This is a genomic window from Mesorhizobium humile, from assembly GCF_033977215.1.
Taxonomy (GTDB): domain Bacteria; phylum Pseudomonadota; class Alphaproteobacteria; order Rhizobiales; family Rhizobiaceae; genus Mesorhizobium; species Mesorhizobium humile.
Genome location: NZ_JAVIIV010000003.1, coordinates 1 through 57,479, shown reverse-complemented (window position 1 = coordinate 57,479; position 57,479 = coordinate 1). Strand labels below are relative to the sequence as shown.

Below are 57,479 nucleotides of genomic sequence, written 5' to 3'. Positions count from 1 at the left end.
GCCATGCGCTTGATGACGTTCTCGATCTCCTCGTCGGACAGGATCGGCGGCTCGCCGATCTGCAAGGCGCCGTGATACTGGCGCGCCAGCGTCTCGACCTCGACGGCAAGCCACATCGCCTGGGCAAGGCTCGAGCCGACCGCGATCATGCCGTGCTGGGCAAGCAGGCAGGCCTTGCGGTCGCGCAGCGCCTCCACCGCATGCGCCGAAAGCTCGGCCGTGCCGAAGGTGGCGTAAGGCGCGCAGCGTATGTCGCTGCCGCCGGCGACCGCGACCATGTAATGGATCGCCGGTATCTTCCTGCCCATGATGGCGATCGTCGTGCAGTAGATCGGATGCGCGTGGACGACGGCGTTGACCTCGGGCCTGGCCTTCATGATGTCGAGATGGAAGCGCCATTCGCTGGATGGCGGCAGGCGCCCGTCGACCTCGCCGTCCCAACCCATGAAGACGATGTCTTCCGGCTGCAGCATGTCATAGGGCGTGCTGGTCGGCGAGATCAGCATGCCCTCGCCATGGCGACAGCTGATGTTGCCTGATGTGCCCTGGTTGATGCCGAGCGCATTCATCTCGATGCAGGCGTCGATGATGGCCTGGCGCACATCTCGGTCCGAAACGGTCATGCGATATTCCAATCCTTATTCGGTCCGTTACCAGGCCGTGTAGCCGCCATCGATCGACAGGATCGCGCCGGTGACGTAGCTCGACGCCGGCGACGCCAGGAACAGGATCGCCGAGGCGATCTCCTGCGGTGTGCCCAAGCGCCCCATCGGCGTCATGTCGATCCAGGTGTTGAAGAGTTCGGGACGCTCGCGCATCTTCAGCGTCATCTCGGTGCCGACATAGCCCGGCGCCAGTGCGTTGACGCGCACGCCCGATTTCGCCCATTCGACCGCGAGCGCCTTCGTCATCATGTGCACGGCGCCCTTGCTCACCATGTAGGACGGCGCCGTCTGCGGACGGTTGATGATCAGGCCCGACATCGAGCCTAGATTGACGATCGAGCCCTTGGTGCGGGAGACCATCGAACGGCCGAAGGCGCGCGAGGCCCAGTAGACGCCGTTGACGTTGACATCCATCACCAGGCGCCATTCCTCGTCCGGTGTGTCGAGTGCGGTGTTGAGGCGCGCGATGCCGGCGCTGTTGACCAGGATGTCGACCTTGCCGAAATCGGCGACGACCGCGGTTGCCATCGCCTCGACGGCTTGCGGGTCCGTGACATCGAGCACGCGGCCATCGACGCTTGCGACGCCAGCGGCCTTGAGCGCTTCGGCAGCGGCCCTCAGCCCATCCGCATTCATGTCGAGCAGGATGATACGCGCGCCGCAAGTCCCGAGCGCGCTGGCGGCCTCGAGACCGATCCCGCTGGCGCCGCCGGTCACAACGGCAACCTCGCCTGCCAGGTCGAATTGCGACCGGTAATCCATGCACGTCCTCCATCAGGACGGACTTGAGCGCGGGCAAAACTCCGCCCTCGCCGCCGAAGCAGCGCCGCAAGCCGACTGGTCCTGATAATGCCTCTGGGTCAGGCTCCTCCCGACCCCATGACAGGGACGTTACAGAAGCTTCCTGGGTCCGTCAATCTGGTTATAACCAGAAAACAGAATCTTTTTTGGATGAGCGCAAATCAGGTGCGATCGACGCCGTTCACGGTCGCCGACGGCTGCTCGACCGCCATGTGGATGCGAGCGACCGAGGAGTTGTAGAAGGCCTCGTAATATTCGAGCGCGGCGCCATCGGCGTCATAGGCGATCGACTCGATCTCGATCAGCGGCGTGTTGGCGGCAACGCCCATCTCGTCGGCCTCTTCCTTGGTCGGAAGGGCCGCGCGCAGCCAGCGGTCGGCGCGTTTCACCGTCAGGCCGAAGACGGCGCGGATGGTGCCGAAGATCGACTGGTTTTCCGACAGGATGTTCTCCAACCCCGGCACCCTGTGCCCCGGCAGGCTGATGCGCGTCATGGTGATCGGCGCGCCGTCGGTCATGTAGACGCGGCAGATCCGGACCACGCTGCCATTGGCGGGGATGCCGAAGACCTTCGATTCCTTCTCGCTCGGCGGACAGCGGTAGATCTCCAGCGTTCGGGTCGAGACCTTGTGGCCCTTGGCGGTCAGGTCGTCGAACACGCCGAGATTGGCGGTCATGAAGTCGACATGCTCGCGGGGAGCGGCGACGAACATGCCCTTGCGCGGCATCTTGATGATGCGGCCTTCGTTCGACAGCGAGCCGATCGCGGCGCGCACCACGGGACGCGAGACGCCGAAGAAATCGCAAAGCGCCTGTTCCGAGGGAATGCGCGAATTGGCGGCAAGCAGGCCGGTGTTGATCGCTTCCTCGACCTGGTTGCGCAACTGCACCCAGAGGGGTGCGGCCTCGTCGCGGTTGAGCTGGACCTTGGAACCTATCGAGCGGAAAGCCTCGGCCGCCTCGGCATCTTCCTGGTCGTAACGAGGACGCCCGCGCATTCTGGTTGCTTGTTCCATTCGGTCCTGCCGCAAAAATCATTTGCCGCGACTCAGGAAGCGGCAGCGCCTCCTTAACGGAGACCGCCCGCCATTTTCACGCTCTCCGGCAAGTTTCGCAACCATAGCATCGCGGCGGCCCCCAGAACCGGTCCGGGAACCAAAAGCAGGAAGGCCCAGCGCCAGCCGCCGATGAAATCGGCGAAACGCGGCGTCAGCCAGATGGCTAGCACCGTCAGCGCGAAGCCCAGTCCCAGTTGCACGGACAAAGCGGTGCCGACGAAGCGGCGGTCGGCAAGCTCGGTGACGGCGGCGGAGAACTGCGCCGAATCGCCGACGACCGAAACGCCCCAGACAATGGCCACCAGCATGAACAGCCAGAGCGGGCCGGTGAAGAGAAAGCCCATCAGCAGCGCGCAGCCGCCCGAGACGAGCATCATGCCGGCGGTTGTGACGGTTCGGCCGATGCGATCCGACAGATAGCCGCCGAGCAGGCAGCCAAGGATACCGGAGGCCACGACAAGGAAGGTCGCGAGCGACGCGGTGGCGGCGGTTCCAATCGCCTGCGCCTCGAAAGCGGCGCGCGTATAGGCAAGCAGCCAGGCCCACATGGCATAGAGTTCCCACATGTGACCGAGATAGCCGAGATTGGCTAATAGCAACGGTTTTTCGCGGAACACCTGGCCGATGCGCGAGGGCTCGAACACGGCCTTGCCGAAGGGATAGGGCCCCTCCTTGGCGAACAGCAGAAAGAGCAGCGCGCCCGCCGCCGTCGCCATGCTGGCGGCGGCGACCACCGGCTGCCAGTCGAGCGCGGTCGAGACGGCGCGGAAGAGATGCGGCAGCGCCGAGCCGACAGTCAGCGCGCCGATGACCGCGCCGAGCGCCAGCCCTCTGTCGCGCGTGAACCAGGTGGCGACCAGCTTCAGCGCCGGCGGATAGACGCCGGCAAGCGCGGCGCCGGTGGCGATGCGCGCGGCGATCACGCCGCCCGGCCCGGGATGAAGCAGCAGCGTCGCGTTGGCTAAAGCAGCGACGAGTGCCGCGGCCGCCATCAGGCGACCGAGCCGCACAAGGTCCGGCAGATTGACCAGGCTCGCCGCCAGCGCGCCGATCACGAAGCCGACCTGGACGCCATTGGTCAGCCAGGCCTCGGCGCTGGCGCCCAATGCCAGTTCCTGCTTCAGCTCGGGAAGGATAGCGGTCGCCGAAAACCAGGTGGTCAGCGACAGGACGACCGCCAGGCAGAGCAGCGACAGCACGCGCCAGCGCTCGCTGTCGGCCACCATGCCGAGCCGGCCGCCCCCGACCGTGCTCATACGCCTTGCAGCGGAACGGTGAAGACCGTGGCCGTGCCGGTGAGGCAAAGCTCGCCCTGGCCGTTGCGCACGCTGGTCTCGATCTTGCAGATCGGCTTGTCGGGCCGCACTTCCTTGACCTCCACGCGTCCGGTGATCTCCTCATCAACGCCGACGGCCTTGACGAACTTCCAGGCCACTTCGAGGAACACGGTTCCAGGGCCGGGAAGATCCTCCGCCACGAGTGCATTGAGGATGCCGGAGGTGACGCCGCCCTGGACGATCAGCTTGCCGAACACCGACTTCTCGGCTAGCGCGCGGTCGTAATGCAGCGGGTTGCGGTCGCCGGTGATGTCGGTGAAGGCTTCGATGTCGCTGATGCGCGTGCGCCGCGTGCGCTCGGCAAAGGCGCCGACCTGCGGACGGCCTTTCACGACACCCACCCAACCGTCTTTTGTCTTGGTGCTCATTTCGGCTTCTCCTCTGCTCCGGGTTCGACTGGTTTGAAAGCCGGCAGGACTCGGCCGCCGATGGCTGTCGGCGCAAGCCGCAGCATGTCCCCTATGTGTAGCGGCCGTGTGCCGGCCAGGATGAAGCTCAGCATCGTCGGGCCTTCGGCCAGTTCGACCAGCCCGACCACGTAGGGTGCTGCCGGCAGCCAGCCGGGATGGCCAGGCTTGTGTATTTCCGAAAAGGACTTGAGCCATCCCCTGCCCGACGCGTCTTTCCAGACCAGGCGCCTGCTCCAGCAATTGGGGCAGATCGGGCGCGGGTAGAAGACGGCCTTGCCGCAGTCCTCGCAATGCTGGATGGCCAGCCGCCCTTCGGCGGCGGCATCCCAGAACGGCCGGGTAAGCGCGGTAATGGTCGGGCCGGCGGTCTTCAGCGTGTTCAAATCGACTAGCATCAGGCGGCTCCCAGCACGAGCGCGGTGGCTTCGCTCATCGTCGCGCCATTGCCGGTGACCAGCGCGAGCCCGGCCTTGGCGATCTGGCGTTCGCCCGCCTCGCCGCGCAGCTGGCGCACCGCCTCGACGACATGGGTCATGCCGCCGGCGAGCTCCGGCTGGCCGAAGCCGAGCTGGCCGCCATGCGTGTTGAGCGGCTTGTCCCCCTTGTGCGAAAGGTCGTGGTCGCTGAGCCACGCGCCGAACTGGCCCGGAGCGCAGAGGCCGGCATCCTCGATCGTGGTCGCGACCATGATCGTGTAGCAATCGTAGAGCGACAGGAGATCCATCTCCTCGGCTCGCGTGCCGGACTGTTGGAAGGCGCGCGCCATGGCGCTCTTCAGCGGGCCGGAGGTCAGGTGTGGGGCCTGGCTGACCGCGCGATGCGTGACCTTTTCGCCGGCGCCAAGCAGATGGACAGGCGGCTTGCGCAACGACCGCGCGCGTTCGGCCGAGGTGACAACGACGGCTTCGCCGCCGGCGACCGGCATGACGATTTCGAGAAGATGCAGCGGCGAGGCGATCATCGGCGAGGCCAGCACCGCCTCGACATCGGCCGGCTTGCCGAAGAAGATAGCGTCGGGATTGAGCTGCGCATTGGCGCGCGCCGCCGCGGCGATCATGGCGAAGTCCCGGGCGGTCGAACCGTATTTAGCCATATGCGCCTGCATCAGCAGCGCGTAGGAGATGTTGGCGCCCGAGGCGCCGAACGGCACGTCGAACTCGCGGATCGGGTTGCGGTTGGGCGAGCGGGGCGCCGTCTCCTCGCGGTTGTTGGCGAGCACGCACAGCACCGCCTCGCACATACCGGCCTCGATCGCTGCCGCCGCGCGCCAGATCATGCCGGCACCGGACGCGCCGCCGAGATCGACGACATTGGCCATGGTCGGCGCGAGGCCGAGATACTCGGCGATGGTCGCCGGAACATGCTGCGGCGTCTCGCCGACCTGCGGCCCGACCAGCAGCCCGTCGATCGCCGTCGGCTCCAGCCCGGCATCGAGTACCGCCAGGCGCGAGACCTCGGCGATCATCTCGAGCGTCGTCACACCGCTGGTCAGGCGCTGCGGCTTCAACTCGCCGATGCCGACGATTGCTCCCTTCGACTGGTTCATGCCGCCTTGCTCCGGTCGAGCGCGCGGTATTCCTCCAGGCACGCCGGATTGGCGAGCGAAGCCATGTTCTTGACCGGCTTGCCTTCGAGCGTGGTGCGGGCCGCGCCCTCGACGCGCTTGCCGTTCAGCGTATAAGGCACGGCCCGCACGGCATGGATGCGATGCGGCACGTGGCGCGGCGAGGCGCCTTCGCGGATCGCGCGGCGGATTTGCGCGGCAAGCTCGGGAGTCAGCGCATAACCGTCACTGAGCTTGACGCAGAGCACGATTTCCTCGTCGCCCTCGACCGGCGCGCCAAAGACCAGGCAATCCTCGATCTCGGCGAAACCTTCGCAGGCCGCGTAGATCTCGGCCGTGCCGATGCGCACGCCACCGGGCTTCAGCGTCGTGTCCGAACGGCCATGGATGACGGCGGAGCCGTGAGCGGTCATCTCAGCGACGTCGCCATGCGTCCAGATCTCGCGGCGCGCGGCGAAATAGGTAGCGTGATAGCGCGCGTCGCCGTCCTTGCCCCAGAAGGTCAGCGGCATCGACGGGAACGGCTCGGTGCAGACGAGGTCGCCCTGGCGGCCGACGACCGGCGCGTTGCGCTCGTCCATCACGGCGACGGCGAGGCCAAGCCCTTTGACGGTGAGCTCGCCGCGCCGCACGGGATGGATCGGCGATCCAAGCAGGAAACAGCCGATGATCTCGGTGCCGCCCGAGATCGAGGCGAAGATCATGTCGCGCTTCACATGCTCGTAGACCCAGTCGAACTGGCCGGGCGAAACCGGCGCGCCGGCCGACAGCAGCGAGCGCAGCGACGAGAGGTCGTGCAAGCGTCCCGGCGCGTAATTTTCGGCGGCGAGCGTGGCCAGATATTTCGGACTGGTGCCGAAATGGGTGACGCGGGCACGCTCGGCCATCGTCCAGAGCGGGCTGGGGTCGAGGCCGTCGGCCGATTTCAGGATCGGCGCGCCGTCATAGAGCACCACTGTCGCGTGGCAGGCGAGGCCGGAGATCAGCCAGTGATACATCATCCAGGCGGTGTTGGTGTACCAGCTCATGACGTCGCCTGGGCGAACATCGCCATGCAGCAGGTGTTCCTTGAGATGCTGGAGCAGCACGCCGCCGGCGCGGTGGACGATCGCCTTCGGCGCGCCTGTCGTGCCGGAGGTGTAGAGCACATAGGCCGGATGGTCGAAGGGCACGCGCTCGAAGACGAGCGGGGCGTCGCTGCCGAAATCGTCGAACGAAATGCAGTCCGCCGCGCAGTCCGGCTTGGCGCCCAGCTCGCCGGTCAGCACCAGCGTCGTCACCGTCGGCATTGCGGCGACGATCTCGGCCAGCCTGTCGGAGATGTCATGCTCCTTGCCCGCATAGCGGTAGCGCGGCGCGGCGAACAGCACCTTGACGCCGATCTGTCCGAGACGGTCGACAATCGCGGCGGCACCGAAATCCGGCGAGCAAGACGACCAGACGGCGCCGACCGACAGAGCCGCCAGCAACGCCACGAGGCCTTCGACACGATTGGGCAGGATGCCGCCGACGCAGTCGCCCTTGACGACGCCGGCCGCGCGCAGGCCATGCGCCGTTCGGGCGACGAGACGGCGCAGTTCGCCGAGCGTGACGGAGCGGAAATGGCCGCTCTCGTCGGCCTCGATCAGAACAACCCTCTCCTCGTCACCGCGCAGCAGGTTTTCCGCGAGACTGAGCGAGGCTTCCGGCAGGAAGCGGCTCCCGGTCATCGGCGCATTGTCGTCGCGCTGGAAGGAGATCGCGCCCGGATCACCGGTCACTTCGGCAAAATCCCACACTGCCCGCCAGAACGCGCCCGGATCGCCGATCGACCAGCGGTGCAGCGTCTCGTAGTCGCGCGGGTCGAAGCCGTTGGCTGTCGAAAAGCGCGCAAGGTTGGACGATTGGAACGCGGCCGGCGCCGGCGTCCAAAGCACGGATGACATGGATTTCCTCCCGCAACGCAGGCCGGGCTCGATGCCGCGACCTTGCCTGCCGATGCATTTCAGATTATTGGTTATAACCAGAATGTCAAGCGAGGATCGCGGCCATGAGGACCGCGCCGGCGGAGGAGCAGACCATGGATGCCGTGCATATCGTTGCCGCGAAGCGGACGCCCATCGGCAAGCTGAACGGCGCGCTTTGCGACCTCTCGGCGGCGGAGCTGGGCGGGCAGCTTATCCAGGCGATGCTGGCGCAAACGCAGCTCGCGCCCGATGCCGTCAGCGAGGTGATCATGGGCCAGGTGCTGACCGGCGGCGCCGGTCAGAATCCGGCAAGGCAGGCCGCGCTCAGGGCAGGCTTGCCGGTCGGCGTCCCCGCCATGACTGTCAACAAGGTGTGCGGCGCCGGCCAGAAGTCGATCCATCTCGCTGCCCAGGCCATTCGCTGCGGCGACGCCGATTGCGTGATTGCCGGTGGGCAGGATTCGATGACCTCGGCGCCGCATGTCATTCACGGCGCCCGCGCCGGCATCCGCATGGGCGACCGGATCGTCAAGGATTCGATGATCACCGACGGGCTGTGGGACGCCTTCCATCAGGTGCATATGGGCGTGACGGCGGAGACGCTGGCGCAGCGCTACCAGATCACCCGCGAGGAACAGGACCGTTTCGCGCTGCGCTCGCAAGAGAAGGCCGACGCGGCCATCCGGGCCGGGCGGTTCGACGAAGAGATCGTCCCGATCTCGATAAGGACCAGGCAGGGCGATCGCGTCATCGACCGCGACGAGCATCCCAATCCGACAACGACAATGGAAGCGCTAGGCCGGCTGAGACCTGTCTTCGATACGGCGGGAACGATCACGGCCGGCAACTCGTCGGGCCTCAACGACGGCGCCGCGGCGATGCTGGTGATGTCGGAAGCGCGGATGCAGGAACTCGGCCTGACACCCCTCGCCCGCATCGCCTCCTACGCCTCCGCCGGCGTCGAGCCGATGGATATGGGGCTCGGCCCCGTCGCGGCCTCGCGCCGCGCTCTCGACAAAGCCGGCTGGCGCGCGTCCGACCTCGACGTGATGGAGATCAACGAGGCTTTCGCCGCGCAGGCCATCGCCGTCAACCACGAGATGGGCTGGAACGAGGACATCATCAACATGAGCGGCGGCGCCATCGCGCTCGGACATCCGCTGGCCGGTTCCGGCTGCCGCATCGTGGTGACGCTGCTCTACGAGATGATCCGCCGCGATGCGAAGAAGGGCCTGGCCTCGCTCTGCATCGGCGGCGGCCAGGGCGTGGCGATCTGCCTGGAGCGGTGAGCCGGCCTGCGCAGGCTAAATCCAGCTTCCGGCCGCTACCCGGTATGGTCGGCGCTTCCGACATCCGCGCGGCTGCGTTGAGCAAGGGACGGCACCAAGATTTCTCGTCGCTTCTCGCCCGGTTAAACCTTGGCGGGACCGTCGAAATTTGATCCAATCATGGCCATGCGTGGAGACAAGCCACTGAGCGCCGTGCACCTCATCAGGAGCTACCTGCTGCTGCCCTTCGTCGAAGCGGTGGAGGCGAAAGGCCGCGACGCGACGCCGATGCTATCGGCATATGGGCTGAAGAGTTCCGACCTTGTCGAGCCCTATTTCCGGTTGCCATTCCCGACCTTCCTGGCCATCCAGCAGCACGCCGCCGATCTCGTCGGCGACCCGTGCCTCGGGCTCAGGATCGGCGCCGAAATCCGCTCCGAGCAGGTGGGCTCCCTCGGTCTGCTGATGGCGACGTCGCACACGTTGCGCGAGGCGCTCCAGCAATTCTCGCGCTGGGGCGCTTCGATGCAGGAAGGCTGGGGGCTCGAGCTCGTCGACACCCCCTCGGGCGCGGACTATGTCTATCGCGTGCACGAGCTTGGCGTCTCGACCAGGCAGGATGTCGAATATTCGCTGGCCAATATGTGCAGCCTCATCCGCACCCGCATGGGGCGCGCCTGGGCGCCAACGGAAGTCCATCTCGGCCACTCCAATCCGTCACGAGCCCGCGTCTACGAGGGCATCTTCCATGCCCCGGTCTTCTTCGACCAACCCGTCAACAAGCTGGTCATCGCCCGACAGGACCTTATGCTTCATTCCGAGCGGGTGAGCTACGCGCTGCTGCCGATCGTCGAGGCGCATCTCCAGCTTGCCAGCGAGGCGGCAACGCATGACGAGAGCCTGGTGCGCCAGGTGAGCCTCATCGTCGCCCAGTCCATGGGACGGCGGCCGGCGCAGATCAACGATGTGGCGGCCAAGCTCGGCATACCGGTCCGCAGCCTGCAGCGCGCACTGGCCGAGTGCGAGACGAGCTTTCGCGACATCATGCGCCAGGAGCGCCGGCGTGTGGCCGAGAACCTGTTGGCGCAGGGGCGCATCAACTCGATCACCGAGATCGCGATCAGCGCCGGCTACGCCGACGGCTCGGTCTTCTCGCGCGCCTTCCGGACGTGGACCGGCAGCGCGCCGAGCCGAAGCCCGCTGCGCAAGAAGGGGAACGGATAAGCTACGCCGCAGCCGTGGCGGGCTTGCCGCTGCGCAGCGTCGAGTGGATGAGGTCGAGGCCAGCTTCCATCTTGTCGATGATCTCGGTGATCTCGGCGCGGCTGATGATCAGAGGCGGGCTGAGCGCGATGGTGTCGTTGGGACAGGAGCGCAGGATCACGCCATTGGCCTCGCAGAGGCGCACGAGCGTCGGGCCGATCTTGTCGGTGACAGCGAAGTTGCGCCGCTCCGCCTTGTCGGCGACGATCTCGACGCCAGCGATCAGACCGGCGCCGCGGACGTCGCCGACGAGCGGATGGCCGGCGAGGCGGCGCTTCAGTTCCGCCTGCAGGAATTGGCCGGTTTCGGCCGCGCGGGAGATGATGTTTTCCTCGTCATAGATCTTGAGCGTCTCGAGCGCCACCGCAGCCGGGACCGGATGGCCGGAATAGGTAAAACCATGGCCGAAGGTGCCGATCGCATGCGTCTCCTCGGCGACCGCATCGACGATGGTCTTGCCGATCAGCACCGCGCTGATCGGTAGGAAGGCGGCCGACAGCGCCTTGGCGCATATCAGGATATCCGGCTCGATCCCCATGGTCTGGCAACCCCAATAGGCGCCGGTGCGGCCAAAGCCGCAAATCACCTCGTCGGCGACCACCAGCACGTCATGGCGACGCAGCACGGCCTGGATCTTCTCATAATAGGTACGCGGCGGCACGACGACCCCGCCGCCACCCATGATCGGCTCCATGAACATCGCCGCGACGGTTTCAGGGCCCTCGGCGACGATCAGGTCGTCCAGTTCCTTGGCGCAGCGGCTGGCATAGTCTTCCTCGCTCTCTCCGGGCAGGCCATTGTGATAGAAGAGCGGCGTCTGCACGTGGAGGAAACGCGCCAGCGGCACGTCGAAAGAGGTGTGGTTGATCACCTGGCCGGTGACCGAGGCCGTCGCCAACGTGATACCGTGATAGCCGCGCATGCGGCTGATGATCTTCTTCTTCTGCGGCCGCTTCAGAGCGTTGTTGTAATACCAGACCAGCTTGATGACGGTGTCGTTCGCCTCCGAGCCGGAATTGGCGAGGAAGACCTTGCTCATCGGCGATGGCGCGAGCTGCACCAGGCGTTCCGACAGGTCGACAAGCGGCTGGTTCGTCTTGCCGGTGAAGGCATGATAAAAGGGCAGCTTGCGCATCTGCTCGTAGGCGGCCCGCGCCAGGCGTTCATTGTCGAAGCCGAGCGAAGCGCACCAAAGGCCGGCGACTGCATCGATATAGGACCTGCCCTCTTCGTCGAAGATGCGTACACCCTTGCCGCGCGTGACCACGAAAGGCTCTACGTTGGCGAGCGGATCGACGAAGGGGTGCAAGGCGAAGGCCTTGTCGCGCGCGGCGGTCGAGTTGGGAATCGAAGCGGTCATGGCATCCTCCGGCTTTTGCTTGCGATCTTCAGCGTCGCAGCGTTCCACTGGAACTTCCTGATATATTCCGCCAGTTTTCGTGCAATTCGCGCCAACAGAAAAATGCAATCGCCGTGACTGCCAACGGTCCGCGGCCATGGTCCTGCCGACAGGCCAGCTACCTGACGTCCGCGTTTGTGAGGCCGGAGGCCGGATCTAGTGCGCTTCACCGTTTCACGGAAACGGCGAAACGCACTATCTCCTTGTTTTTACGCAATTCCGGACAGAAGCTGCGGCGAAAATCGCCGAGCCTGACCGCTCACACTTTTTCTGGAATTGCTCTATCGCGCCGAACTGGTGCCTGGGCGGCTGAGCGCGTTCGAGGCGATCAAAAGCACGATCGAGGCGGCTATCAGCACAGTGGCGGCAGCCGCGATCGTCGGCGTCAGCGTGTCGCGGGCGATGGTGAACATTTCGCGCGGCAGCGTGCGCTGGCCGGGACCGGCCAGGAACATCGTCACCACGACCTCGTCGAGCGAGGTGGCGAAGGCAAACAGCGCCCCCGAGGCGACACCCGGCAGGATTGCGGGAAGCGTGACCTTTCGAAATGCGAGGAATGGCGGCGCGCCCATGCTGGCGGCAGCCCACAACAGGCGTCGGTCGAGGCCAGTGAGCGCGGCCGAGACCGTGACCACGACGAACGGGACCGCGAGCGAGGTGTGACCAAGGATGAGACCTGGCAAGGTCGCGGTGAGGCCGGCCATCGAGAAGACGAAGTACATGCCGATGCCGACGATCACGACCGGCGCGATCATCGGGATCAGGAGGAAGGCCGAGATCAGGCGCCGTCCCGGCAGTTGCGGGGCAGCGAGACCAAGCGCCGCCATGGTGCCGAGCGGTGTCGCCAGCAGCGTCGTCGAAACGGCCAGGATCAGGCTGTTCTTGAGCGCCTCCATCCAGGTCTGCGTCGTGAAGAAGGTACGATACCATTTCAGCGACCAGCCGGTGATCGGGAACGCGAAGTCGCCGCTGTCCTTGAAGGAGAACAGCACGATGACGATGAGCGGCGCCATCAGGAAAGCCAGCACCAGCGCGGCCGTGAGCCCCAGGCCGAAATGGCCGAACCGGCCTGCGGGAGTTTGCCTTATACCGGACAAGCGGGCCTCCTAGCGGACACCGACGCCGCTGCGCCGTAGAAGCGCGTTCTGGACGGCGTAGAGCAGCAACGTGACGACGAGAAGAATCAGGCCGAGCGAGGAGGCAAGGCCCCAGTTCAACGTGCCGGTGGTGTAGAGCGCGATGTAGTAGCTGATCATCTGGTCGCCCGGCCCGCCAACCAGCATCGGCGTGACATAGAAGCCGAGGGTGACGACGAAGACCATCAACGTGCCAGCCATCACGCCGGGCATGACCTGTGGAAGATAGACGCGCCGGAAGGCGTAGAGCGGCGTGGCTCCCAGCGAGAGCGCCGCCCTGAACAGACGCGGGTCGATCGACCGCATCGAGGCGAGCAGCGGAAAGATCATGAAGGGCAGCATGACATGCACCAGCGCGGTGATGACGCCGATGCGATTGTAGAGCAGCTTCATCGGCTGATCGATCAGGCCCATTTCCATCAGCAGCGTGTTGATGACGCCGCGGTCCTGAAGCAGCGCCAGCCACGCCGTGGTGCGCACCAGGATGGAAGTCCAGAACGGCAGCAGCACCATCAACAGCAGCAGGTTGCGCACACGGTCGCTCTGGCGGGCGAGGAAGGCGCAGAGCGGGAAGGCCAGCACCAGGGCAAGGACGGCAGTGGTCGAGGCGATAGCGAAGGTGCGCAGAATGATCGAGCGGTAGAGCGCCGCGCCCGGACGTGCGGGACCGATGCCGGTTTCGTAGTTCCGCCTAAGGTCGAGCGCCGACAGGATATGGAAGGTGCCGACCGGGCCCGCGGCGCGCTTCATCGCCTGCCAGGTCGAGTTCGCGCGCCATTGCGGATCGAGCGTGGCGAGATCCGGCGTGACGCCCGCGGGAGCCGCCTCGAGCTTGCGCTTGGTCGATTGCAGCAGGGCGCGGAAGCCAGGATTTTCATAGGAGAGCCGGCGGCTGAGCGAGGCGAGGCTGGCGCCGTCGACGTTTCTGAGGTCGCCCGCCAACGCGGTGTAGGCCGCTGCCGGCGGCAGGCCCTGGCCGCTCCAGGATGAAAGCTCGACAGCTGTCGCGGGCAGCGCCGCGCGCAGCTCCGGATCGAAGACGCTGCGCCACAGGATCATGCCCACGGGAAGCAGGAAGGTGGCCAGCAGGAACAGGAACAGCGGCGCGATCAGCGCGTAGCTGCGCAACAACCCCCCTCTTTGTCCCTTGAACATCGCGCTCCCCTTCCGTAGCGCTGTGTCCAGATCCGCCTCGACGAGATGGATCTGGACACAGATTGGACCGTATTTACTGCGCCGACCATTCGGCCCAGCGGGCGGTCAGGGCGTCGATGTTGTCGATCCAGAAGGCGTCGTCGATCTGCAGCACGTCCCTGGAATTCTCCGGCGCCGTCGGCAGGTCGGCGAGAAGGTCCGGCTTGATCATGCCGACAGCCTTGGCCGAGGTGATGCCGATCGGCTGGACATCGGGCAGATGGCTCTGCGGTTCGGCTTCGCCGGCGAATTTCAGCAATTCATAGGCCTTGTCGACATTGGGCGAGGTCTTGAGGATGACCCAGCTGTCGGCGGTCTGCAGCGACTTGTCCCAGACGATGCCGAACGGCTTGTGGTCCTTGTTGATGGCATTGGTGACGCGACCGTTGAAGGACGAGGTCATCACCACTTCGCCGGAAGAGAGAAGCTGCATAGGCTGGCCGCCGGCCGTCCAGAACACCAGCGAGGATTTGATCGTGTCGAGCTTGGCGAAAGCGCGATCGACCCCTTCGGGCGTCGACAGCACCTTGTAGACGTCGGACAGCGGCACGCCGTCGGCGATGAGGGCAAACTCGAGGTTGGTCTTGGGCGAGGCACGAAGCGCGCGCTTGCCCGGATATTTCTTGAGGTCGAAGAAATCGGCCCAGGTCGGCACGGCGCTGACGCGCGTCTTGTCGTAGGCAAGCACGTGGTTGTAGATCGCCGCGCCGATGCCGCATTTGTGGACGGCGCCGGGCACGTAGTTGTCCTTGCCGCCGAGCTTGTCGATGTCGAGCGGCAGGATCAGCCCTTCCTGGCAGGCGATCTCCAGCTCCTCGCTTTCGGCGTTGACGATGTCCCAGCCGCTGTCTCCGCCTTCGACCTTGGTCCTGATGACGCCGATGCCGTTGTCCCAGGTGTCCTCCACCACCTTGATGCCGGTCTTCTTCTCGAAGGGCTTGAAGATTGCGTTGCTCTGCGCCTCCTGGAAGGTGCCGCCATTGGAGACGATGACGAGATCGCGGGCGGAAGCCCCGGCCGCAAAGACGGTGCAGGCAAGAAGCGAAGCGGCGAGCAGTCCTGTTTTGTTTAGCATTTAAGTTCCCCTTTCTTTGGTTTTTGGTCGAGCTGGAATGTCAGGCGAGGATCAGAGCCTCCCCGGCCGGGATCGAAAGGCGCAACGCCTGGCCGACCGGCGGAAGGTCCGAGCAAGCCTGCGGCCTGAGTTTGAGCTGCACGGTCTGCCCGCCGGCGATGGCGATGCGGACGCGGACATGATCGCCATGGAACAGCTGGTCGAGCAGCGTGCCTTCGATGACGTTTTCCTCCGGGTCGATCCTTGCATGGATTTCCGGGATGGCTTCCGGGCGCACCACCAGCACGGCTTCCTTGCCGGCCGCGATGCCCTCGCCCGCCTGGCCGCGCAGCACAACACCGTTGCCAAGCCTGATATCGGCCGTGGCGCTGTTGGCGGCCACCACGGTGCCCGGCAGCATGTTGGTCTCGCCGAGGAAGCTGGCCACGAAACGGGTACGCGGGCGTCTGTAGATCTCGACCGGCGAGCATATCTGCTGGATGCGGCCTTCATGGAACACGGCAACGCGATCCGACATGGTCAGCGCCTCGTCCTGATCATGCGTGACATAGACAAAGGTGACGCCGAGCTGGCGGTGGATCTGCTTGATCTCGAGTTGCATCTGCTCGCGCAATGCCTTGTCCAGCGCGCCGAGCGGCTCGTCCATCAAAACGATGCGTGGCCGGTAGACGAGCGAGCGGGCGAGCGCCACGCGCTGCTGCTGGCCGCCGGACAACTGCCCCGGCTTGCGGTCGCCGAAGCCCGCAAGATGGACAAGCTCCAGCGCTTCGGTGACACGGCGCCTGCGCTCCTCCGCCGCAACGTTGCGGACGGCAAGCGGGAACGCGACGTTGTCGATGACCGACATATGCGGGAACAAGGCGTAGCTCTGGAAGACCACGCCCATGTCGCGTTTGTGCGGCGGCAGGTCGGTGATGTCCTGCCCGTCCATGAGGATACGGCCGGAATTCGGCCATTCGAAGCCGGCAAGCATCATCAGCGTCGTTGTCTTGCCGGAGCCGCTCGGGCCAAGCAGCGTCAGGAACTCGCCCTTGACGATGTCGAGCGAGAGATTGTCGACCACCGTGGACTTCGGGTCGTAGCGCTTCGTTACCGAGCGAAACGACACAATCGGCGGCACTGCTGGTTCGGCGATCGGCCGGTCTGTCATAAGGTCAGCTCAATTGGGCGTGAATCTGGTCGAGGCTCTCGGCCACGGCCGATACGATTTCGCTCATGTGCTCGTTGCGCGCAATCAGGGGCGGCGAGAAGACCAGGGTCGGACCCAGAGCCCGCAACAGAACGCCGCGTTCCTTGACCGCGTCCGAAACGCGCTGGGCAACGGCAAGCTCGGGCGCGAAGGGCGTGCGGGCAGCCTTGTCGGCGACGAACTCGACCGCTGCCATGAAGCCGACGCCGCGCACATGGCCGACCAGCGGATGGTTGCCGAGCGCCCGCAGGCCGCCCTGCAGCGCGGGCGCCGTGGCCTGCACATGGCCGCAGACGTCGATCTCGTCATAGATGCGCAAGGTCTCCAACGCGACGGCGGCGCCGACCGGATGGCCGCCATAGGTATAGCCATGGCCGAAGCCGCCGAGACGGGCCGTGAAATCGGCGACCGCTTGGTAGACGCGATCGTTGATCAAGAGCGCGGATATCGGGAAGTAGGCGGATGACAGGCCCTTGGCGCAGGTCAGCATGTCGGGCTCCAGGCCGAAACGCTGCGAACCCCAATAGGCGCCGGTGCGGCCGAAGCCGCAGATGACCTCATCGGCGATGACGAGGACGTCGTATTTGCGCAACACCCGCTGCACGGCGGCGAAATATCCTTCGGGCGGCACCACGACGCCGCCGGTGCCCATCACCGGTTCAGCAAAGAAGCCGCCGATCGTTTCCGGCCCCTCCGCCAGGATCAGCGCTTCCAGTTCCGCCGCGAGCCGCTCCGCATAAGCTTGCTCAGTCTCGCCTTCCGCCTTGCCGCGGTACGTGTCCGGGCAAGCAACATGGAGGAAACCCGGCAGCGGCAGGCCATAGCCATTGTGCATATTGGGAAGGCCGGTCAGGCTTGCAGCGGCGATGGTGGTGCCGTGATAAGCCCGCTGCCGGCCGATGATCTTGCGCTTTTGCGGCTTGCCGATGGCGGCGTGATAATACCAGACCAGCTTGATGGCGGTGTCGACCGCTTCCGAACCCGACGCCTGGAACATCGCCTTGGACATCGGCACCGGCGCCTTCGCCAGCAAGACCTCGGCGAGATCGATGACTGGCTCGGAGCTGCGATGGGCGAAGGTCTGCTGATAAGGCAGCTTCAGCATCTGGGCGTAGGCGGCATCGGCAAGGCGGCGATCGCTAAAGCCGAGCGAGGCGCACCACAGCCCGGCCATGCCGTCGAGATAGCGGCGGCCATCGAGGTCGACGATGCAAACGCCGTCACCCTGCCCGATCACCATCGGGCCGACCTGCTCGTGCAGCCTGAAATTGGTCTGGGGATGGGCATGGAACCGCACGTCGCGGCCGTGCGGAGAGTTCAAGATAGCCTGGTCCATCGCTCATTCCCGTTCTGATCTTGTTTTACGATACAAAATGATGTTTCGTATTACAAGACGATTTTTAGCAAGATCGCCGATGCGGACAAGATCGATCCTGGAACGGCCGATCATCGTCGCGGCTCCGGGAATCTTGTCTTGAAGGACACGCCGGGGTAGCAGGAAGACGAATGCCTCAAACCGCCCCGAACGACGCGCAGGACATGAAGGAAGGTAGTGACATGACCACGGCTCGGTCCGACGGCGGCGTGAAATCGGTCCAACTTGCCTTCGATGTGCTCGAGGCAGTGGCTGCGGCGCCAGGCGAGGTCGGGGTCAGCGAGTTGGCCGCGCTGCTCGGCACCACGAAAGGAACGGTTTTTCGCCACCTGCAGACCCTGGTGGAGCGCGGCTATGTCGACCAGAACGCGGTTTCGGCCCGCTACAAGCTGGGCACCAGATCCTATCTGATCGGCCAGGTCGCCGCCGGCCGCATCGAGCTGCTGACCGCGTCGTCGGACGCGATCGCCTCGCTGCGCGATGAGATCGGCGAGACAGTCGTTGTTTCGGCGCTGCGCAATCGCACGCTCGTCGTGCTGCGCACGGTGTTCGGGAAATCCAACCTGGAGATCGGCGTGCGGCAAGGCAGCGAGCTCGTGCTCCACGGCACCGCCCAGGGAAAGGTGGCGCTTGCTTTCAGCAACCGATCGCTACTGCAGCATGTGCTGCGCCAGGGCCTCACCCGCCTGACGGATCATACCATCGTCGACCCGCCGAAGCTGGAGGCCGAGCTCGAGCAGGCGCGGGCGCAAGGCTTCATCACCGCACCCAGCGAAGAGACGTTTGGCATCAACGCCGTGGCCGCGCCGATCTTCGACCGGATGGGCGATGTTGCGGGAACAGTCGCGATCGTCGGCTCGGTGCAGAACATCAAGGCGGTGCCGGACCAGGCTCAGGTCGAGGCCCTGCTCAAGGCCAGCCTGCGCATTTCCTGGAATCTCGGCTACGACCGCGGCGCCATCGAGGCGCGCCGGCGCATGGATTCGGCGGCGCCCTGACCGGGATGGTCACGCCTGGTCGAAACCGATAAGGCGCGCCGGGTTGTCCACGAGAATGCGGCGCACCGTCTCCTCGTCGCCTGCGTAGCGAAAGAGAAGATCGAGCAAGGCGCCGTCATTCGGCGGCTGCGTCTTGGACAGCGGATGCGGCCAGTCGCTGGCCCACAAAACCCTGTCTGGAGCGGCCTCGATATAGGCACGCGCAACAGGCAGAACATCGTGCCAGGGGAAGCCGGCCTGCGATATCTTGTGGCCGTTGGAGAGCAGCACCCAGAAATTTCCCTTGCGCAGCAGCTCGACGACCTTCTCCTCCGTGGCCTGATGGCCGGGCTGGCGCAGGTCCGGCCGGCCCATATGATCGATCACGACCGTCAGATCGGCGTTCTCGTAGAGCGCGACACTGTCCAGGATGCCCTCCTGGCCGGGTTGAATTTTGACGTGCCAGCCCAACTCCCGCGCCCGGGCAAAGGCGCGGCCAATCATCTTTTCGTCGGGCGCGAGATTGACCGCGCCCAGGAAATTGAACCGTGCGCCTCTGACGCCGGCTTTGGTCAGCCTTTCCAGTTCGGCGTCGGGGCATTCGGTGAGCGCGGCGGCAATCACGCAGCCCCGATAGGCCGGTCCAGCCTCCGCCAGCGCATCGAGCAGCGCGGAATGATCAGTGCCGTAAGTGGTCGGCTGCACGATGACGCCTCGTTCGATGCCCAGCACCTCGTGCATGGCGAGTGCCCTGCCGATCGTGGCTTGCGGCATCTCATAGGCCGCGCCGGGCCGCACCGGATAGATTTCCGCGGGCCCGAAAACGTGAAACTGGCAATCCGTGGCGCCAGGAGGCGGCATGCGGGAAGCCGGCCGCGGGTCCGGATCGAACGGAAAATAGTCGGCCATGACAGGCGCCTTTCTCCCCGCTAGGCGCGTGACCGGCCGATGACGGCGGTCACGTCGCACTGGATCTCGATGCGGCCATCGAGCTCAGCCTGAAAGCTGTGGCGGGCCGGTCGGCTCGCCGCGTCGGGGAACATGGCGAGCCATTCGCGGTTGAGCGCTTCCCTCTTCGACCTGTCCCGCATCCAGACGGTCATCTTCAATATGTCGTCGGTCGAGCCGCCGGCGGCTTCGACGATCGCCCGCGCATGCTCGAACATGAACCGGCACTGGTCGTCCAACCCCTGCGCCAACTCGCCTGTTCGCGGATCCACACCGTTGATGACGCCGGACATCAGGAGGTTGCCGATCACCGCGGCATTCGGGATCGGGTTCTTGTGGCGGAAGCCGGGTATATGGATGGCTCGACGGCGTCCCATCGGGCTCAGGGCCTCAGCCAGACAGCCAGCGCGATCGCCAGGACGAGAACCGCGCCCATTCCAAGGACCGCGAGGATGACCTCGCGATCGCGATGCAGCGGCGTTCCGCGTGCCTTGATCCTGGCAAGCAGCTGTTTCATGTCCGCTTCGCGGTCAAATTCCACGCGGTGCGAAATGCCGTCGATGTTGAAGTCGATATAGGGCCGCCCGGCTTGCCGGCCGGTCACGCAGCCCCTGGCTCGCACAAGAAGCACCTCGATGCGGGGAGCAGTTGCCGGGCCGAAGCGGAGCGTCGGGACGGCGCCCGCAAGCAGATGCTGGTAGTCGATATCCATCCCGCTCACCGCTTCCCGCCAGACAGCCTGCATGGCTGATCACGCGCCGACCTGGCTGACGAACTTCATCGCCAGATAGGCCTGCAGGCCTTCGCTGCCGCCCTCGGCGCCATGGCCACTGTCCTTGATGCCGCCGAACGGGGTCTCCGGCGCGGCGAAGCCGAAATGGTTGATCGAGATCATGCCGGATTCGACTTCGTCGCCCAGCCGTGCGGCCTTGGCGGTGGATGAAGCGAACGCATAGGCGCCGAGCCCATAAGGCAGGCGGTTTGCCTCCGTCACGGCATCGTCGAGCGTGTCGAAGCCGTTGATGACGGCAACCGGGCCAAACGGCTCTTCATTCATGATACGCGCCGATTTCGGCACGTCGGCAAGCACGGTCGGCGCGTAGAAATAGCCCTCATTGCTGATGCGGCGGCCGCCGGTGACGACGCGCGCGCCCTTTTCGGCCGCGTCACGGATAAGACCGTCGAGCGCATCGATGCGGCGCGCATGCGCGAGCGGTCCCATCTGTGTGCCTTCCGCGGCGCCATCGCCGACGACGAGGTTTTCCGCCAGCGCCGCAAATGTCTCCGTGAACCGGGACTTCAATTTTCCGTCGACCAGGAAGCGCGTCGGCGACGTGCATATCTGTCCGGCATTGCGGAACTTGATGCCGGCGCCAAGGCGGGAAACCGCATCGACGTCGACGTCGTCGCAGACGATGAAGGGCGCATGGCCGCCGAGCTCCATCGTTGTGCGCTTCAAGTGCTGGCCGGCGAGTGCCGAGAGCGAGCGGCCGACGGCGACGGAGCCGGTGAAGGAGATCTTGCGGATCACCGGCGAGGGAATGAGATAGGACGATATCTCCGCCGGCACCCCGAAGACGAGGTTGAGCGCGCCGCCGGGCACACCGGCCTCCTCGAAGCAGCGCACGAGCTCGATGGCCGAGCTCGGGGTCTCCTCGGGCGCCTTGGCGATAATCGAACAACCGGCGGCGAGCGCCGCCGCAATCTTGCGCACCAGCTGCGCGCACGGGAAATTCCAGGGGCTGAAGGCGGCAACCGGACCCACCGGCTCGGCCAGCACCGCCTGCCGGACGCCAGGCAGCCGCGAAGGAATGACCCGGCCATAGGCGCGCCTGCCTTCCTCGGCGAACCAATCGATGATGTCGGCGGCCCCGCCTGCTTCCAGGCGCGACTCGGCGAGCGGTTTTCCCTGCTCGCGGGTGATCGCCTGAGCGATCGCCTCGGACCGCTCGCGCACGAGATCGGCGGCCTTCGCCAGAATGCGGTAGCGCTCATAGGCGGTCGCCTTGCGCCAGACGCGAAAGCCGGTTTCAGCGGCCCTGAGCGCAGCGTCGAGATCGGCGGTCTCGGCGAAAGCAACGGAGCCGATCTCCTGGCCCGTGGCGGGATTGATCACGTTGCCGCGTCGCGAGCCGGAGCCCGAGGTCCACGCACCGCCGATGAAGAGGGATTTGGTCATGAGGATTGCATTCCTTGAATGGCGCTCAGCCGTATTCGGGGCGGGCGGGCGTGAAGACATCGAGATTGAGGGCAGGGCCGTCGCCGACGACTTCGACGTAATGGACGACCTCGCCCGGTATGTGCGCGAGCCCCCCGGCGCCGAGACGCACGACTTCATCGCCGATGTGGAAGTCGACCAGACCTTCGAGGATGTAGACGATCTGCTCGTGGGGATGCGAATGCGGCTTGAGCTCGTGGCCCGGCTGAAGCCGGTGCAAGGCGAGCGTGGCGCCGTTGCCGGAAAAAGCCTTCCGCTCGATGCCGGGCCTGACCGGCACCCAGTCGATCGCCTCCCAGTCGATGGAATGAATGCTCATGAAGTCCTCCTTGCAGATGGGGCTCAGGACAGGCCGATGAACTGGGAAGCGTTGGTGGAAACCATGCGCCGGATGTCGGCCTCGCCGTAACCGAGGTCGAGCAGCAGCCCGATCATCAAACGAAAGCCCTCGACCGGCGTCGGGTTGTTCTTCTGGCCGAGATCGGAGCCGAAGAAGGTGTTTTCGACACCCGCCGCGTCGATGACCTGGCGCAGATGCTCGCGGTCGAACAGATAGAAGGTCGACGGCACGAACATGCAGATCGAATGCTCGATCATGACCCCCATGCGCGCCAGTTGCGCGACGTCCTGGAAGGAGCCGTCGTTGACATAGGTGGGATGGTTGAGGAAAAGCCGCTTGACGCCCCGCGCCTTGGCTTCCTCGTAGAAGGGCCACAGCTCGCTGATGTGATGGTGGCCGCCGGACACGGCCGCGTCGGCCTGCGCGACCAGATCGAGGATGAGCTTGACCTCGTCGGTCACCTTGCCTGACGCATCGACCAGCCTGCAGCCGACCGGCGCAACGGTCTTCTTGCTGTTGACCGGGAACTTGTTCTTGAAGTCGGCATCCTTCTTGTCGTGGTCGATGTGGTTCTGCGCATGCGCCGTCGCCATCCACACGATGCGGGCGCCTTGCTTCAGCGCATAGTCGACAGCGCTCGGATTGAGGCCGCCGAGCGGATTGTTGAGCACGACGGCGCCGAGCGTGGTGACGGCGCTCGGGAAATGCTTGTTGATCAGATGCGCGATCGGCATCGTCGGGTAGTAATGGTCCTTGAGCAGGACCGCGGCCATGCCGGCCTCGGCGGCCTGGCCGACCACTTCGATGTGATCGACGGCACGCGGCATCAGCGAAGGGCCGCTATGGACATGAAGGTCGACGGCACCCTGCATCAGGCCCGTGATGGTCGCCTCTCTCTGCGGATCGATCGTGTCGCTCATCGTGTCTTTCTCCCGAGTTCCGGCGCCGTCGCGGCCGGTATGAACTGCCGCCAGTGGTCGATGCGCAGCGGCATTTGCGAAAAGGTCTTGCGCCGGTCGGCGGCTATGCCCACCGCGTCTCGAGCTGTAAGGCCGTGTTGCTCCAGCCAGCGGTCCAGCTCGGCGAGGCTGTCGCCGATGACGCCGAAGCCGCGCAGCATCACGGCGGAAGCAATGCCCGCCGCGGACGCGCCGGAGAGCAACATGCGGGCGATGTCGAGGCCGTTGCGAGCACCGTTGATGCCGATCAGCGGACGATCCGGGCCAAGCCTGGAGCGGCTCAGCGCCAGCCACTGGCAGGTCAGCGGCAGGTTCCAGAAACCGCCGACGGCGAGGCTGGTGCCGAGCATCGGCTCGAGTGTGTCGACATCGGGGATGAAGCCGAGCAGCCGCCCGGCCATGACGACGGAATCGGCGCCGCTGGCGAACGCGGCTTCGGCAAGGTCCGGCACGCGCTCGCTCTGTCCCGTGAGCTTGATCCAGAGCGGTATCGAGACGGCCTGGCGCATCCTGGCGACGATCGCCCCGACGCGTTGGGGCGAAAGCTCGGTGGTGACGGCGCCCTTGGCGGCCTGGCTGGCATAGGGCGTGCCGATGTTGAATTCGAGCACGCGAAGACCCACCTGCTCGACCTGCCTCGCCATCGCCACGGCCTGATCGAGGTCGGCCAGGATTAGGCTGGCGACGAGGGTGCAGTCATGGGCGCGCGCCGTGCGGTCGAGCGCCACGGTCTGCTCGAGCCATGCGGGGAAGGACTGCGGCGTCAGCCCAGAGCGGCTGGCGATGGTGACGTCGTTAGGCGCATCGGCGCCCCACGGCATCGGTCGCCAGTCCTGCCCCAGCGCCACATATTCGGCGCGCTGGAGCTGGTCCCGCGCGGCTTCCGATTCATTGGTGGATTTCACCACGACCGCGCCCGCGCCGGCGCGGATCGCCGCCTCCACGCCCGCGGCATCGATCATGTGCTCCGCCGCCGCCGCGACCAGCGGGTTCTTCAGCTCGATGCGACCGACACTGCAGCGCAGCCTGACCATTCCCGCTCCAAAGGTTTCCCGTCTGTTGCACCGTAACCGCAGCGTGCGATTGTGTTTTGTATTACGAAACGATGTTTTACTAAATACAACGCCGACAGGGATGCGTCAACCACCCGGATGCGGCCGCACAAGACGAGCCGGGCGATGCGGAAAGACGCCAACCGCGAATGGATCTGGACAGGGGCGGCGGCGGTCAGTCGGCATCTTCAACCGTGATCGCGCCCCAGCAGGAAGTCCGCGCAACGCTCGGCCATCATGATGCAGGGCGCGGCATATGGGCCGCCTGCCGGATGATCTGCTCGGCCGCGCCGGCTACTACCAGGCGGACGCCAGCTGCGTGCTCGTCGAAGGGACCTGGGAGGCGGCGCTGGCAAGCGCCAACACTGCGCTCGACGCGATGGACCGGGTGCTTTCAGGAACGAACGCCGTCTATGCGCTTTGCCGGCCGCCGGGGCATCATGCCTGTCGCGATCAGGCAGGCGGGTTCTGCTATCTGAACAACACCGCCGTCGCCGCCAATTGGGCGAGCTCGCGAGGCGCGCGGGTGGCGATCGTCGATGTCGACGTGCATCACGGCAACGGCACGCAGGCAATCTTCTATGGCAGGCGGGATGTGCTCACCGTATCGGTGCATGGCGATCCAGCCTGGCTCTACCCCTACTACGCAGGCTACGCCGACGAGACCGGAGCCGGTATCGGAGAAGGCTTCAATTCGAACCTGCCGGTACCGCTCATGAGCGACGGCGAGGCCTATCTGGCGGCTCTCTCGGCCGGCTGCGCGGCGGTACGGCAATTCTCGCCCGACCTGCTGATCATAGCACTTGGCCTCGACGCCTCCCGCGACGACCCCTTTGCCTGTATGGCCATCGACGAGAGCGGCTTCGGCCGGATGGGGCGAATGCTGGGAATGCTGTCGCTGCCGACCCTGATCGTCCAGGAAGGCGGCTATCCCTCCCCCACGCTTGGCCAGTCGCTCGCGGCTTTCCTGAACGGCTTTGGCAGCCGATAGACAGCGGCTGCGGCGTGTCAGTCCGGCGATGAGGACAGTCCCGCGAGAAGCGGCGCGTAGGCGGCGAGCCTGCGGGATATGAACTCAGTGAAGAGCCGCACGCGCTTCGTCTTGCGTGCCTCGCCCTGTGTGAGAAGCCAGAGCGTTCCGTACATGTGCAGGCCGGTGCCCGGCACCCTTGCGAGCAGCGGGTCGGCATCGCCGACGAAGCACGGCAGTGTCGTCATCCCCACCCCTTGCCGTACGGCAACGATCTGCGCCTCGCCATCCGTGGTCCTGAAAGGAACCCCTGTGGCACGAACCTCACCCTCGCGGACCCAGTCCGGGATGCCATGAACGCTTATGACGATCCACCGGATGGGATCCGGCGCGCCCGCGCGCCACGCGGCGAGTCGATCGCGAGACATGTAGACGCCGCCGAACAGCTCCGGCCCCTTCAGGCCGTGAAGATTGAGCGGCAGGGTCTTGCGGTCGTAGACGACGCGGATCGCGACATCGGCGTCCCGGTTGGTCAGATTTGCCAGCTCGCCGGACGACAAGATTTCCATCTCGATGTCCGGATGCAGACGCGCGAAATCGGTGAAGTCCGACATGAGCAGGTGTGTCGCAAGCGTAGGCGCCAACGTCACCCGCAGGAGCCCGCGCACGCCCTGGTCGCGACCGAAAACGCGCGTCTCGAGCTGGTGCGACGAGGCTTCCATCTGGTTCGCGAGCTCGAGGACCTCCTCGCCCGCGGCCGTCAGGCGGTAACCAGAAGGCAGCTTTTCGAACATGTGCGCCGCGAGGCGTTCCTCGAGCTGAGCGATGCGTCGCAGCACGGTCGAGTGATTTACCCCGAGACGCCCGGCGGCAGCCCGGACTGAGCCGCCGCGCGCGACGGCAAGAAAGTAGCGAACGTCATCCCAGTCGATCATGGTGCAATCCGGCACCGTGCGGTGCGTCTTCCAAAGCCCGTCTCCGATACCATCGAATAGCGTCGTCCTCGGACAAGTCGGGTGATGACTTTTGCGCTTGGGGCCGTTGCTCACGCCGGACATTCCTTGGCTGAAGTTATTAGCTCGCCTGGTTCGATTTTGCACCACCGATGTGCGGACTTCCGCACTGAAAGCCTGACGCAGCCGGACCCATTTCAACCTCGACACGATCCCCGGACGAATGCTCGGGGCAACGAGGAAAGCCGAAAGGAGAAGTCATGGGAAAGCTCGATGGTAAGGTTGCAGTCGTCACGGGTGGGTCGAGCGGCATGGCGCTGGCGAGCGCCAAGCGGTTCGTCGAAGAAGGCGCCTATGTTTTCATCACGGGCCGGAGGCAGGAGGCGCTCGATGAGGCGGTGAAGGCGATTGGCCGCAACGTGACCGGCGTGCGCGCCGACTCTGCCAACCTGGCGGACCTCGACCGCCTGATCGACACGGTCAAGCGGGAAAAGGGCAAGATCGACGTCCTGTATGCGAGCGCCGGCATAGGCGAAGCCGTCCCGCTGGGCGAGATTACCGAGCAGCATTTCGATGCGGCCTTCGGCCTGAATACGCGCGGCACGCTGTTTACGGTTCAGAAGGCGTTGCCGCTGTTCAACGATGGCGGATCGATCTTCATGACCGGGTCAGTTGCTTCGGTGAAGGGCTTCCCTGGTTACAGCGTGTATGCGGCGAGCAAAGCGGCGTTGCGTTCATTCGCACGCACTTGGCTCAACGAACTGAAGGGCAGGAATATCCGGGTGAACGTGTTGAGCCCGGGTCCGATCGCCACACCGATGCAGGACCAAGTTCTCACCGAGGAGGCGAAGCGGATGTTCGAATCCCTGATCCCGCGGGGAAAGATGGGGCGTGCCGAGGAAATTGCGGCGGCCGCGGTGTTTCTTGCTTCCGACGATTCCAGCTTCGTAAATGGGGTGGAGCTGTCCGTCGACGGCGGCTTTTCGGCCATCTGAAATCGCGCCTGATCGCCGGAACCACCCATGGCGAAAAGACTTCCGCGCCGAACGGCCGGCCCGGCTGCGCGGAAGTCGTTCGTGACGGGACGTCTGCGCAAAGATCGCCCCACACAGCGGAACGGATAACCCAGCGCCATTGAAGGCCGGGGAATCAACATCAACACGGATCGGAGAAACATTATGAGCTACGCGATTGTAGGATTCGGCAAGATAGGCCAGGCCCTCGCCCACGCCTTCGCCCGCAAAAACATCAACGTGGCCGTCGCGAGCAGACGGCCACCCGAGGCGTTGGCGCCGCAGGCCGAGGCGATTGGACCCACGGTCGTCGCCATGTCGCTGCGGGAAGCACTCGAGGCTGACACAATCTTCCTGGCGGTCCCGTTCGGGGAGCACCGCGAGGTCGCGAAGGCCCTGCCGAACTGGAAAGGCAAGACGGTCATCGACGCGACGAACGCGTTGGTTCCCCCTGAGGAGCTGGACGGTCTCCCGTCCTCCGCCTTCGTCGCGAAGGCCTTCGCCGGCGCCAGGTTCGTGAAAGGTTTCAATCACCTGATTGCGGCCACCCTGGCTGCCGATCCGGTCGTCGAGGGCGGCCACCGGGTCGTCTTCCTGTCGAGCGACGACGAGGACGCGGTCGCCCCCGTGGCGGCCTTGGCCAAGCAACTCGGGTTCGCACCCGTCAAGCTGGGAAAGCTCAACGAGGGCGGCGCTCTGGTGCACGCACGCGGCCGCGTTTGGGGCCAGCTCATCTTCCAGGATTTGTTCAAGAAGGAGCAGTGACCGATCTGGCGCAACGGCGAATCCACGGGTCGCTCAGCATCTATCGAATGCTGGCGATGGCCTAGGATTCGCCCCGGTGTCCCCTGCTATCCGCTGCGTGATGCTCCCCATCATTCCCGCTCAATTGTTTTTGACCCGGCTAAGATATGGAGCCGACGCCGAAGCCCCAAGGCCGGACGCCCGCAAGGGTTCAGACAACAACGAACGAAGATGCGGTGAGCGAGAGATGCGGAGCAAGGGCAGCGAACTGGACCTGATGGGCCGCACCGCTGCCGTCGCTGTCGAAGGAAAGGGCTCCGGTCGAACTGTTGTAGATGATGTGGTCGGTACCGGCGTGCGCGCTCGCGCCGATGTGCAAATCCTGCATCGGGAGGGCGCCGGCGTGAAGGCCCGCAAACACGCTGTGGTCCAGTTTGATCTTGTCCTGGCCAACGTTGAAGTCGGTTACCTTGGCGATGTTGTCGGCCTTCAGAGCCGAGTGGAAAACGAAGACATCCTTGCCCCCGTTCCCGGTCAACACGTCATGGCCGCCGCGGCCATTGATGACGTTTGGCCCGGCATTGCCGTCGATAGTCTGGGCCGACGAGTTGCCGCTGAGGTTGATTGCCGTCGTGCCCGAGCGGTTCGTGGTAGCCAGGTGCTCGATTTCCGAACCAAACAAAAGCGCGTGGCTGACCGAGGCGAGCACAGTGTCCGTGCCGCCGTGGATCGCCTCGAGCACCCTGTCGCCGGCATTATTGACATAGTAGGTGTCGTTTCCGGCACCGCCGACCATCGTGTCTGCGCCCGTCGTTCCGTGAAGGACGTTATCGCCAGGGGTGCCGTAGATCGTATGGCTGGTGGTTGCGCCTGCAGGCGCAGATGAAGTGCCAGTGCTCGATGACGCGGACGAGGTACCGGTACCGGAGGATGTGGATGTACCGGTGCCGGCGGGTGTGGATGAAGTACCGGCGCTCGACGACGCAGGCGGCGTGGTCGAGGAGGTATTGTGCTGCAGGAAGACGGACTGCAGAGCCTTGTCGTTTCCAAGCGACGTGTCGCCCTGTTGCGAACCCCAGGCATAGGCATAGTCGAAGGCAGGCGACGGCGCCAGCTTGGCCCAGTGGTCCATCATGGTCTGCTCTTGGGCCGCAGTGGGCATCACATATTGGCCGCCCGTGTCGGTCGTCCAGGAGCCGCCTCCAAACGCCTGATAGACCGGAACGATCTGGCTGGCCGGGATGCCCGATGCCACCGCCGCGTTAGCGGCCCTGTCGATCATGTTGTAGTCGATCGTGCTCGTACCCGTGCGCACCGGATAGGGATCCACGCCGTAATAGTCGATATGCGTGTTGGCGGGATTGTAGGTGTTGGAAAAATCCGGGTTCGTGGAGGACCCCATGTTCATCATTGTGATGAAGGTCTTGGCGCCAGGCACGTTGGCATGAATCCAATCCGACTCCGCCTTCAAATTGGCAGCGGATGCGTAGGTGCCCCACTTGCCGGTGGGATCCGGCTCGTCGGCAAGGAAGAAGCCGTACAGGTTCGGATTGCCGATGAAGGGGGCCACCTTCTGGGTAAACGATGATGTGGCGCCATTCACCTCGTTGAGCCAGACCAGGCCCTTCTGGCCGGCCGGCAGCGCGTTGAGCTGGTCGACAGATTGAACGTCGACAAGATTGAATCCGGCAGCGGCGATGGGAGCGCCCAGTCCACCGGATCCTGATGTGTAGTGGAGAGTCATCCGATTTCCTTCATAGTTCGGACCCCCGGGACGCCCACCTACTCGAATGCCATATTGGCCTCAAATCAAATACGGATGTCTCTCGTTCAGAATAATTGATCGGCCAATGGCTCCGCTTCCAAAGGTCGGAATTCCAATGGCGGTGTCGTCATGCCGTAAAACGGCAGCTTTCATGGCGTCTATCGTCCAGGCATATTCAGCACTCGGTAGCGATAGATCGTTTTCGGCTGCGATCATTCTACGACTTATACGAGTATTAACCTTGATCAACTGCGACATCGAAACGAGTAACTGTCGACGATGTGTCGCGTTTGAATGCTCGACGGAGCCGACTGGCCAGGCGTTTCGGTATTGCGCTCCAAGCTGGGACGTCGCGGATTACCTGCCGTGACGTAAAACCCGCTCACGTCGGCCGGCTATGCTCGCGGCCTGTCTGCCGGTTGCCGGCAAATGTGATTTGCCGGCAATGGCTGGGCCACGATGCCGCGAGCATGCCGTGATCGCATCCCCGCCCTGAGGTAAGGCGCTGGCCGAAGGCTCACACAACAACGAACGATGACGCCGTGAGCGAGAGGTGGGGCGCAAGGGTGGCGAACTGGACCTGATGAGCGCTTCCGGTGCCATCTACGTCGAACGATAGTGCTCCGGTTGAGCTGTTGTAGATGATGTGGTCCGTGCTGTCATGGGCGCCCCTCCCAATGTGGAAGGCACCGGCTGGCAAGGCACCCGTCTGAAGCCCCGCGAAAACGCTGTGGTCGAGTTGGATCTTGTCCTGGCTGACGTTGAAGTCGGTTATCGTGGCGACATTGCCGGCTTTAAGAGCCGAATTGAATACGAAGACGTCCTTGCCGCCATTTCCGGTCAGGACGTCAGCGCCGCCGCCGCCGTTGATGATGTTGGCCCCCGCATTGCCCTGGATCGTCTGGGCGAATTCGTTGCCGGTCAGGTTGATTGCCGCGGTTCCGGAGGGATTCGTGGTTGCCAGGAGTTCGATCTCCGAACCCGGAAAAAGGGCATAGCTCACCGAGGCAAGGACCTTGTCGGTTCCACCACCGATCGCCTCGATCACCTGGTCACCGCTGTTGTTGACATAGTAGGTATCGTTGCCAGCACCGCCGATCAGCGTGTCGGCGCCGGTTGTTCCCTGAAGCACGTCCGCGCCGGGGGTGCCGTAGAACGTGCCGCCTGTGGTTGGGGGCGGTGTCGTGGTCGAAGGCGATGTCGTGGTCGGAGGCGGAGTTGTTGTCGAAGTGGTGGTGGTCTGCGTATTGTGCTGGAGGAACACGGCTTGCAGCGCCGAATCGCTTCCGAGCCCCGTGTCGCCCTGCTGCGATCCCCAGGCATACGCGTAATCGAAGGCAGGTGAGGGAACCAGCGCGGCCCAGTGATCCATCATCGTTTGCTCTTGGGCCGGAGTAGGCATCACATACTGGCCACCGGTGTCGGTGGTATAGGTGCCACCGCCAAACGCCTGATACACCGGCACGATCTGGCTGGCCGGTATGCCCGACGCTTCGGCCGCGGCCACGGTCCTGTCGATCATGTTGTAGTCGATCGAGGTCACGCCGGTGCGTACCGGATAGGGATCCAGCCCGTAGTAATCGATGTGCGAGTTCGCCGGATTATAGGTGTTGGAAAAGTCCGGATTCGCCGACGATCCCATGTTCATCATGGTGATGAAGGTCTTCGCGCCCGGCACGTTTGAATGGATCCAGTCGGATTCCGCCATCAAATTCGACGCGGTTGCGTAGGTGCCCCACTTGCCGGTCGGATCCGGCTCGTCGACGAGGAAGAATCCGAAAAGATTCGGATTGCCGATGAAGGGCGTGACTTTCTGGATGAAGGAGGACGTCGTCCCACTGTACTCGTCGAGCCAGACCAGCCCCTTCGATCCGGCCGGAAGCGCGTTGAGCTGATCAACGCTTTGAACATCGACCAGATTGAATCCGTCGGCGGCAATAGTCGTACCCAGCCCGCCAGATCCGGACGTGTAGTGGAGTGTCATGCGACTTCCCTTTGTCTGATTCGAGAAGCCCCCGACGGCTGCGTAACCGACGCCTAAATTAGCTACAAGTAAAAATAGATGCGCTTTCGGTCAGAGTTGTTGATAACGATGCCGGCGCGACGAGACGTCGCGCCTCCGTTCATTTCTCCGTCGAGCGGCCTGGCTGCCGGGGCCGCACGCGCCCAGGAGTCGAGAGGGCCATGCCGCGCCCCTTTTCGGTTCTTACCCACCAAAACTGTCACAGCGTATCGCCGCATCGGAGCAAGGCTTCCTGCTTCATTTAAACGGACGAGGACAGGAGGCAAGCCTGCCCTTAGCGTGAGCTGGGTGACATTCGGGCGGAAGCATCGCGAACCGGCAATGAGAGCAAATCCAAACGCCTGCCACGTCGTGCGCCCGAGATGCCTTGCGCTCTCGGGAGGGGCAAGATGAACCCCCATCTGGTTTGCGTGGGAGGCGAGGATCACCCTCTGCGTATTCCGTTCCTTCTATCGCTGCGCGAACAGGGCTTCAGGCTCACCGCGGTATCGAGCGACGACGGAACCGCATTTTCGCGCCACGGAATTCCTCATCGACACATCAGGTTCGATCGATTTGCCAGCAGCGGTGCGGAATTGAGCACACTGCGCTCGATCCGCGGACTGATGTCTGAACTCCGGCCGGACATCGTGCAAAGCTTCGACACCAAGCCCAACTTGCTGACGCCGCTGGCAGTACGAGGCCAGGTGCCCGTTGTGCGCACGATCAACGGCCTTGGCTGGACTTTCTCCTCACTGGAGCCACGGGCGCTCGCCCTGCGTCCAGTCTTCTGTAGTCTGCAGTGGCTTGCTTCTTTCTGGACAGCCGTGACTGTCTTCCAGAACCGGGATGACCAGGCTTTCTTCGAACGCTGGCAGTTGATCGGCAAGAGCGCGGCGCGCTTGATAGCTGGTTCAGGTATCGACGTGGAGGCATTCGCGACAGTGCGTCGTTGCGGGCCTTCCGCGGCGACGATGCGCGAGCAGCTTGGGCTGCACTTCGCCGAGGTCGTGATGTTCGTCGGCCGGCTGACCCGCCAAAAGGGGATTCCGACCCTGCTTGAAGCAGTTCCCCGCATTCTTAAAGAAAGGCCCAACGCGCGTTTCATTCTTGTCGGCCCGCGCATGTCCGAAGGTCCATTTGCCGTCGCCAAAGCCGACATCGACAGATACGCTCCCCATGTACTCGCCCTTGGACCGAGAACGGATATTCCCGCCCTGCTTGGCATGGCCGACCTTTTTGCGTTCCCTACGCAATATCGGGAGGGTATCCCGCGTGTCCTGCTGGAAGCCGGACTGGCCGGATTGCCAATCGTCGCCTCGAGGATGCCCGGCTGCAATGACGTGGTCGAAGATGGGTGGAACGGCTATCTCGTTGCGCCGCGCGACGTGAACGGCTTTGCATCCAGAATAATCGATCTCCTGTCAGATCGCGCCCGCGCCAAGACCATGGGCGACCGGTCGGTCGGATTTGTGCGAGAGCGGTTCGCGCTTTCGGGTGTCGTCGATCAGTATTGCGACCTTTACCGGCGCATCCTTTCCGGCGCGATCCAGACAGGCTTGCCGGGCCAGGCGACGGCAAGGGATCCAGGAAACCGCCAGCTCAGCGAGGCGCCGCAATGATCCGCGACGCGCTCCTGGCCTGCGGCGTCGCAATGGCATATGCGACGCAGCTCGACGTCCCGAGATTGCCGTTTGGATATGGCGAACTGTTCCTCACGCTTTGGATCGTGCTGTCGCTCTTGAGGGTACTTGCAGGCGGCCGCCTGGAAGCAACGCCAGCCCTGGCCAAGCTTGCAGCCTTCTGGCTGGTCCTGACTTTTGCCCTGGGATTGGGCACCATCGTCGGCTTCATGACAACTGTCCTCTACGTGGATCCGCTGCTGCACGACACGGTGGCTTATGCGCTGCTGATCTGCGTCACCTGTCTGGTGGCCGCGGAGCCCGATGCCGATGTCCGATTGCGCCGGAGCGCGTGGTGGGTGATCGGCATCGCGAACATGTGCTTCGTCATTCAGGTAGGCGTCGGTTGGGGTTGGATACATCAATCCGGCGTCGATCCCTGGTATTGGGATCGGTTCCGCGGCTGGTCCGAGAACCCGAACCAGCTCGCAATCTATTGCGCGCTCTTCGGCCCGCTGGCCCTGCACCTTACGACCACCACTCGCAGTCGGTGGGGCCGGCTGCTTGGAACAAGCTGCCTAGTCATTACCTTCTATGTCGGCCGGCTGACGAAAAGCGACACCTATCTCTACACAAGCATCGCGACCGGTCTGATGTTTGTTGCGCTGTGGACCAGGACATGGCTTGCGACCGGGCGCGCCGACAAAAGCCTGTTCCGACAGGTTATGCTCCTGCTGCTGATAGGCTCCCTTCCGCTGGCGATGTCGCTGAGCCCCTACGCCCTCGCTGAGGCCGGCCACGCGGCAAATTATGCCAAGAGCCTCACCAAGGACAAGGGTGGAGAAGCGACCGAAGAGACCGCCGCGCTTCGTCTTTTTCTTTGGGGCGAGGCATTGGAGAAGGGAGCGACAGCGGGATCATTGGGTCTAGGCCCGGGACCGCATCTCGAACGCCCGCCTATCGTCGACAAGCAATTTCTGCCACGCCCCTTCGAAGCCCACAGCACCGTTATCGATCTCTACCTGCAAGGTGGGCTGGTCGCTGTCCTCGCCCTCGCCTGGATCGTCAGCTCGGCTGCGCTCTCGGCGTGGCGCGCGAGGGCAGACGCCCTGCTGGTGCTTATTGCGTCGATCGTCATTTTCGGCTCTCCGCACCTGATCATCCGCCACCCGATTGTGTGGTTTGCGCTGACCATGTCCCTTGTCGCCAGAACCAATCAGGCGGTTCCGGCGACCGTTCGTTCCAAGGAATACTAGGATGTGCGGGATTGCCGGAATTCTTCTTGCTCCCCATGCCCTCGATACGAAGCCGCTCAGGGCGATCGGGCCGATGACAACGGCCCTTCGCCAGCGCGGACCGGACGGGGAAGGATTCTGGATCGACCGCCAGGCAGGCGTTGCGCTGGGCCACCGGCGACTGGCGATCGTCGATCTGTCGGAGACGGGCGGCCAACCGATGCGTTCGGCAAGCGGCCGGTATGTCATCACCTTCAATGGCGAGATATACAACTTCTGCGATCTGCGCCGTGAGCTTGAAGCGGCGGGCGGTTCCTTCCGTGGCACCGGCGATACCGAAGTCATGCTGTGCGCGATCGAGAAGTGGGGTCTCGACGCAGCTGTTCGACGTTTTGCCGGCATGTTCGCGTTCGGGCTGTGGGATATGCAAACCCGGACGCTGCACCTCGTCCGCGACCGGATGGGCAAGAAGCCGCTCTATGTCGGCCTGACACACGAAGCGCTAGTCTTTGCCTCGGAACTGAAGGCGATCACCTGTTTCCCCGGCTTCCGCGCGGAGCTGGATGAAGACGCGGCGACGATGATGCTGTCGAAAGGATGGGTGCCGGACGGCTATTGTATCTGGCGAGCGGCGTTCAAGCTGCCGCCTGGTTCGACCATGTCGGTGAATTTGGCGGATCTTGCCAATGCGCGCAGCGTCGGTGCCCTTGCCCAACGCGTTCGGCACTGGTGGTCGCTCGCCGAAATTGCATGTGCAGGGCAGCGGGAGCCGGCCATCGGCAGCGACGAGGACCTCACAACCGAGCTGGACCGCCTGCTTCGCCTCGCAGTGCGCGAACGAATGATTGCGGATGTGCCGCTTGGCGCCTTCCTGTCGGGCGGCATAGACAGCTCGACTGTCGTCGCCCTCATGCAGGCGCAATCCATGAAGCCGGTGCGAACTTTCACCATCGCTTTCGACGAAGGAGGGTTCGACGAAGCTCCGCATGCCGCGACCGTGGCGAACTTCCTGGGCACGGATCACTCCGAGCTTCACCTGTCCGCCGCCGTGGCGCGGGAGGTCATACCGGAACTGCCGCGGATCTGGGACGAGCCGTTCGGCGATGAATCGCAGATTCCGTCGCTGCTCGTGTCGCGCCTCGCCCGCCGGCACGTTACGGTGGCTCTGTCGGGTGACGGCGGCGACGAGTGCTTCGCCGGCTACTCCAGGCATTTCCTGGTGAGCCGCCTGACGCGCCAGCAGCACTTCCCGTCACCGCTTCGCCGAGCGATAGCCGCAGGTACGGGTCTGCTTGCCCGGGCTTCGCTCCACGATCTGGTCGGGCGCCTGCCGCTGCCGACGGGCTTGCGGCATGCGCTGCGAAGCGATCGCTTGCATCGCCTCACAAGTCTGCTCGAAGCAGCGAGCGAGGATGACCTGCTGCAACGGCTGACGAGCCCTTCGACCGGGACCCTGGCCCGTCGTCGGCTAACCATGCCGAGCTCCGGCTTGCCGCGGCCCGATGACCTGTTGTCTCGTCTCCTGCTTGACGACATGGCCGGCTATTTGCCCGGCGATATTTTGGTCAAGCTCGACCGCGCCAGCATGGCCAACGGCCTCGAGGGTCGGTGTCCGATCCTTGACCATCGCGTCGTTGAATTTGCGTGGCGCCTGCCGGCTGGCACCAAGGTTCGGAACGGCAAGGGCAAGTGGATCCTTCGCCACCTGCTGGGCCGCTATTTGCCGCGGCAGATGATTGATCGGCCGAAGCAGGGCTTCGACGTTCCGGTTGGCGCCTGGCTGAGAGGACCCCTTCGCATGTGGGCCTCGGACTTGATTGCCGACGCGCGTCTGTCCGGCGCCGGGCTACTCGACTTTGCCAAAGTGGACGCCTGCTGGCGGGATCATCTCGACGGCAAGCAGGACCGCGCCCGCGATCTGTGGCCAGTCTTGATGTTCGAGGCGTGGCGCAGCCAGGCGGCCCGGTCGATCGCATCCGACGCAAGCCGGTCTCAAGAATACGCGCTGCAGGGTGATTGAGATGGTCAACCAAGTTCAACTTCTAAGGCCGAAGCCGGCGGCGGCGCCAACGCACGACGCCAGGCCACGGCGGCTGGCCCTCGAAAAGATGAACGATCCGACACCCTTGCAGCAGGTGCTGGTGACCGTTTGGAGGCAGAAATGGCCCATCCTCGGCATGGCCATTCTAGGCGGCGTCCTGGCCGGATTTGTCGGGATGATGCGCCCTCCCCTCTATGAGGCGAGCACACAAATGATCGTGGACCTGCCCGGCAGCCCTGGTCCCGCCGCGAGCGCGCCACAGGATATGCTGGCTGCGACCGTCGATGGCCACCTGACTGTGCTTTCATCGGAAGCGCATTTGAGGAATGTGCTGATGGCTCTGCGCGCGGCGGATGCCGATCACCCTCGCACGCGCCCGGTCCCGGCCGCAATCGAGCCGAATTCCATGCGCGGTATCATTCACTTCATGGCGCAGAAGACGCAGGCGTCGGCGAGCAGTCTCTTGTCCTGGGCCTGGTCCGGTGGCCGACAGGATGCGGCCGCAACCTCGGAAACAGCGGACGCGGCGGCGCTCAAGGCGCTGAAGGACGGCCTGAGAGTCGGCCAGGAGCTCCGCTCCCGGATCATCGGCATCGCTTTCACCGACCGCGACCCGGTGCGGGCCGCGCAGGTCGTCAACGCGGTGGCCGGCGTCTACATCGGGATGATTGCACTGCAGAACCGCGCCTCGGATCAGCACGAACTCGCCTTGATCGCCTCCCGCTTGCCTGAAATGCAGGACGAACTGGGGCGAGCCACCGAGCAGTTGCAAACATATCGGCTCACCAACGGCGCTTCCGACCGAGGAAGCCCCGACGACGGCGGTCGCGAGATCGCTGGTCTTGGACGGCAGATGTCCTTGGTCAAGGCAAGCCTGGCCGAGGTCGAGACGCGGCTCCAACGGGCTCGCGGCCCGCGCACAAGCGGCGTGCAGGCTCAGGATTCGGCCGAGGCAACCGGGGCGCCTGCGACCATTGACCCTGCCACGGGCACGGCCGCTACCGGCACTCCCTCGACAAACGAGATCGACGGGCAGATCGCCCGGTTGGATGCCGAGCGGCAGGTCTACCTGGGCCAGATAGCGTCGCTGCAGGAACAGAGCGACGCTCTCAAAGCCGCGGCGGCCGACGTCGCAGGCCACCTTTCAGGCTTGCACGCGCTCGAATTGAAGGTCGACGTCATCTCTCAGCGCTACAATGAATTGTTGGCCCGCCAGCAGGATCTGCAACAGCGCATCAAATTCCCCCGGCCGGACGTCGCCGTCCTATCCGAGGCGCGGCCGCCGATGCGCCCGGTGACGCTGTCGCCGGTCTTTCTGGTTCCGCCGGGGATGATCGTTTTCGGCCTCGCCACCGCCGTTTTCGCACTCGCATGGCGGTACTTCGACAGAACCCTGCGCAGCGAAGCTGAAGCCGAGGCTGCGCTGGAGATCCCATGCGCAGGTCTTCTTCCAAAGGTCGCCCGGCCAGGCGCGAGGCAGCTTTGCAGCCTGCTGCTGGGGCAGCACCGGGCTCCTTACACACGAGCGGTCGGTTCGCTGCTGATTTCCCTGGCCAAAGCAAGGCTGCGCCGGCCCGGCGTCATTCTGATACTTCCGAGTGACGAGGACGAGGACAAGACTGTGCTTGCATGGAGCCTCGCACTGACCGCGACCCGGCTTGGCGAACGGGTGCTTTTCGTAGACTTCGATCAGCAGGAAAAGCACATCACGCGCGCGTTTCGGACCGAATTCAGCACGTCCAGAAACGGCAGTTCCGTGGCCAGCTTCCTTGTCGGCAACCGCTCTTTGCCCGAAACGGTGGAAGACATGGCGGAAATCCATATCGACTTCATGCCTGCGCCGCCGATTTCGAACGACCTGCTCCACCTCGTATCAACGGTGGACGGGGCAAAGGTCATGGACAGCTTGCGTGAGAAATACACTCTCGTGGTCCTGAACGGCCCATCCGGGCTGGCGAGGCCGGAAGCGAGATTGCTGAGCAGTTGGGCGGACGCGGTGCTTCTGGCGGTGCGTTGGGGCAAGACGCCGCGGGACATAGCGCGCAGCGTCGTCGAGTTCATCGGCGTCGAGGACCTCCCCTGGAATTTGCCCGCATCCCTCGTCAGCGTTCTGACGCAGGTGAATCTCAAGCAGCACGCCGGCTACCGGTTCGGAGACAGCGCCGGTCTTTTGTTGCCGGCCGCTGGCGCAGCCGAACCTGATCGGGAATGAAGGAACAATTGCAATAGGGCCAGGCCACGACACCTCGATCTGCGGATTGAATTGGCATGATCATCGAATTTTTCGGACCGCCAGGGTCCGGCAAATCAACCCTTGCACATAGCCTCGCCGGCCGCCTGCGCGATCGAGGTTGGGCAGCCAGGGTTATTCTTTGTTATCAACCCCGTAATAAAGGCGATAGCTGGGATCGTTTTGGGGTGATCTCGGTAATTACTAGAATTTCCTCAGCTATTTTCGCGCTATGTGTAGCATTTCTGCCGTCTGCATATGAAAACAACGGAGTTAGATTGAGCAATAAATTGATAAGAATTATTCCGCCTAAGCAAATTATCTGGCGGGTTCGAATGTGGCAATATATTGTTCGCCTGTCACTCTGCTGGAAGCAGTCGCAAGAATCGACAGACGTAACGATATTCGATCAAGGCTTCGTCCAGGCAATCGGGTCCTTGGCTATGTTTAACGACACCACGGACGACCGGATGATCGCGCAAGCGCTTTTTTTTGCCCCCCCGGCCGACCTCGTGATTCGACTGGTCGTACCGCGCGATATCGTGGAAGCGCGGCTGCAGGCGAGAATGAGGCTCGAACCGGCGGCGGAGCGGCTTTTTGAGGTCGATGTCGCTGGCAACATGAACGCTTTCGACGTCTTCGACAAAATTGGCAATGTTGTCCAGCGCGGGGACCAAAGCATCCTTTCGGTTCACGCAGTCGACCAAGAGTCGACTGCAATCGACCTTCGCTTGGTGGAAGAGGAAATTCTGGCGCAGTTGTCGCGGACCGGACTTCATCCCGCCAACCAGTGGCAAGGCGGAACCCAGTCGACAGGAAAGGCAGTGTTGTGACCAGCGCGCCGGACTTAGGCACAGGTTCGAAAAGGCGTCAGCTCGGACGCCGTGCGGCCAGTGCGGTAGCCGACGTCCCGCCGATCTCTGCCGCGGCCAAGGCTACGGCCTTGGCCGCGATGTCTCCCCGGCGCCACGATGTCGGCCAGCGTCTGATGCTTGCCAGCATCTTCGCCCTTCTGGTCTATGTCAGCGGCGCTGGGCTTACCAGCATCGCACAGCTTGGAATCGCGCGCATGGTCGGCGCGACGAGCTACGGCATCTACTCATATGCATTGGCCTGGAGCATGGTGCTCGCCACCCTATCGACGCTCGGCTTCAACCTGTCGCTGTTGCGCTTCGTGCCGGAGTACAGGGCAGCCGGGCGTTCGGACCTCGCACGCGGAGTCATCATCGTCGCGCTGTGGTGGTCGCTCACGGCGGCCGTACTGGCAGGACTGACCGGAGCCGGCCTTGTCGTCTTCTCGAGGCGGCTTCACGGGGAACTTCAGACAGCGATGCTGCTTGCCATGGCGGCCGTGCCGCTGATGACGGCCTATGCGCTGGGTGCCACGCTGGTTCGCGCCTTTGGAGGCGTGGTATCGGCGCTTTTGCCTGAGCGCGTGGCGCGCGACGGGCTGCTCTTGGCCTTGTTGGCCGGCGCGGCATTTTCAGGTTGGGTGACTTTGGATGCCCGGCTCGCGATGACGGCGGTCGTCACCAGCTCGGCCGTTACCGTATTGCTTGTGCTCGTTACAGCAATAAAGATGCGGCCGGCGGACCTGCTGACCGCGCAGGCGAGCTTTACCTGGCGCCGGTGGCGGTCTGCAATCCCTCCAACCATGCTGATCACCGGGCTTGATGCCTTCGTAAGCCGGACGGGTGTTATGCTTCTGGGTTGGACCGGCCGGGTACATGATGCCGGCATTTTTGCCCTGGCGCTGAACGTTGCGCTGCTGGTCGGCCTTTCAAGCGTGGCGGTCAGCACGATGTTTTCGCCAACCGCAGCGGATCTTCATGCCCGCAAGGATCATCAGAGCCTGCAGCGGTTGTTTTCCAGAGCCGCGGTCTTGAGCTTCAGCGGAGCGCTTGCGTTGGCCGTGCCATTGTTTGTGGTCATCGAACCTCTCCTGGGCTGGTTCGGGGAGGATTTCGCCGCAGGGGCGCCCATAGCACGCATCCTGATCATGGGTTACCTTTGCAGCGCCTTCTGCGGACCTCAGTTGAACCTTCTCACAATGACCGGGCATGAATGGGCCGCCGCCGCGACGATGGTCAGCGGCGCAGTGGCCAATGTCGCCGCTTGTGCCGTCGGCATTGCGCTCGACGGCTCGATTGGAGCGGCGGTAGGCTTCACGCTCGCACTGGTCGTGTGGAACCTCGGAATGGCAATCTATATCCGCAAACGACTGAACATCGTCCCCGGTCTGATCTTTGCCACCTCGGCCCTCAGGGTGGGGCAATTCAGAGCTCGCTGGGGATAGCGGCATGTCTCCAACCGTGGAGTTCGACGCAATGATGTCTATTGGTCATCAGGCTACCCGCGTTCCGCGACTGGAGCCCGAATCTCCATCGGCAGCCCAAGGCGGCCAGATGGAAAATGCCGGTGCCGTACCGGCTGTGGAGCCGCGGATTCTGAACATCTTGCTCGTGGTGCTCAACGCCTTGCGGCAAAGCGACGTGGAATGCTGCTACTGGAAGAGCAGCCGGCGCCTTCAGGCTGTCCTGTCGGGCGAATCCGACTTCGATCTGCTTGTTGCGCGCTCCGATCAGCATCGCGCCACCCAAGCCATGCTTGCCTGCGGCTTCAAGCGTTTCGAATCCGCAAATTGCCATGGCCATCCTGCAGTTCAGAGTTTTCTCGGCTATGACGATCCTAGCGGCCGTATCGTCCATCTCCATCTTCACTTTCGCCTCGTCGTCGGCCAGCCCCTGCTGAGAAACTATCAGCTTCCCTGGGAACAGCTCATCCTGGCCTCGGCGATCCCACACCCGACATTGCCCATCAGGATGCTGGATCCGACGAGCGAAGCATTGCTCCTGCTGGTGCGGGGCAGCCTCGAATTGCGGCGGCGAGATCCGATCGTGCTTCGCAACTGGCAAAGTGCGCAGGAAAAGTTCGAACTTGATCGGTTGCACTTGGCGCCGCAGGTCGATCGCCGCAGTCTCCGCGACCAGGCAGCAAGACTAGTGAAAGAGGACGTCGCGGAAGCGATTGCCGAGGCACTGTTCGCGGCGCAGCCCTTTGCGGCCCAGCATCGTCTTCAAGCCCGGATCCGCAAGGAACTGGCGGCGTACCGAACCTACAACAGTGTCGACGCCCTTGTGCGCGGTATCGGGCGCGCAATCCTGTGGATCGCCGGCGGTCTGAACAAGCGGTTCGTGCACATTCCACGACCCTGGAGCCGCCGTGCACCTGGCGGTGGCATCGTGGTAGCATTGGTTGGCATCGACGGCAGCGGAAAAACAACGGTGACGACGGCAATCCGTCAATGGCTCGGGGCGGAAGTCGATGTACTCCCAATATATTTCGGCACCGGCGGCGGCAGGCCATCGCTGCTGCTGCTGCCATTCAAATTGCTAGTGCCGATGGCCTCCTGGGCGCTTGGGACTAAGCCCGCGGGCAGTTCGCACGGCGGCATCTCGGATCGCCCACCGGGGCCTTTCTACAGTGCCCTGCTTGCGGTCTGGGCAAGCATCGTCGCGGTCGAAAAGCGTAATAAACTACTGGCCGCGCGTCGTGGCGCGGATCGTGGAATGGTCGTTATCACCGACAGGTTCCCCCAGGATCAGATCGCGGAGTTCAACGACGCTCCACTGTTGCCCCGATTGGCCAAGATTCCGGCCTGGCTCCGGCGCTTCGAAGCCAACGCATACGCGCTTGCCCGCCGTCTGCCGCCAGATCTCGTAATCAAGCTGCAGACCACTCCCGAAGTCATCATGTCACGCGAGCCGGATATGGATCCGCTGGTCATTCGACGGCGGGTGCCGGCCTTGCAGCAACTGACCTTCGGCGGCGCCGCGGTGGTGAGCCTCGACGCCGGGCAGCCGTTGGCCGACGTCATCCGTTCGGCCAAGGCTGCGATCTGGCAGTTGCTTTGATTGCATCGTGAATCATCCGGCAGATCGTCGGATGATGGCATGCCCTCACGGCAAGACCGAAATGCGTCCGAGAAGAGCCACCAGTTCCGCCTGCCGCTTCGTCTCAGTCTTGGCGAACAAGGATGCAAGTTGGGAGCGGATCGTCGTGCGGCTGAGGTGCCAGCTCCGTGCGATTTCCAAAGGCGCATCACCTTGAGCCAAGCGCAACGCAAGGTGCGTCTCGGCACTCGTCAAACCGAACATGCGCTGCAGCGTCTGAGGATTGGCCGCAGTCCTGTTTTCGCGATCCAGCAATGCGACGATGCAGGTTCCGTCATGTGCGACCACACCAATTTCATCCAGCACCACTGGGTTATCGCCAAGGTTTCGGATCACGACCCATGAGAGTGAACCTGGCAGGAAATGTACCGGTACGTTTGCAACCAGACGTCTCAGTCCGGCCGAAAGCGCACTTGCCGTTTCGGCAGCGTCGCCCTGTCGTTCAATCGTGGCTCGAGCGGCCGCATTCCACTCGATCACCTTCCTCTCGCTGTTGAGCACCAGATAGCCGCACCCGATGCGCTCGAGCATGCCGGTGATGGACTCCAGACTCCGACGTTGCGACCTGCCGGCCGGCTCTTCGGACCGGTCCGTGGCGCATGTTGGATACGTCGTCTGGGATTGCCGCGCATATGCGTTTTTCAGCACGATGTACCGTCCGCCGGCAACCGCGTCGGTGTGCCTTCCAATCAGAGCCATTTTTGTACCCCGCCCTACCTGCACACAGTCTCCGCAATTACTTGCGGTTACTTATGCTTGTTTGATCCAGATGAATTCCCCTGACTTGAATTTCGACGTGTCTGATATGTCTGCGACAGGGTCGTGGCCGGTCGCAACCCGTATGATTCTATTCGCCGGCTAAAGCGTGGCAATCCCACGGCGGTACTAAGCCGCCTCCGAACGGTCTAGTCTCGACGGACTAGTCCTAAAGTTGTAGTCTGTTGCATGGGCTCATATTTGCGCTGGCTGAATTCGACGGTGCCGGGGACACCGCTAGCTCACGTAGCTTCCGCAGTGATTCTGGCAGTTTCAATAGTATTCGAAGCAACCAATTCTATACATGTCGGGCAAGACGGAGCTTTTATCTCGTTCATTCCCGCGATTATCATCATCGTATACCTCGAAGGTCGGTCGGCCGCGATCGCCGCGACGCTTGTGATGGCGGCGACAGGGCTTTGGGCCCGGCAAGCACTGAATTCCCAGATTTCCTACGAGGATTTGACCCGCGCCATCCTGCTCCTGGTCTCGGGCGGGGTAATTGCGACGATATTCCACCGCTTGCGAACCGAGCTGAGTGAAGCACTCAGGATTGCTGAGGCGAGGCTGGCGGCCGTGCAGGAAACGGAGAGCCGCTATCGATGGGCTTTCGAGCGGGCCGCCATGGGCTTTGCAAGCAGCAATCGACGCGGCGAGTTGCTGCAAGCGAACGAACGCCTGTGCGAGTTGACAGGTTACGAGACGTTGGAACTTGCCCAGTTGCAGATTGAGGAACTCATTCACCCTGATGACCGGGACGAGGTGCAGGGGTTTCTGAGAGATCTTGGTAGCGACGCCGCTGCATTCGGTGCAGAGGTTCGCCTGTTGCGCAAAGATGGCAAGACATTCTGGGCCCGCCTGACTCTTTCTTCGTCCCCGCATGATGAAGTTTTCGCCGACAGCGTGTTCATTGTGATCGATGACATTTCGGAGCGACGAACTGCACGCGAGGCCCTGCGGGCGCAGAAGGAATGGCTTGATCTCGCTCTGTCTGCCGGTCGCATGGGCACGTGGCGAATGGATTTCAGGGACGGGACAGTCACTGGCTCTGGCAAGTTCTGGGACATTCTCGGCCTGCCAGTTGGTCCCACCGCTCGCCTGGAGGACCTTTCTGCTGTGGTTGACCCAGCTGATTGGCCCAAGCTCGCAGGTTCGATGAAACCCTCAACGACAGCGAACTACGATATCGAAATTCGTGTTCGGCGGCAGGACGAGCATGTGCGCTGGATCGCCCTGCGCGGACGCAAGGAAAAATACGATGATCGTTCGCTATACATCGGGGTGGCGGCCGACCTCACCGAGCGTCGGCAAACAACGCTTCTGCGCGCAGCCGCGAAGAAACGCGAACGCACCATGCGCGAAGAGCGCCATCGCTTCAGCAATCTGTTTCCGGTGATCACCGCCCTGGTGAAGATGATCAATGTTCCCGGCAACGACATCGCCAAGTACAAGGAGATGCTGATCGATCGGATCAGAACCCTGGAGGCGACGCATCTGCTCCTATCGCGCCGCTCGAGCACTTCCGGGATGCTCCACGATCTCGTCTCTCAGGAGCTTCAGCCTTTTGCAGAAACAAGAGACATAAGAATCGTCGGGCCATCGCTGGTAATGCCCGCCGGGGCCGCCGAGAGCTTTGCCATGGTTCTTCACGAGTTGACGACCAATTCAGTAAAGCATGGCGCGCTAGGCGATACCGAGGGCCGCGTCGAAGTGACGTGGAGCTTCGCGTCAGCTGACGCAGGTGGCGACGTTGTGTTCGATTGGGTGGAATCGGGGCAGCGGAAGCTCGCGGGCATCGTACGTCATGGTTTCGGTTCGATGATAATCGGTGTGGACGGGGCGCCGCTGGTCGGTCATTCGCCGAAATTGGAGATATCGGAGCGCGGGTTCCGATATTCGTTGCGGCTGTCGCGGAAAGAAATTGAACTCTAACCTTCGTTGTTCGCAAGCCAGCTTTGCAGCAAAACGGCCGCTTCGGTCCGGTTTCGAACCCCAAGCTCGCGCATGATGGCCGCTGCGTGGATTTTCGTCGTCGCTTCGGCAATCTCCAAATTGCGGGCAATTTCCTTGTTCGAGTACCCTTCTGCCATCAACTTGAGAACTTCCTTCTGTCGCGACGTCAACTTTGCGAGGCCGCCGATACCGTCGCGCCGCCTGGCCGCGAATCTCTCCGTGAACGCATGCGCCTGCTGACCGTGCCCGGCAGACGTGCGCGAAAGAAGTGCCGGAACATAGATGCGACCCGCGAGCATCTCGTTCACAGCCAGCACGACTTCCTCGTCCTTTTGCGATTTTACGATGTAGCCGTACAGCCCGATCGAAAGGGCTTTGAGTATCTCCGCGCGTGAATCGTCGGCCGAAACGATTGCGAAATGCGTATTGGGGTAGGCAGACATAACATCGCCGAGAATCTCCTGATCGAAGAGGCCCGGCATGTTCAGGTCAAGGATCGCAAGATCGATTGATGCCTGTTGCTCCAAGAGGCCGATCACGGCGTCGAAACACGCCGCGTCGAATATCTCGGCGCCCGGAATGCCCGCGGTCAGAGCCAGTCGAAGGCCACGGCGATACAATCCGTGATCGTCGGCGATGACGATCCGATGCATTTCCCTACCCCAACGCTTGTCGGCGAGCATACTCCTACCAGCCCGCCACACTCCATCATCGTGAGATGTGCCAACCGTGATAAGCTAAATTCGTGGCCGACCACTAATCGTCACACCCCAGCGAGGTCCGCGTTGTCCCTCGCCCACGAACGTCACATTACTAATATAATCCTAATTTGAACGCGTTGCCTATCACTTAGTCGTCATAGAGCAGCGGGAGTTTGCGGCCCCACCCTCAAACCTCTCAGCCGCGGGACACCCGCAATGCCGGACGACTACCATTCAAATGCACGACGACAACCATTCGAACGCACGACGACACTCGGTTCGAGCGGTCATAGCATCCATGACGCGCTCTTCTGACGCTTGGGAGGGGAGACTTCGGACACTCTCCAGCTGGCTTGCGACGTTGCTCGCCGGCCAGCGCATGACGAAGGAGCCAGATGAACCTGGGAGGATAGGATGAAAGCGGTGATTCAATGCGGTGGAATGGGAACCCGCCTTCGTCCCTTCACATCGGTCTTGCCGAAGCCGCTCATGCCGATCGGCGCGCGCCCCGTTCTGGAGTTGCTCCTGAAGTGGTTGCGACGTAACGGCATAGAAGACGTCTACATCACTACCGGATACCTCGGACACCTGATCCGCAGCGTCTGCGGCGACGGCTCCCAGTGGAACCTGAAGATTCGGTATACCCAGGAAATAGAGCCGCTCGGAACCATCGGCCCGCTGTCCTTGATCAGGGACGAGTTGACCGAGCCGTTTCTCGTCCTCAATGGCGACGTCCTTACAGATCTTAGTCTCAGTCGGTTTGTGGCGGCGCATCGCAAGCATAAAGACCCGGTAACGATCGCTACCGCCTGCCGCTTGATCAAGATGGATTTCGGCGTCATAGATGAAACAGACAATATCGTTCAGGTATTTCGCGAGAAACCGACGCTATCCAATCTTGTAAGCATGGGGATATACTGCATGGACCCAAGTGTCTTGCCGTTCATCCCCTCAGGTGTGCCATTTGGTTTTGACGATCTCATGCTGCAGATGATGCAGGCAGGCACGGTCGTGCATGTGTACAAGCACGAGGGTCTCTGGCTCGATATCGGCCGCGTCGACGACTTCCAGAATGCACAATCGATCTCGTGGGAAGAGCAGTCGTCCTCGGTAGAGGTCGCTGCAGTGGCCGCGTGAAAACAGTCGTCCTAGGCGAACGGCCGGGGAGGTCACGATGCTCTTGGTGAGTGCCCCGATCCTGGGCGTACCGGAGAAGGCTGCGCTATCGAAGGTGATCGACAGCGGTTGGCTGACGATGGGGGAGCGGGTGCAGGCCTTCGAGCGGGCCTTTGCGGATGTCCATGGCGCGGAGGATTGCGTTGCGGTCAGCTCTTGCACCGCCGCGCTTCATCTGATCCTGCACGCGCTCGGGATCGGCCCGGGGGACGAAGTGCTGGTTCCGTCGCTGACCTTCGTGGCGACCGCGAATGCGGTGCTATATGTCGGGGCGACACCGGTCTTCGTCGACATTGAGTCGATCGACGTCCCATTGATGTCACTCGCCGAAGCAGAGGCGCGTTGCACGCCGCGCACGAAGGCGGTCATCCTCGTTCATTTTGCGGGCTACCTTGCCAATCGCGAACAATGGCAGAGGTTCGCCCGTGCGCGCGGGCTACACATCATTGAGGATGCCGCACATGCGCCCGGCTTAAAGGAAGTTGGGACATTCGGCGCCGCCGCCGCATTCAGTTTCTATGGCAACAAGAACATGACGACGGCGGAAGGGGGGGCCGTCATTGCCCGCGACCCCGATCTGCGCGAGAAAATCCGACTGGCCCGCGGCCATGGGATGACCTCGGGAACGCACCAGCGGTTGAACAGCCGCACGCCGCAGTATGACGTGACCATGCTCGGGTTCAACTACCGCATGGACGAGATGAGAGCGGCGATCGGCCTGGTCCAGCTCCAGAACCTGCAGGAGTGGAACGAGATAAGGCGTATCCTGGCCGTGCTGTACCGGCGCCTCATCGCAAGCCATTGCCCGGCTGTGACAGTCCCGTTCAGCCAGCCCCGAACGTCCGCCTACCACATCATGCCAATCATTCTGCCGCGCTTTGCCAGGCGGCAACACGTAATCGACGAACTGCGAGCTCAGGGAATACAGACCACCATCCACTACCCTCCCCTGCATTGGATGACACTCTATCGCGAGCGTTTCCCCGGCATCCACCTGCCGCTCACGGAAGACTTTGCCCAGCGCGAACTCACGATTCCATTGCATCCCCAGATCACGTCTTCCGCGGTCGAGGCCGTGGTGGCTGCCCTGGCAAGCTCACTCGACAGCTCCAGCCAAGCAGGAACAGCGGCATGAACGCTTCGGACCTTTCGCTGCATCGATATTTCAGTCCCTGCCCCAGCCACGGGTTCACAAGGCGGTCAATCGATCTCGCCGTGGCTACGATGGCGGGTGCAATGTTGGCACCGCTAATGCTGGTGATCGCCGTCGCCTTGATGCTGGAAAGCGGCTGGCCCTTCCTGTTTGTTCAGACCCGCGTCGGGGCGGGCGGCCGACCATTCCGCATGTACAAATTCCGGAAATTCGCCGCGCGGTGCAGCCCGGGCGGCGTTCCGCTGACCGTCGCCGGCGACAGCCGCATGACGCTGATAGGAAAGCTGCTCGCCGACACCAAATTCGATGAGCTGCCCCAACTGTGGAATGTCCTGAAGGGCGACATGGCGATTGTCGGGCCGCGACCCGAAAGCCTTGCCTTTGCTGATTGTTTCCTTGGGGGCTTCGAGGCTTTGCTGCAATACCGGCCTGGCTTGCTTGGTCCAACGCAGGCCCTCTTCAGGCACGAAGCCCATCTCTATCCGCAGAACCTGGATCCGGTGCTGTTTTATCGAGAAATCCTGTTTCCCGCCAAGGCGAGGATCGATCTCTCCTACTATCCGGAACGCTCGATCGCCTCGGACATCGTCTGGATGTTTCGCTCCCTGCGGGCGGTCCTTTATCCGGCACCGCCAGGCGGTGAGAGCTTCGTAGTCGCACGCCGCAATATCCGAGGGCCGGCCCCGCTAGGTCGGAGAGGAAAGGCCTGACTATGGCTTACACGGGGAAGAAAGTCCTGGTCACCGGTGCCGATGGATTTATCGGATCGCACCTCACAGAGGCATTGGTTCGCAACGGCGCCGATGTCACCGCGCTGGCTCTCTACAATTCCTTCGATAGCCATGGCTGGCTGGACGACCTCCCGGAAAGCGTTCGAAACCAGCTGAAGCTGGTCCGCGGCGACGTTCGTGACAGCGCGTTGCTCAACCGGATTACACGCGGCCAGGCCATCGTGTTTCATTTGGCGGCTCTGATTGCCATTCCATACTCGTACGCCGCCGCGCAATCCTATGTGGAGACCAATATTCTGGGCACGGTCAATGTGCTCGAGGCCGCGCGCCATTGGGAGACGGAGCGCGTGGTGCAAACGTCCACCAGCGAGGTTTACGGCACGGCACTGACTATGCCGATCAGCGAGACCCATCCTCTGCAGGGACAGTCGCCTTACTCGGCTTCCAAGATCGGAGCCGACATGATGGCGGAGGCCTATGCCAGGTCCTTCGATGTCCCCGTCGTCATCATGCGACCTTTCAATACTTATGGCCCGCGCCAGAGTGAGCGCGCAATCGTGCCGACCATCATACGGCAGGCCCTTGATCCAGATTGTCCGGCGATAATGGTCGGAGACACAAGCCCGATCCGCGATCTCACCTTTGTCGAAGACACGGCGTCGGCATTCCTGACCGCCGGCACAGCCGAGCTCGAATTTGGTCGTCCCTACAACGCCGGCAGCCAGCGCGCCTCGACCATCTCCGAGGTGCTCGATCTGGTGCTCGAGTTGAGTGGTTCGAAAAAACCCGTCCGTCGCGACGAAAGTCGCTTGCGGCCGCAGAATTCGGAAGTCCGCGCGCTGCTCGCGGACTGCACGCGCTTCGCAGGCGAGACCGGATGGCGAGCGCAGACCAGTTTGCGCGATGGACTTGAGCTGACCATCGACTGGTGGCGCGCGCGCCTAAATGAGGGACGCGTGCGCCGCGAGAAGGACTACATGATATGACGCTACTTCTCCGGCGAGCGCTGGTGGTGATGGGCGGGGTCATGTCATTGGCCCTGTGGACGGCCGAATGGCACGACAATGGCGCGGCGGCACAGCTCCTTGCGACAGCGCCGATGGAGTTGCCCAACTACCTGCAGCAGACAAAGGATCCGGCGTTCGGGACTGTCCTCACCCGTATCACCAAGCCCGGCGACCTCGGCGCAGGTGTCGTTTGCGGCGACAAATATTGCAGCCATCGTTACTCAAGCTCGCAGGCTTGGAATTCGGACCAGAGCCTACTTGTCCTAACCAATGGCTGCGGCGGCATGTGCTTTCTCGATGGGCGGACGTTTGCTCCGCTTTTTCATCGCGATCGATCCACCGAATGCGAATGGCATCCGCGCGATCCCGAGCTGATGATCTGCGTTCACGACCAGAAGATTTCGACCTGGGCGCCACGCGTCGATCGCGAGGAAATCCAATTCGCTTCGACGGACTACGCCGGGCTCCAATTCGGACCGTATAAAGGCAATCCGAGTCTCGACGGGACCCGCATTGCGGTGCGAGCCACCCGCAAGGATGGCCACCAGGTCGCCTTCGCCTTCGACCTGAAGCAGCGGCGGAAGTTCGCGGACATCGATCTTGCCCAAATTGCCGGGACCAACAACGCCTGCTCGATCTCCCCCTTGGGAACAAGCATTCTTTGCTTTCAGACACTCAAAGACGGTGTCGAGCAGGCTTTCATTTTCACCGTGGACGGAGCCTTGCGCCAAACATGGCCCGAGCATCATCGACCCGGCCATGGCGATATGACGGTCGATGCCGACGGCAGCGAAGTCTATGTCGGGATAAGCAAATCGGACCCGGACAAGTATCAGGTGATCAAGCGACGGCTGTCCGACGGAAAAGTCACCCCTCTGATGAAGTATGGCGAAGCTCAACATGCTTCGCTCAGATCCCTTGGCATGCCCGGCTGGGTATTCCTGAGCTACGGCGGAAACCCGGACCAGGTCGCCAGTCATCCGGATTGGGCGCCCTATGCGCGCGAGGTTATCGCTCTGCGTATAGACGGGAGCGGGGAAGTTCGGCCCATCGTCCAGACACGGAACACTCCATTCGACTACTGGAGCGAGACCCATGCCTCACCATCGCCTGATGGTTCGCAGGTGGTTTGGTCGAGCAATTGGGGGGTGCCTGGCGGTCCAGTCTACGATTTCGTCGCTCACCTCGATTGGCCTCGGGAGAGGTTTTCGAACCAAACAGAGGTTGCCGCAAATGGTGCCCATTAGCAGAATTGCGCTCGCGTCGATCGCCGCGTTCTGTGCAGCTCAGATGGCCGTAGCTGCGGATATGGTGGGCCTTTATCGGCTTTCTCCCGGCGACACGGTCGAGGTTGCGGTTGCCTCGGTTCCCGACTGGCCGCGCCGAGCAGTGGTCCAGATGGACGGCACGATCGCGCTTCCCGAAGTCGGGGTGATTTCTGTCGTCGGCCTCACCTCGGCCGAACTACAGACCCGCATGGCAACGATCTTGCCGACGAAGATCTTCCATATACGCCTGTCCGACGGAGGGGAGCAGACCGTCATCATCAAGCCGGACGATGTGACCGCCATCGTCGCCGACTATCGCCCTGTTTATGTGACCGGTGACGTGCTTACTCCCGGACAGCAGGCCTACCGTCCGATGATGACCGTGCGACAGGCAGTTGCGGTGGCCGGCGGATACAGCCTCTTACGTTCTAGGACCAGTCAGGCCGGCCCCGATCCGGTGGATTTGCGGCGCGACTATGAATCCCTTTGGGGGGAATACACCAAGGCCTACTTTCACGGTGCCCGCATCCGGGCCGAATTGGCGAACAAGGACAGCTTCGATACCCAGGTGCCGCAAGGCTCGCCCTTGCCGGACAGCATCGGCGCGGCTATCGCCCAGGCCGAGGGACAGGCGCTCAAGATAGCGCTCGGCGATTATCAGCAGGAGCAGCGGTTCCTTGACAAGGCTGAGAAAGACGCCGCTGCCGAAGTCGCCGTGCTTGCAAAGCGCCAGGAGGTCGAGACCGAAGGGGTGAAGGCGGACGAACAGGACCTGGCGCGGGTGACCAAGTTGTACGAGGCAGGCAATCTGACAAACAACAGATTGGCCGACGTCCGGCGCGCCTTGCTCCTGTCGTCCAGCGGAGCCCTGCAAACGTCGGTCGAGCTGATGCGGACGCGCCACCAGCAGGAGGACTACGCCAGGCAGCGTGAACACGGCGACAACCAAAGAACGATTGGTTTGCTGACCGAATTGAAGGAAACCGACGCGTCGCTGGTGGAACTCACCGCGAAGCTTCACGCCGCCAGCCAGAAATTGCAGCCGAGTGGAGCATCTGCGCATCCCCTGCCGATAGCCGGTGAAACGATCCAGGCCCAGGTGATCATCGTTCGCAAAGTCGGTGCTGAATGGCGAAAGCTGCCTGTCGATGAAGACGCCGCCGTGGCGCCCGGCGACACCGTAGAGGTCAAGTTCGCAAGCGAACTCGAAAGCAGTGCCATCCAATGACGCGGCGCGGTTCAGCCGACAGAAGATTTCAAGTGATGCGCGCCGTCTGACGCGCGCCCGCGTCGCCACATCCATCACGGTTCGTCGTATCGACTCGACCCGGAACCTCCTTCGGCTCCTATCCCTCTCCCCCGCAAAATTCCGTTCGTGCGACACTCTATCCCCAACTTGATGGGCTGGTTTCGGTCCCCCTCGAGAGCGGCGTCACGATTTTGCTGCATTTTGCAAAGAGGGACACATATTAGTGGGGATGAATGTTCGACGAGGAGGGGGAGCAAGGCTGCTCCAGGAAGGTCCAGGTTGTCCATCATCATCGGCAGAGCCAATGAGATCGCTCCGCGCTTTGGCGTGGAAGACAGCAGATCATGAAGCCAACGGAAAGGCGCGCGTCCGATCTGCATAAGGCGATGTTGAGCTGTGTACCCGGGCTGGTCGGCGTCGGCCTGTTCTCGGCGGTCATAAACATCCTCTCGCTGACCGGCTCCATCTATATGCTTCAGGTCTACGATCGCGTTCTGCCGTCGCAGAGCGTTCCGACACTTGTCGGATTCACGATCGGCATGCTCGGTCTCTACGCCGTGTATGGCCTGCTCGATTTCGTGCGGCTTCGGCTGCTGGTTCGAACAGGCAGCCGCCTTCACCGAAAGCTGCAGCCCAAGGTCTTTGCCCTCTCGCTTTCCCTGCCTCTGATCAAAGGGCAGGACGCGAGCCGTGTGCAGCCGCTTCGTGATCTCGATCAATTGCGCGGCTTTCTTTCCGGGTTGGGACCCACAGTCGTCTTCGACGCTCCCTGGATGCCGTTCTACCTGGTCGTCATCTATTTGCTGCATCCTTCCCTCGGCATGCTGGCGACGGTCGGTGCTCTCCTCGTCGTGCTACTGACGGTGGTCGCCGAAATCCTCGGGCGCGGACCGGCCGCTCGCGCCTCTGAAACACTTCTGGCACAACGCAGCCTTGCCGATTCTGGACGCCGCAACGCGGAGGTCGTGCGAGCCATGGGCCTTTCCAGGCGACTCGGCTGGCGGTGGAACGAGATCAGTCATGCCTATCTCACCCACCAGGAGCGGCTCTCCGATATCGTCGGCGCCACCGGCTCGCTGTCGAGGGCGCTCAGAATGGCTTTGCAGTCTTCCGTTCTAGGGCTCGGCGCCTATCTCGTGATCGGTGGCGAAGCCTCGCCCGGAGTCATCATCGCATCCTCCATACTCCTCGGCCGCTCGCTGGCGCCGGTCGACGCGGCGATCGCGAACTGGAGAGGGTTCGTGTCCTTCCGGCAGAGCTATGCTCAACTGACGGCTGCTCTGACCGCTTTCGGTGGCCATGTCGAGCCGATGGAACTGCCGCGCCCCCAAGCCATGCTTGCGGTCGAGGAGCTGACCATAGCACCGCCGGGCCAACTGAAGCCGACCGTGATGAACGTCGGCTTCGATCTGACGAGAGGCGCGGGAATGGCCGTCATCGGCCCAAGCGGCTCTGGGAAAACCACGCTCGCGCGAGCCTTGGTCGGGGTCTGGAGCCCGCTTCGTGGCACAGTAAGACTGGATGGGGCTTCGCTCGATCAATGGAGCCCGGAGCAGCTCGGCGCCCACATCGGCTATCTGCCGCAGGACATCGAACTGTTCGATGGAACGGTTGCCGACAACATCTCGCGGTTCGGCGGCAAGGGAGACGCCAAGGGTGTACTGGCTGCTGCCAGGGCCGCTGGAGCCGACAAAATGATCATGCGTCTGTCGGAAGGCTTTCAAACACGCGTGGGAGACGGAGGCGCGGCTCTGTCCGCCGGGCAGAGGCAGCTCGTGGGACTCGCCAGGGCGCTTTATGGCAATCCGTTTCTCGTCGTGCTGGACGAACCGAATTCGAACCTGGACGTGGACGGCGACGCCGCCCTGGCTGCGGCGATCCTGTCGGTGCGCCAGCGCGGGGGTATTGTCATCGTTATTGCGCATCGCCCCTCCGCCCTCGCCAACATCGATCAGGTTCTGGTGATGTCCAACGGCATGCTGCACTCCTTCGGCTCGCGCGAGGACGTGTTGGCGAACGTGATCCGGTCCGTCCCACCTGGAGAGCGTCCTAGTTCGGTCGTCCCGTCACCGAAGGGCGTGAGCGGACATGCGTGAGGCTGCGCATCATGGCTGAGGCGGCAGCTTGGCAGAATAGCCTGACGGCCGGCGCGAGCGAATGGGCGGAGGCAACGAGACCACTCGACGCTTCTGACGGCATCCGCGCCAATCTGCGATTGGGTTTTGCGGTAACGGTCCTGCTGTTCGTTGGCGCAGGACTCTGGCTCGGGCTCACGAAGATCGCCGGCGCAGTGATCGCGCCGGCCACCGTGGTTGTCGAGAGCAACATCAAGAAGGTCCAGCATCAGACTGGCGGCACCATTGGCGGAATCTTCGCGCAGGACGGCGATCATGTGCGGGCCGGCGATGTGCTGGTCAGACTGGACGATACGCTCACGCGGGCAAACCTGCAGATAATCAACGGAGATCTCGATCGCGCGACCGTTCGCCTCGCTCGACTGGAGGCCGAGCGCCAGGGGGCGCCGGATATGAAGCTTCCGGCCTCTCTTCAGGCCGAAATGGACAATCCCGAACTGGCCGGGCTCGTCAAGGGCGAGCAAGCCCTGTTCGAAAGCCGCGCCGCTGCCTTGACAGGTCAAAAGGCGCAACTGCAAAGCCGCTCGCAGCAGCTGCAAAATCAGATCGACGGGCTCAAGGCGCAGAAAGCCGCGACGGACGATTCGGTGGTCCTCCTTGACAAGGATCGGGCCGACGTCGAAGCGCTCTACTTGAAGAAGCTGGTGCCCAAGGAGCGATTGAGCAACGTCAGGTTGGAGGCGACACGGTCCCGTGGCGAGGCCGGGCGCCTCGCCGCCGCGGTTGCGGAGGCCGAAGCCAAAGTCAGCGAAACCGAGCTGCAGATCCTGCAACTGGACGAGCAAAAGCGCAGCGACGTGACGAGCGAACTCCGCGAGACTGAAGCCAAGCTGACCGAGCTCAACGAGCGCCGAGTTGTGGCGCAGGACGAGCTTACCAAGACGACCATCCGCGCCCCGCAGTCGGGGACAATACAGGAATCTTCAGTCCACACGATTGGCGGCGTGGTCGGCGCCGGGGAAGTGCTCATGATGGTCGTTCCCGATGCCGACGACCTGGTGCTGGACGCGCTCATCCCCCCATCGCGGATCGATGACGTTCGCCCCGGTCAGCCTGTCTCGATACGCTTCCCGGCTTTCGATGCCGGCACCACACCCGCCTGCCAGGGCTCCGTTCGGCGCGTTTCGGCGGACCTGATCAAGGATCCGCAGCATCAGCTCTCGTATTTCTCGGCGCGTATCAGCGTCGAAAACAAGGCGGACTGCCTGACGGAAACAAAGGTGCTCAAACCCGGGATGCCGGCCGAAGTCCACATAAGCACTGATCAGCGCAGCGTCTGGTCCTACCTGCTCAAGCCTCTAACCGATCAGATGTCCCGGGCCTTTCGCCAATAGCGTAGGAGACCATTCGGATAGAGGGCACAAGGCGCTGATTGCCGTGATCGATGTGGATCGGCGGCGTTCTTTGTGCCGAGGCGTTCGAACCCGCACCCGGCCTGCCGCGGATGAACCCGAAACAACGTTTGCCGCTGCAAGCCGGGCTTCGAACACAGCGCGCTGGTGTCAGGTCGAATCGACCTGAAATCATCCGCCTCTAAATCAAAGGATAGAGCATGATGTCGTCCGAAAACCGCTTCACTTCTCGGCATCATGCTTGGTAATCGAGCGGCCCGGCGGCTCTTCGGGGGGTACTCAGTTAGCCACCGGGCCTAACCGGCGGGGCATGGGACCTGTTGGGTCGCCGGCTGCGGCAAGTATGCGCGCGTGTCGTCGGCTCGGCATCATTCGAACGAACACGATGCTTGTACGCCCGGCCTTTCACCGGGTCACGGCAAGCCTAGCGTCTCCCCCTGGTCAATGGACCTGTCACGCTTGACTGTCTTCATCACAACGAAGGGTGACAGGCGGAAGTCTGCCTGATCTGCTGAACGCAAGATTGGCTCGGGGGTGCAGAACGCCGATATATAGTCGGAGACCACCCGGACAATTTCGTGAGGTCGATGGATGCGCGGACAGCGACATGAAGAGTTTGGCCAATCCACACTGGCGATCCTCGAAGCTGAATGCGCCGAGCGCGCCGCCAAGGCGGCCAGGCTTAAGTCACTTCGCCAGCAGTTTCTGCTGGCGAAGGCAGAATTGCGGATTTCCTTCACCGAGGAGATCGATTGCACCGTGCTAGCGGCGGCATTGAGGGATTGCCGGGATTCAAGGCGCCTCCTCTCCCCCGGCAAGTGATCCTCTACGCCGGCAAGCCTGGCGTTTCTATCGACGATCGGATCAGGCGCCATGCGGGGCGCCACGACGTTGGACGCCGACGAATTTGTGCGCAGGTCGCAGGCATCTGCAGCGCACTGCGCAAGATTTTCGAGAGAAGCGCCGGCCGACCTGTACCTGCATCATTCGAATGGAGGGTGCACGTTACAGTGCTCCGATCTATTCCGAAACATTACGTCAATACGAATCCAGTTCGCGACAAGAACCGGAGCGTTGCTTCGGTTCACTCGAGCCGGAAAGCTTCCCGCATTTACACCTGGGGAAGCGTTGTCCGATCTCGCGAGGATCGGATTGACGTCCACATGATTGCCGCCGGCGGTGATCCATCCCTTACGGATCGGGGTTCCGAATGACCAGTTCGTCTCAGATCACCACTCAATTCTCCGGCATTTCGGACACTTCGAGCGATCCGCCGCACAATGCGCTCGCCGTCGG

Annotated in this window: 50 protein-coding genes (1 of these 50 running past the window's edge); 23 read left to right on the top strand and 27 right to left on the bottom strand. The window is 63.2% G+C overall.

The features are described from left to right. The 8 genes from RFM52_RS05655 to RFM52_RS05620 form a co-directional block, all read right to left on the bottom strand. Positions 1-623 carry the 5' portion of an L-fuculose-phosphate aldolase gene (locus RFM52_RS05655; RefSeq protein ID WP_320294528.1) on the bottom strand. 37 nt of this gene lie to the left of the window's left edge, so 623 of the gene's 660 nt are visible here — the first part of the coding sequence; the start codon lies at positions 621-623; the stop codon falls past the left edge of the window. Positions 624-650: 27 nt separating this feature from the next. Further along, on the bottom strand, positions 651-1,427 hold the full coding sequence (locus tag RFM52_RS05650; protein ID WP_320294527.1) for an SDR family NAD(P)-dependent oxidoreductase: 777 nt from the start codon (positions 1,425-1,427) through the stop codon (positions 651-653). A gap of 200 nt (positions 1,428-1,627) precedes the next feature. Further along, entirely contained in the window at positions 1,628-2,464 is an 837-nt protein-coding gene (locus tag RFM52_RS05645; protein ID WP_320294526.1) for a GntR family transcriptional regulator, read from the bottom strand. Between the two features lie 71 nt (positions 2,465-2,535). Continuing rightward, positions 2,536-3,780 (bottom strand): MFS transporter, encoded by a 1,245-nt coding sequence (locus tag RFM52_RS05640; RefSeq protein ID WP_320294525.1) that lies wholly within the window; start codon positions 3,778-3,780, stop codon positions 2,536-2,538. Then, the gene (locus RFM52_RS05635; protein ID WP_320294524.1) at positions 3,777-4,229 is read right to left on the bottom strand and encodes a MaoC family dehydratase; all 453 of its coding nucleotides are present in this window, start codon (positions 4,227-4,229) and stop codon (positions 3,777-3,779) included. The genes RFM52_RS05640 and RFM52_RS05635 overlap by 4 nt, the downstream gene beginning before the upstream one ends. After that, positions 4,226-4,666, bottom strand: coding sequence for a Zn-ribbon domain-containing OB-fold protein (locus RFM52_RS05630; protein ID WP_320294523.1), 441 nt, complete (start codon positions 4,664-4,666; stop codon positions 4,226-4,228). Before RFM52_RS05630 ends, RFM52_RS05635 begins: the two co-directional genes overlap by 4 nt. After that, positions 4,666-5,817 (bottom strand): thiolase family protein, encoded by a 1,152-nt coding sequence (locus tag RFM52_RS05625; RefSeq protein WP_320294522.1) that lies wholly within the window; start codon positions 5,815-5,817, stop codon positions 4,666-4,668. The genes RFM52_RS05630 and RFM52_RS05625 overlap by 1 nt, the downstream gene beginning before the upstream one ends. Next, complete coding sequence (locus tag RFM52_RS05620) at positions 5,814-7,760, bottom strand: acetoacetate--CoA ligase (protein WP_320294521.1); 1,947 nt, start codon at positions 7,758-7,760, stop codon at positions 5,814-5,816. Before RFM52_RS05620 ends, RFM52_RS05625 begins: the two co-directional genes overlap by 4 nt. A 104-nt stretch (positions 7,761-7,864) precedes the next feature. Here RFM52_RS05620 and RFM52_RS05615 point away from each other — a divergent pair, with 104 nt between their 5' ends. Together RFM52_RS05615 and RFM52_RS05610 are read left to right on the top strand one after the other, a co-directional pair. Beyond that, positions 7,865-9,070 carry an acetyl-CoA C-acetyltransferase gene (locus RFM52_RS05615; RefSeq protein ID WP_320294520.1) on the top strand — a complete coding sequence of 402 codons (1,206 nt, stop codon included), beginning with the start codon at positions 7,865-7,867 and terminating at the stop codon, positions 9,068-9,070. Between the two features lie 159 nt (positions 9,071-9,229). Next, a complete protein-coding gene (locus tag RFM52_RS05610) occupies positions 9,230-10,273 on the top strand; it encodes an AraC family transcriptional regulator (RefSeq protein WP_320294519.1) in 1,044 nt (347 codons plus the stop codon). 1 nt (position 10,274) lies between these two features. Here RFM52_RS05610 and RFM52_RS05605 read toward each other — a convergent pair whose 3' ends face one another. The 6 genes from RFM52_RS05605 to RFM52_RS05580 all read right to left on the bottom strand — a co-directional run bounded on the left by RFM52_RS05605 (position 10,275) and on the right by RFM52_RS05580 (position 17,641). Further along, entirely contained in the window at positions 10,275-11,672 is a 1,398-nt protein-coding gene (locus RFM52_RS05605; protein ID WP_320294518.1) for an aminotransferase, read from the bottom strand. 320 nt (positions 11,673-11,992) lie between these two features. After that, entirely contained in the window at positions 11,993-12,808 is an 816-nt protein-coding gene (locus RFM52_RS05600; protein WP_320294517.1) for an ABC transporter permease, read from the bottom strand. A 9-nt stretch (positions 12,809-12,817) separates the two neighbouring features. Further along, the gene (locus RFM52_RS05595) at positions 12,818-14,002 is read right to left on the bottom strand and encodes an ABC transporter permease (RefSeq protein ID WP_320294516.1); all 1,185 of its coding nucleotides are present in this window, start codon (positions 14,000-14,002) and stop codon (positions 12,818-12,820) included. Positions 14,003-14,075: 73 nt separating this feature from the next. Next, positions 14,076-15,116, bottom strand: coding sequence for an ABC transporter substrate-binding protein (locus RFM52_RS05590; protein ID WP_320294515.1), 1,041 nt, complete (start codon positions 15,114-15,116; stop codon positions 14,076-14,078). Positions 15,117-15,156: 40 nt separating this feature from the next. Beyond that, a complete protein-coding gene (locus RFM52_RS05585; RefSeq protein WP_320294514.1) occupies positions 15,157-16,266 on the bottom strand; it encodes an ABC transporter ATP-binding protein in 1,110 nt (369 codons plus the stop codon). A gap of 4 nt (positions 16,267-16,270) precedes the next feature. Beyond that, positions 16,271-17,641: an aminotransferase gene (locus tag RFM52_RS05580; protein ID WP_320294513.1), complete on the bottom strand. Its 1,371-nt coding sequence runs from the start codon at positions 17,639-17,641 to the stop codon at positions 16,271-16,273. Between the two features lie 170 nt (positions 17,642-17,811). Here RFM52_RS05580 and RFM52_RS05575 point away from each other — a divergent pair, with 170 nt between their 5' ends. Continuing rightward, positions 17,812-18,678 (top strand): IclR family transcriptional regulator, encoded by an 867-nt coding sequence (locus RFM52_RS05575; protein ID WP_320294512.1) that lies wholly within the window; start codon positions 17,812-17,814, stop codon positions 18,676-18,678. Between the two features lie 9 nt (positions 18,679-18,687). Here the strand turns inward: RFM52_RS05575 and RFM52_RS05570 are convergent, their stop codons facing one another. From RFM52_RS05570 to RFM52_RS05540, 7 genes are read right to left on the bottom strand one after another with little or no spacing between them, the layout of a single operon-like run. Next, the gene (locus RFM52_RS05570) at positions 18,688-19,566 is read right to left on the bottom strand and encodes an amidohydrolase family protein (protein WP_320294511.1); all 879 of its coding nucleotides are present in this window, start codon (positions 19,564-19,566) and stop codon (positions 18,688-18,690) included. 20 nt (positions 19,567-19,586) lie between these two features. Further along, on the bottom strand, positions 19,587-19,982 hold the full coding sequence (locus RFM52_RS05565) for a RidA family protein (RefSeq protein ID WP_430699229.1): 396 nt from the start codon (positions 19,980-19,982) through the stop codon (positions 19,587-19,589). A gap of 5 nt (positions 19,983-19,987) precedes the next feature. Further along, positions 19,988-20,350 (bottom strand): hypothetical protein, encoded by a 363-nt coding sequence (locus RFM52_RS05560; RefSeq protein WP_320294510.1) that lies wholly within the window; start codon positions 20,348-20,350, stop codon positions 19,988-19,990. Between the two features lie 6 nt (positions 20,351-20,356). Next, complete coding sequence (locus RFM52_RS05555) at positions 20,357-21,784, bottom strand: NAD-dependent succinate-semialdehyde dehydrogenase (protein ID WP_320294509.1); 1,428 nt, start codon at positions 21,782-21,784, stop codon at positions 20,357-20,359. A 25-nt stretch (positions 21,785-21,809) separates the two neighbouring features. Beyond that, entirely contained in the window at positions 21,810-22,142 is a 333-nt protein-coding gene (locus tag RFM52_RS05550) for a cupin domain-containing protein (RefSeq protein WP_320294508.1), read from the bottom strand. A 23-nt stretch (positions 22,143-22,165) separates the two neighbouring features. Further along, positions 22,166-23,083 carry a DUF6282 family protein gene (locus tag RFM52_RS05545; protein ID WP_320294507.1) on the bottom strand — a complete coding sequence of 306 codons (918 nt, stop codon included), beginning with the start codon at positions 23,081-23,083 and terminating at the stop codon, positions 22,166-22,168. Further along, positions 23,080-24,156 carry a beta/alpha barrel domain-containing protein gene (locus RFM52_RS05540; RefSeq protein WP_320294506.1) on the bottom strand — a complete coding sequence of 359 codons (1,077 nt, stop codon included), beginning with the start codon at positions 24,154-24,156 and terminating at the stop codon, positions 23,080-23,082. The genes RFM52_RS05545 and RFM52_RS05540 overlap by 4 nt, the downstream gene beginning before the upstream one ends. A gap of 274 nt (positions 24,157-24,430) precedes the next feature. Between RFM52_RS05540 and RFM52_RS05535 the strand changes: the two genes are divergently transcribed. Beyond that, positions 24,431-25,165, top strand: a complete 735-nt coding sequence (locus RFM52_RS05535; protein ID WP_320294505.1) for a histone deacetylase family protein — start codon at positions 24,431-24,433, stop codon at positions 25,163-25,165. A gap of 17 nt (positions 25,166-25,182) precedes the next feature. Here the strand turns inward: RFM52_RS05535 and RFM52_RS05530 are convergent, their stop codons facing one another. Further along, on the bottom strand, positions 25,183-26,079 hold the full coding sequence (locus RFM52_RS05530; RefSeq protein ID WP_320294504.1) for a LysR family transcriptional regulator: 897 nt from the start codon (positions 26,077-26,079) through the stop codon (positions 25,183-25,185). A 278-nt stretch (positions 26,080-26,357) separates the two neighbouring features. On the opposite strand from RFM52_RS05530, the gene RFM52_RS05525 reads away from it, so the two are divergent. Both RFM52_RS05525 and RFM52_RS05520 read left to right on the top strand, forming a co-directional pair. Continuing rightward, entirely contained in the window at positions 26,358-27,092 is a 735-nt protein-coding gene (locus RFM52_RS05525; protein ID WP_320294503.1) for an SDR family NAD(P)-dependent oxidoreductase, read from the top strand. Positions 27,093-27,275: 183 nt separating this feature from the next. Beyond that, the gene (locus tag RFM52_RS05520) at positions 27,276-27,875 is read left to right on the top strand and encodes an NADPH-dependent F420 reductase (RefSeq protein WP_320294502.1); all 600 of its coding nucleotides are present in this window, start codon (positions 27,276-27,278) and stop codon (positions 27,873-27,875) included. Between the two features lie 190 nt (positions 27,876-28,065). Here the strand turns inward: RFM52_RS05520 and RFM52_RS05515 are convergent, their stop codons facing one another. The 3 genes from RFM52_RS05515 to RFM52_RS05505 all read right to left on the bottom strand — a co-directional run bounded on the left by RFM52_RS05515 (position 28,066) and on the right by RFM52_RS05505 (position 31,603). Beyond that, positions 28,066-29,598, bottom strand: coding sequence for a calcium-binding protein (locus tag RFM52_RS05515; RefSeq protein ID WP_320294501.1), 1,533 nt, complete (start codon positions 29,596-29,598; stop codon positions 28,066-28,068). Between the two features lie 60 nt (positions 29,599-29,658). Further along, positions 29,659-29,835 carry a hypothetical protein gene (locus tag RFM52_RS05510; protein WP_320327837.1) on the bottom strand — a complete coding sequence of 59 codons (177 nt, stop codon included), beginning with the start codon at positions 29,833-29,835 and terminating at the stop codon, positions 29,659-29,661. Between the two features lie 301 nt (positions 29,836-30,136). After that, positions 30,137-31,603, bottom strand: a complete 1,467-nt coding sequence (locus RFM52_RS05505; protein WP_320294500.1) for a calcium-binding protein — start codon at positions 31,601-31,603, stop codon at positions 30,137-30,139. A 428-nt stretch (positions 31,604-32,031) separates the two neighbouring features. Here RFM52_RS05505 and RFM52_RS05500 point away from each other — a divergent pair, with 428 nt between their 5' ends. From RFM52_RS05500 to RFM52_RS05470, 7 genes are all read left to right on the top strand, one after another. Beyond that, the gene (locus tag RFM52_RS05500; protein ID WP_320294499.1) at positions 32,032-33,243 is read left to right on the top strand and encodes a glycosyltransferase family 4 protein; all 1,212 of its coding nucleotides are present in this window, start codon (positions 32,032-32,034) and stop codon (positions 33,241-33,243) included. Next, the gene (locus RFM52_RS05495; RefSeq protein ID WP_320294498.1) at positions 33,240-34,499 is read left to right on the top strand and encodes a polymerase; all 1,260 of its coding nucleotides are present in this window, start codon (positions 33,240-33,242) and stop codon (positions 34,497-34,499) included. Before RFM52_RS05500 ends, RFM52_RS05495 begins: the two co-directional genes overlap by 4 nt. A gap of 1 nt (position 34,500) precedes the next feature. Further along, entirely contained in the window at positions 34,501-36,498 is a 1,998-nt protein-coding gene (asnB, locus tag RFM52_RS05490; RefSeq protein WP_320294497.1) for an asparagine synthase (glutamine-hydrolyzing), read from the top strand. A gap of 88 nt (positions 36,499-36,586) precedes the next feature. Continuing rightward, positions 36,587-38,731, top strand: a complete 2,145-nt coding sequence (locus tag RFM52_RS05485; protein WP_320294496.1) for a GumC family protein — start codon at positions 36,587-36,589, stop codon at positions 38,729-38,731. A gap of 56 nt (positions 38,732-38,787) precedes the next feature. Next, a complete protein-coding gene (locus tag RFM52_RS05480) occupies positions 38,788-39,582 on the top strand; it encodes a nucleoside/nucleotide kinase family protein (RefSeq protein ID WP_320294495.1) in 795 nt (264 codons plus the stop codon). A gap of 119 nt (positions 39,583-39,701) precedes the next feature. After that, a complete protein-coding gene (locus RFM52_RS05475; protein WP_320295016.1) occupies positions 39,702-41,045 on the top strand; it encodes a lipopolysaccharide biosynthesis protein in 1,344 nt (447 codons plus the stop codon). A 4-nt stretch (positions 41,046-41,049) separates the two neighbouring features. Further along, positions 41,050-42,663 carry a nucleoside/nucleotide kinase family protein gene (locus RFM52_RS05470; protein ID WP_320294494.1) on the top strand — a complete coding sequence of 538 codons (1,614 nt, stop codon included), beginning with the start codon at positions 41,050-41,052 and terminating at the stop codon, positions 42,661-42,663. A gap of 45 nt (positions 42,664-42,708) precedes the next feature. On the opposite strand, the gene RFM52_RS05465 is transcribed toward RFM52_RS05470, so the two are convergent. Beyond that, complete coding sequence (locus RFM52_RS05465; protein WP_320294493.1) at positions 42,709-43,233, bottom strand: helix-turn-helix transcriptional regulator; 525 nt, start codon at positions 43,231-43,233, stop codon at positions 42,709-42,711. Between the two features lie 426 nt (positions 43,234-43,659). Here RFM52_RS05465 and RFM52_RS05460 point away from each other — a divergent pair, with 426 nt between their 5' ends. Beyond that, complete coding sequence (locus tag RFM52_RS05460) at positions 43,660-45,390, top strand: PAS domain S-box protein (protein WP_320294492.1); 1,731 nt, start codon at positions 43,660-43,662, stop codon at positions 45,388-45,390. Here RFM52_RS05460 and RFM52_RS05455 read toward each other — a convergent pair. Further along, positions 45,387-46,064 carry a response regulator transcription factor gene (locus RFM52_RS05455; protein ID WP_320327836.1) on the bottom strand — a complete coding sequence of 226 codons (678 nt, stop codon included), beginning with the start codon at positions 46,062-46,064 and terminating at the stop codon, positions 45,387-45,389. The two genes, RFM52_RS05460 and RFM52_RS05455, sit on opposite strands and share 4 nt — an antisense overlap. Positions 46,065-46,526: 462 nt before the next feature. On the opposite strand from RFM52_RS05455, the gene RFM52_RS05450 reads away from it, so the two are divergent. The 9 genes from RFM52_RS05450 to RFM52_RS05410 all read left to right on the top strand — a co-directional run bounded on the left by RFM52_RS05450 (position 46,527) and on the right by RFM52_RS05410 (position 57,005). Beyond that, positions 46,527-47,249, top strand: a complete 723-nt coding sequence (locus tag RFM52_RS05450; RefSeq protein ID WP_320294490.1) for a nucleotidyltransferase family protein — start codon at positions 46,527-46,529, stop codon at positions 47,247-47,249. A 37-nt stretch (positions 47,250-47,286) separates the two neighbouring features. Next, positions 47,287-48,423 carry a DegT/DnrJ/EryC1/StrS family aminotransferase gene (locus RFM52_RS05445; RefSeq protein ID WP_320294489.1) on the top strand — a complete coding sequence of 379 codons (1,137 nt, stop codon included), beginning with the start codon at positions 47,287-47,289 and terminating at the stop codon, positions 48,421-48,423. Beyond that, complete coding sequence (locus tag RFM52_RS05440; protein WP_320294488.1) at positions 48,420-49,151, top strand: sugar transferase; 732 nt, start codon at positions 48,420-48,422, stop codon at positions 49,149-49,151. Before RFM52_RS05445 ends, RFM52_RS05440 begins: the two co-directional genes overlap by 4 nt. Positions 49,152-49,153: 2 nt before the next feature. Then, positions 49,154-50,158, top strand: coding sequence for an SDR family NAD(P)-dependent oxidoreductase (locus RFM52_RS05435; protein WP_320294487.1), 1,005 nt, complete (start codon positions 49,154-49,156; stop codon positions 50,156-50,158). Next, complete coding sequence (locus tag RFM52_RS05430; RefSeq protein WP_320294486.1) at positions 50,155-51,426, top strand: hypothetical protein; 1,272 nt, start codon at positions 50,155-50,157, stop codon at positions 51,424-51,426. The genes RFM52_RS05435 and RFM52_RS05430 overlap by 4 nt, the downstream gene beginning before the upstream one ends. Beyond that, entirely contained in the window at positions 51,413-52,675 is a 1,263-nt protein-coding gene (locus tag RFM52_RS05425) for a polysaccharide biosynthesis/export family protein (protein WP_320294485.1), read from the top strand. Before RFM52_RS05430 ends, RFM52_RS05425 begins: the two co-directional genes overlap by 14 nt. 365 nt (positions 52,676-53,040) lie before the next feature. Continuing rightward, on the top strand, positions 53,041-54,792 hold the full coding sequence (locus RFM52_RS05420; protein WP_320294484.1) for a type I secretion system permease/ATPase: 1,752 nt from the start codon (positions 53,041-53,043) through the stop codon (positions 54,790-54,792). 11 nt (positions 54,793-54,803) lie between these two features. After that, on the top strand, positions 54,804-56,165 hold the full coding sequence (locus tag RFM52_RS05415) for an HlyD family type I secretion periplasmic adaptor subunit (RefSeq protein WP_320294483.1): 1,362 nt from the start codon (positions 54,804-54,806) through the stop codon (positions 56,163-56,165). 609 nt (positions 56,166-56,774) lie between these two features. Continuing rightward, a complete protein-coding gene (locus RFM52_RS05410) occupies positions 56,775-57,005 on the top strand; it encodes a hypothetical protein (protein WP_320327835.1) in 231 nt (76 codons plus the stop codon). Positions 57,006-57,479 lie beyond the last annotated feature (474 nt).

Coding starts and splice junctions, on each gene's coding strand:
- RFM52_RS05650 (WP_320294527.1), bottom strand. CDS start 1,427: ATGGATTACCGGTCGCAATTCGACCTGGCAGGCGAGGTTGCCGTTGTG.
- RFM52_RS05645 (WP_320294526.1), bottom strand. CDS start 2,464: ATGCGCGGGCGTCCTCGTTACGACCAGGAAGATGCCGAGGCGGCCGAG.
- RFM52_RS05640 (WP_320294525.1), bottom strand. CDS start 3,780: ATGAGCACGGTCGGGGGCGGCCGGCTCGGCATGGTGGCCGACAGCGAG.
- RFM52_RS05635 (WP_320294524.1), bottom strand. CDS start 4,229: ATGAGCACCAAGACAAAAGACGGTTGGGTGGGTGTCGTGAAAGGCCGT.
- RFM52_RS05630 (WP_320294523.1), bottom strand. CDS start 4,666: ATGCTAGTCGATTTGAACACGCTGAAGACCGCCGGCCCGACCATTACC.
- RFM52_RS05625 (WP_320294522.1), bottom strand. CDS start 5,817: ATGAACCAGTCGAAGGGAGCAATCGTCGGCATCGGCGAGTTGAAGCCG.
- RFM52_RS05620 (WP_320294521.1), bottom strand. CDS start 7,760: ATGTCATCCGTGCTTTGGACGCCGGCGCCGGCCGCGTTCCAATCGTCC.
- RFM52_RS05615 (WP_320294520.1), top strand. CDS start 7,865: ATGAGGACCGCGCCGGCGGAGGAGCAGACCATGGATGCCGTGCATATC.
- RFM52_RS05610 (WP_320294519.1), top strand. CDS start 9,230: ATGGCCATGCGTGGAGACAAGCCACTGAGCGCCGTGCACCTCATCAGG.
- RFM52_RS05605 (WP_320294518.1), bottom strand. CDS start 11,672: ATGACCGCTTCGATTCCCAACTCGACCGCCGCGCGCGACAAGGCCTTC.
- RFM52_RS05595 (WP_320294516.1), bottom strand. CDS start 14,002: ATGTTCAAGGGACAAAGAGGGGGGTTGTTGCGCAGCTACGCGCTGATC.
- RFM52_RS05590 (WP_320294515.1), bottom strand. CDS start 15,116: ATGCTAAACAAAACAGGACTGCTCGCCGCTTCGCTTCTTGCCTGCACC.
- RFM52_RS05585 (WP_320294514.1), bottom strand. CDS start 16,266: ATGACAGACCGGCCGATCGCCGAACCAGCAGTGCCGCCGATTGTGTCG.
- RFM52_RS05580 (WP_320294513.1), bottom strand. CDS start 17,641: ATGGACCAGGCTATCTTGAACTCTCCGCACGGCCGCGACGTGCGGTTC.
- RFM52_RS05575 (WP_320294512.1), top strand. CDS start 17,812: ATGCCTCAAACCGCCCCGAACGACGCGCAGGACATGAAGGAAGGTAGT.
- RFM52_RS05570 (WP_320294511.1), bottom strand. CDS start 19,566: ATGGCCGACTATTTTCCGTTCGATCCGGACCCGCGGCCGGCTTCCCGC.
- RFM52_RS05565 (WP_430699229.1), bottom strand. CDS start 19,982: ATGGGACGCCGTCGAGCCATCCATATACCCGGCTTCCGCCACAAGAAC.
- RFM52_RS05560 (WP_320294510.1), bottom strand. CDS start 20,350: ATGCAGGCTGTCTGGCGGGAAGCGGTGAGCGGGATGGATATCGACTAC.
- RFM52_RS05555 (WP_320294509.1), bottom strand. CDS start 21,784: ATGACCAAATCCCTCTTCATCGGCGGTGCGTGGACCTCGGGCTCCGGC.
- RFM52_RS05550 (WP_320294508.1), bottom strand. CDS start 22,142: ATGAGCATTCATTCCATCGACTGGGAGGCGATCGACTGGGTGCCGGTC.
- RFM52_RS05545 (WP_320294507.1), bottom strand. CDS start 23,083: ATGAGCGACACGATCGATCCGCAGAGAGAGGCGACCATCACGGGCCTG.
- RFM52_RS05540 (WP_320294506.1), bottom strand. CDS start 24,156: ATGGTCAGGCTGCGCTGCAGTGTCGGTCGCATCGAGCTGAAGAACCCG.
- RFM52_RS05535 (WP_320294505.1), top strand. CDS start 24,431: ATGGGCCGCCTGCCGGATGATCTGCTCGGCCGCGCCGGCTACTACCAG.
- RFM52_RS05530 (WP_320294504.1), bottom strand. CDS start 26,079: ATGATCGACTGGGATGACGTTCGCTACTTTCTTGCCGTCGCGCGCGGC.
- RFM52_RS05525 (WP_320294503.1), top strand. CDS start 26,358: ATGGGAAAGCTCGATGGTAAGGTTGCAGTCGTCACGGGTGGGTCGAGC.
- RFM52_RS05520 (WP_320294502.1), top strand. CDS start 27,276: ATGAGCTACGCGATTGTAGGATTCGGCAAGATAGGCCAGGCCCTCGCC.
- RFM52_RS05515 (WP_320294501.1), bottom strand. CDS start 29,598: ATGACTCTCCACTACACATCAGGATCCGGTGGACTGGGCGCTCCCATC.
- RFM52_RS05510 (WP_320327837.1), bottom strand. CDS start 29,835: ATGATCGCAGCCGAAAACGATCTATCGCTACCGAGTGCTGAATATGCC.
- RFM52_RS05505 (WP_320294500.1), bottom strand. CDS start 31,603: ATGACACTCCACTACACGTCCGGATCTGGCGGGCTGGGTACGACTATT.
- RFM52_RS05500 (WP_320294499.1), top strand. CDS start 32,032: ATGAACCCCCATCTGGTTTGCGTGGGAGGCGAGGATCACCCTCTGCGT.
- RFM52_RS05495 (WP_320294498.1), top strand. CDS start 33,240: ATGATCCGCGACGCGCTCCTGGCCTGCGGCGTCGCAATGGCATATGCG.
- asnB (WP_320294497.1), top strand. CDS start 34,501: ATGTGCGGGATTGCCGGAATTCTTCTTGCTCCCCATGCCCTCGATACG.
- RFM52_RS05485 (WP_320294496.1), top strand. CDS start 36,587: ATGAACGATCCGACACCCTTGCAGCAGGTGCTGGTGACCGTTTGGAGG.
- RFM52_RS05480 (WP_320294495.1), top strand. CDS start 38,788: ATGATCATCGAATTTTTCGGACCGCCAGGGTCCGGCAAATCAACCCTT.
- RFM52_RS05475 (WP_320295016.1), top strand. CDS start 39,702: ATGTCTCCCCGGCGCCACGATGTCGGCCAGCGTCTGATGCTTGCCAGC.
- RFM52_RS05470 (WP_320294494.1), top strand. CDS start 41,050: ATGTCTCCAACCGTGGAGTTCGACGCAATGATGTCTATTGGTCATCAG.
- RFM52_RS05465 (WP_320294493.1), bottom strand. CDS start 43,233: ATGCTCGAGCGCATCGGGTGCGGCTATCTGGTGCTCAACAGCGAGAGG.
- RFM52_RS05455 (WP_320327836.1), bottom strand. CDS start 46,064: ATGCATCGGATCGTCATCGCCGACGATCACGGATTGTATCGCCGTGGC.
- RFM52_RS05450 (WP_320294490.1), top strand. CDS start 46,527: ATGAAAGCGGTGATTCAATGCGGTGGAATGGGAACCCGCCTTCGTCCC.
- RFM52_RS05445 (WP_320294489.1), top strand. CDS start 47,287: ATGCTCTTGGTGAGTGCCCCGATCCTGGGCGTACCGGAGAAGGCTGCG.
- RFM52_RS05440 (WP_320294488.1), top strand. CDS start 48,420: ATGAACGCTTCGGACCTTTCGCTGCATCGATATTTCAGTCCCTGCCCC.
- RFM52_RS05435 (WP_320294487.1), top strand. CDS start 49,154: ATGGCTTACACGGGGAAGAAAGTCCTGGTCACCGGTGCCGATGGATTT.
- RFM52_RS05430 (WP_320294486.1), top strand. CDS start 50,155: ATGACGCTACTTCTCCGGCGAGCGCTGGTGGTGATGGGCGGGGTCATG.
- RFM52_RS05425 (WP_320294485.1), top strand. CDS start 51,413: ATGGTGCCCATTAGCAGAATTGCGCTCGCGTCGATCGCCGCGTTCTGT.
- RFM52_RS05420 (WP_320294484.1), top strand. CDS start 53,041: ATGAAGCCAACGGAAAGGCGCGCGTCCGATCTGCATAAGGCGATGTTG.
- RFM52_RS05415 (WP_320294483.1), top strand. CDS start 54,804: ATGGCTGAGGCGGCAGCTTGGCAGAATAGCCTGACGGCCGGCGCGAGC.
- RFM52_RS05410 (WP_320327835.1), top strand. CDS start 56,775: ATGCGCGGACAGCGACATGAAGAGTTTGGCCAATCCACACTGGCGATC.